At 63.6% G+C, this 56488-nt stretch carries 53 protein-coding genes (1 of these 53 cut by a window edge); 26 read left to right on the top strand and 27 right to left on the bottom strand.

Going from position 1 to position 56488, the window contains the following annotated elements:
- Positions 1–120 precede the first annotated feature (120 nt).
- The 3 genes from CKW22_RS11055 (at position 121) to CKW22_RS11065 (ending at position 1365) form a co-directional block, all read left to right on the top strand.
- Positions 121–561, top strand: coding sequence for a YkvA family protein (locus CKW22_RS11055; protein WP_033700753.1), 441 nt, complete (start codon positions 121–123; stop codon positions 559–561).
- A 100-nt stretch (positions 562–661) separates the two neighbouring features.
- The gene (locus CKW22_RS11060; protein WP_033700751.1) at positions 662–1000 is read left to right on the top strand and encodes a helix-turn-helix transcriptional regulator; all 339 of its coding nucleotides are present in this window, start codon (positions 662–664) and stop codon (positions 998–1000) included.
- Positions 997–1365, top strand: a complete 369-nt coding sequence (locus CKW22_RS11065; RefSeq protein WP_033700749.1) for a hypothetical protein — start codon at positions 997–999, stop codon at positions 1363–1365. Before CKW22_RS11060 ends, CKW22_RS11065 begins: the two co-directional genes overlap by 4 nt.
- Positions 1366–1435: 70 nt before the next feature.
- Here CKW22_RS11065 and CKW22_RS11070 read toward each other — a convergent pair whose 3' ends face one another.
- A complete protein-coding gene (locus tag CKW22_RS11070) occupies positions 1436–3517 on the bottom strand; it encodes a carboxy terminal-processing peptidase (RefSeq protein WP_177447939.1) in 2082 nt (693 codons plus the stop codon).
- 139 nt (positions 3518–3656) lie between these two features.
- Here CKW22_RS11070 and CKW22_RS11075 point away from each other — a divergent pair, with 139 nt between their 5' ends.
- Entirely contained in the window at positions 3657–4619 is a 963-nt protein-coding gene (locus CKW22_RS11075; RefSeq protein WP_095064104.1) for an NAD(P)H-quinone oxidoreductase, read from the top strand.
- A gap of 35 nt (positions 4620–4654) precedes the next feature.
- On the opposite strand, the gene CKW22_RS11080 is transcribed toward CKW22_RS11075, so the two are convergent.
- The 6 genes from CKW22_RS11080 to CKW22_RS11105 form a co-directional block, all read right to left on the bottom strand.
- Positions 4655–5308, bottom strand: a complete 654-nt coding sequence (locus CKW22_RS11080) for an HAD family phosphatase (RefSeq protein WP_033700745.1) — start codon at positions 5306–5308, stop codon at positions 4655–4657.
- A gap of 12 nt (positions 5309–5320) precedes the next feature.
- On the bottom strand, positions 5321–6310 hold the full coding sequence (locus CKW22_RS11085; RefSeq protein WP_033700744.1) for an ABC transporter ATP-binding protein: 990 nt from the start codon (positions 6308–6310) through the stop codon (positions 5321–5323).
- A 1-nt stretch (position 6311) separates the two neighbouring features.
- Positions 6312–7103 (bottom strand): ABC transporter permease, encoded by a 792-nt coding sequence (locus CKW22_RS11090; protein ID WP_033700743.1) that lies wholly within the window; start codon positions 7101–7103, stop codon positions 6312–6314.
- Positions 7093–7932, bottom strand: coding sequence for an ABC transporter permease subunit (locus tag CKW22_RS11095; RefSeq protein ID WP_033700742.1), 840 nt, complete (start codon positions 7930–7932; stop codon positions 7093–7095). The genes CKW22_RS11090 and CKW22_RS11095 overlap by 11 nt, the downstream gene beginning before the upstream one ends.
- Complete coding sequence (locus CKW22_RS11100) at positions 7929–8735, bottom strand: alkaline phosphatase family protein (RefSeq protein ID WP_095064105.1); 807 nt, start codon at positions 8733–8735, stop codon at positions 7929–7931. The genes CKW22_RS11095 and CKW22_RS11100 overlap by 4 nt, the downstream gene beginning before the upstream one ends.
- Positions 8736–8881: 146 nt before the next feature.
- Positions 8882–9946, bottom strand: coding sequence for an ABC transporter substrate-binding protein (locus tag CKW22_RS11105; protein WP_033700740.1), 1065 nt, complete (start codon positions 9944–9946; stop codon positions 8882–8884).
- A gap of 328 nt (positions 9947–10274) precedes the next feature.
- On the opposite strand from CKW22_RS11105, the gene CKW22_RS11110 reads away from it, so the two are divergent.
- The gene (locus tag CKW22_RS11110) at positions 10275–10988 is read left to right on the top strand and encodes a UTRA domain-containing protein (RefSeq protein WP_047581729.1); all 714 of its coding nucleotides are present in this window, start codon (positions 10275–10277) and stop codon (positions 10986–10988) included.
- 9 nt (positions 10989–10997) lie between these two features.
- Here the strand turns inward: CKW22_RS11110 and CKW22_RS11115 are convergent, their stop codons facing one another.
- From CKW22_RS11115 to minC, 7 genes are all read right to left on the bottom strand, one after another.
- The gene (locus tag CKW22_RS11115; RefSeq protein ID WP_033700737.1) at positions 10998–13151 is read right to left on the bottom strand and encodes a mechanosensitive ion channel family protein; all 2154 of its coding nucleotides are present in this window, start codon (positions 13149–13151) and stop codon (positions 10998–11000) included.
- 44 nt (positions 13152–13195) lie between these two features.
- Positions 13196–13363, bottom strand: coding sequence for a hypothetical protein (locus tag CKW22_RS27525; RefSeq protein WP_167334464.1), 168 nt, complete (start codon positions 13361–13363; stop codon positions 13196–13198).
- Positions 13364–13507: 144 nt separating this feature from the next.
- Positions 13508–14797 carry a M18 family aminopeptidase gene (locus tag CKW22_RS11120; RefSeq protein WP_033700736.1) on the bottom strand — a complete coding sequence of 430 codons (1290 nt, stop codon included), beginning with the start codon at positions 14795–14797 and terminating at the stop codon, positions 13508–13510.
- Positions 14798–14885: 88 nt separating this feature from the next.
- Positions 14886–15521: an RluA family pseudouridine synthase gene (locus tag CKW22_RS11125; RefSeq protein ID WP_033700735.1), complete on the bottom strand. Its 636-nt coding sequence runs from the start codon at positions 15519–15521 to the stop codon at positions 14886–14888.
- A gap of 151 nt (positions 15522–15672) precedes the next feature.
- Entirely contained in the window at positions 15673–15927 is a 255-nt protein-coding gene (gene minE / locus CKW22_RS11130) for a cell division topological specificity factor MinE (protein WP_003252572.1), read from the bottom strand.
- 3 nt (positions 15928–15930) lie between these two features.
- A complete protein-coding gene (minD, locus tag CKW22_RS11135; protein ID WP_033700734.1) occupies positions 15931–16743 on the bottom strand; it encodes a septum site-determining protein MinD in 813 nt (270 codons plus the stop codon).
- Between the two features lie 99 nt (positions 16744–16842).
- On the bottom strand, positions 16843–17601 hold the full coding sequence (gene minC / locus CKW22_RS11140) for a septum site-determining protein MinC (RefSeq protein ID WP_033700733.1): 759 nt from the start codon (positions 17599–17601) through the stop codon (positions 16843–16845).
- 111 nt (positions 17602–17712) lie between these two features.
- Between minC and CKW22_RS11145 the strand changes: the two genes are divergently transcribed.
- Together CKW22_RS11145 and CKW22_RS11150 are read left to right on the top strand one after the other, a co-directional pair.
- The gene (locus tag CKW22_RS11145; protein ID WP_033700732.1) at positions 17713–18648 is read left to right on the top strand and encodes a lipid A biosynthesis lauroyl acyltransferase; all 936 of its coding nucleotides are present in this window, start codon (positions 17713–17715) and stop codon (positions 18646–18648) included.
- A gap of 25 nt (positions 18649–18673) precedes the next feature.
- Entirely contained in the window at positions 18674–19816 is a 1143-nt protein-coding gene (locus CKW22_RS11150; RefSeq protein WP_033700731.1) for a patatin-like phospholipase family protein, read from the top strand.
- A 117-nt stretch (positions 19817–19933) separates the two neighbouring features.
- On the opposite strand, the gene CKW22_RS11155 is transcribed toward CKW22_RS11150, so the two are convergent.
- On the bottom strand, positions 19934–20677 hold the full coding sequence (locus CKW22_RS11155; RefSeq protein ID WP_050506139.1) for a VacJ family lipoprotein: 744 nt from the start codon (positions 20675–20677) through the stop codon (positions 19934–19936).
- A gap of 73 nt (positions 20678–20750) precedes the next feature.
- Positions 20751–22049 carry a serine/threonine protein kinase gene (locus CKW22_RS11160; RefSeq protein ID WP_033700729.1) on the bottom strand — a complete coding sequence of 433 codons (1299 nt, stop codon included), beginning with the start codon at positions 22047–22049 and terminating at the stop codon, positions 20751–20753.
- Between the two features lie 190 nt (positions 22050–22239).
- On the opposite strand from CKW22_RS11160, the gene CKW22_RS11165 reads away from it, so the two are divergent.
- Positions 22240–22602 (top strand): hypothetical protein, encoded by a 363-nt coding sequence (locus CKW22_RS11165; protein WP_033700728.1) that lies wholly within the window; start codon positions 22240–22242, stop codon positions 22600–22602.
- 13 nt (positions 22603–22615) lie between these two features.
- Here the strand turns inward: CKW22_RS11165 and CKW22_RS11170 are convergent, their stop codons facing one another.
- Entirely contained in the window at positions 22616–24184 is a 1569-nt protein-coding gene (locus CKW22_RS11170) for a beta (1-6) glucans synthase (protein ID WP_095064106.1), read from the bottom strand.
- A gap of 197 nt (positions 24185–24381) precedes the next feature.
- Between CKW22_RS11170 and CKW22_RS11175 the strand changes: the two genes are divergently transcribed.
- The 3 genes from CKW22_RS11175 (at position 24382) to CKW22_RS11185 (ending at position 27377) form a co-directional block, all read left to right on the top strand.
- Positions 24382–25242, top strand: a complete 861-nt coding sequence (locus CKW22_RS11175; RefSeq protein ID WP_033700726.1) for a glycine betaine ABC transporter substrate-binding protein — start codon at positions 24382–24384, stop codon at positions 25240–25242.
- 162 nt (positions 25243–25404) lie between these two features.
- The gene (locus CKW22_RS11180) at positions 25405–25716 is read left to right on the top strand and encodes a DUF485 domain-containing protein (RefSeq protein ID WP_033700725.1); all 312 of its coding nucleotides are present in this window, start codon (positions 25405–25407) and stop codon (positions 25714–25716) included.
- Positions 25713–27377 carry a cation acetate symporter gene (locus CKW22_RS11185; RefSeq protein ID WP_033700724.1) on the top strand — a complete coding sequence of 555 codons (1665 nt, stop codon included), beginning with the start codon at positions 25713–25715 and terminating at the stop codon, positions 27375–27377. Before CKW22_RS11180 ends, CKW22_RS11185 begins: the two co-directional genes overlap by 4 nt.
- A gap of 67 nt (positions 27378–27444) precedes the next feature.
- On the opposite strand, the gene CKW22_RS11190 is transcribed toward CKW22_RS11185, so the two are convergent.
- Complete coding sequence (locus tag CKW22_RS11190) at positions 27445–27597, bottom strand: DUF3309 family protein (protein WP_012271016.1); 153 nt, start codon at positions 27595–27597, stop codon at positions 27445–27447.
- Between the two features lie 206 nt (positions 27598–27803).
- On the opposite strand from CKW22_RS11190, the gene CKW22_RS11195 reads away from it, so the two are divergent.
- A complete protein-coding gene (locus CKW22_RS11195) occupies positions 27804–28613 on the top strand; it encodes an SDR family oxidoreductase (protein ID WP_033700723.1) in 810 nt (269 codons plus the stop codon).
- A gap of 120 nt (positions 28614–28733) precedes the next feature.
- The gene (gene csrA, locus CKW22_RS11200) at positions 28734–28922 is read left to right on the top strand and encodes a carbon storage regulator CsrA (RefSeq protein ID WP_033700722.1); all 189 of its coding nucleotides are present in this window, start codon (positions 28734–28736) and stop codon (positions 28920–28922) included.
- Positions 28923–28925: 3 nt separating this feature from the next.
- Here csrA and CKW22_RS11205 read toward each other — a convergent pair whose 3' ends face one another.
- The 5 genes from CKW22_RS11205 to mnmC all read right to left on the bottom strand — a co-directional run bounded on the left by CKW22_RS11205 (position 28926) and on the right by mnmC (position 36272).
- Positions 28926–29153, bottom strand: coding sequence for a YheU family protein (locus tag CKW22_RS11205; RefSeq protein WP_016501031.1), 228 nt, complete (start codon positions 29151–29153; stop codon positions 28926–28928).
- An 87-nt stretch (positions 29154–29240) separates the two neighbouring features.
- Entirely contained in the window at positions 29241–30428 is a 1188-nt protein-coding gene (locus CKW22_RS11210; protein WP_033700721.1) for an osmoprotectant NAGGN system M42 family peptidase, read from the bottom strand.
- Between the two features lie 86 nt (positions 30429–30514).
- Positions 30515–32260, bottom strand: a complete 1746-nt coding sequence (ngg, locus tag CKW22_RS11215) for an N-acetylglutaminylglutamine synthetase (protein ID WP_033700719.1) — start codon at positions 32258–32260, stop codon at positions 30515–30517.
- Between the two features lie 3 nt (positions 32261–32263).
- Positions 32264–34051: an N-acetylglutaminylglutamine amidotransferase gene (locus CKW22_RS11220; protein WP_095064107.1), complete on the bottom strand. Its 1788-nt coding sequence runs from the start codon at positions 34049–34051 to the stop codon at positions 32264–32266.
- A 253-nt stretch (positions 34052–34304) separates the two neighbouring features.
- On the bottom strand, positions 34305–36272 hold the full coding sequence (mnmC, locus tag CKW22_RS11225; RefSeq protein ID WP_095064108.1) for a bifunctional tRNA (5-methylaminomethyl-2-thiouridine)(34)-methyltransferase MnmD/FAD-dependent 5-carboxymethylaminomethyl-2-thiouridine(34) oxidoreductase MnmC: 1968 nt from the start codon (positions 36270–36272) through the stop codon (positions 34305–34307).
- Between the two features lie 121 nt (positions 36273–36393).
- On the opposite strand from mnmC, the gene pap reads away from it, so the two are divergent.
- Together pap and CKW22_RS11235 are read left to right on the top strand one after the other, a co-directional pair.
- On the top strand, positions 36394–37887 hold the full coding sequence (pap, locus tag CKW22_RS11230) for a polyphosphate:AMP phosphotransferase (protein WP_047581747.1): 1494 nt from the start codon (positions 36394–36396) through the stop codon (positions 37885–37887).
- Positions 37888–38017: 130 nt separating this feature from the next.
- Positions 38018–38983 carry a DMT family transporter gene (locus CKW22_RS11235; RefSeq protein ID WP_033700714.1) on the top strand — a complete coding sequence of 322 codons (966 nt, stop codon included), beginning with the start codon at positions 38018–38020 and terminating at the stop codon, positions 38981–38983.
- 37 nt (positions 38984–39020) lie between these two features.
- On the opposite strand, the gene CKW22_RS11240 is transcribed toward CKW22_RS11235, so the two are convergent.
- Positions 39021–40415 carry a class II fumarate hydratase gene (locus tag CKW22_RS11240; RefSeq protein ID WP_033700713.1) on the bottom strand — a complete coding sequence of 465 codons (1395 nt, stop codon included), beginning with the start codon at positions 40413–40415 and terminating at the stop codon, positions 39021–39023.
- 154 nt (positions 40416–40569) lie between these two features.
- Between CKW22_RS11240 and CKW22_RS11245 the strand changes: the two genes are divergently transcribed.
- From CKW22_RS11245 to CKW22_RS11275, 7 genes are all read left to right on the top strand, one after another.
- On the top strand, positions 40570–41094 hold the full coding sequence (locus CKW22_RS11245) for a DUF2059 domain-containing protein (protein WP_033700711.1): 525 nt from the start codon (positions 40570–40572) through the stop codon (positions 41092–41094).
- A gap of 10 nt (positions 41095–41104) precedes the next feature.
- Positions 41105–41401: a BolA family transcriptional regulator gene (locus tag CKW22_RS11250; protein WP_033700710.1), complete on the top strand. Its 297-nt coding sequence runs from the start codon at positions 41105–41107 to the stop codon at positions 41399–41401.
- A 116-nt stretch (positions 41402–41517) separates the two neighbouring features.
- On the top strand, positions 41518–42450 hold the full coding sequence (locus CKW22_RS11255; RefSeq protein ID WP_047581751.1) for a rhodanese-related sulfurtransferase: 933 nt from the start codon (positions 41518–41520) through the stop codon (positions 42448–42450).
- 3 nt (positions 42451–42453) lie between these two features.
- On the top strand, positions 42454–43086 hold the full coding sequence (locus tag CKW22_RS11260) for a DsbA family protein (protein ID WP_033700707.1): 633 nt from the start codon (positions 42454–42456) through the stop codon (positions 43084–43086).
- The gene (locus CKW22_RS11265) at positions 43079–44911 is read left to right on the top strand and encodes an ABC transporter ATP-binding protein (RefSeq protein ID WP_033700706.1); all 1833 of its coding nucleotides are present in this window, start codon (positions 43079–43081) and stop codon (positions 44909–44911) included. The genes CKW22_RS11260 and CKW22_RS11265 overlap by 8 nt, the downstream gene beginning before the upstream one ends.
- A gap of 124 nt (positions 44912–45035) precedes the next feature.
- Positions 45036–47492, top strand: a complete 2457-nt coding sequence (locus tag CKW22_RS11270) for an EAL domain-containing protein (RefSeq protein ID WP_033700705.1) — start codon at positions 45036–45038, stop codon at positions 47490–47492.
- 62 nt (positions 47493–47554) lie between these two features.
- Positions 47555–48340, top strand: coding sequence for a TenA family transcriptional regulator (locus CKW22_RS11275; protein WP_047581753.1), 786 nt, complete (start codon positions 47555–47557; stop codon positions 48338–48340).
- 66 nt (positions 48341–48406) lie between these two features.
- Here CKW22_RS11275 and CKW22_RS11280 read toward each other — a convergent pair whose 3' ends face one another.
- Genes CKW22_RS11280 through ubiG form a run of 3 tightly spaced genes read right to left on the bottom strand, consistent with a single transcriptional unit; the run spans position 48407 to position 50562 of the window.
- Positions 48407–49147, bottom strand: a complete 741-nt coding sequence (locus CKW22_RS11280; protein WP_033700703.1) for a YciK family oxidoreductase — start codon at positions 49145–49147, stop codon at positions 48407–48409.
- A gap of 42 nt (positions 49148–49189) precedes the next feature.
- Positions 49190–49861 carry an N-acetylmuramic acid 6-phosphate phosphatase MupP gene (gene mupP / locus CKW22_RS11285; protein ID WP_047581755.1) on the bottom strand — a complete coding sequence of 224 codons (672 nt, stop codon included), beginning with the start codon at positions 49859–49861 and terminating at the stop codon, positions 49190–49192.
- Between the two features lie 2 nt (positions 49862–49863).
- On the bottom strand, positions 49864–50562 hold the full coding sequence (gene ubiG / locus CKW22_RS11290; RefSeq protein WP_033700701.1) for a bifunctional 2-polyprenyl-6-hydroxyphenol methylase/3-demethylubiquinol 3-O-methyltransferase UbiG: 699 nt from the start codon (positions 50560–50562) through the stop codon (positions 49864–49866).
- A 110-nt stretch (positions 50563–50672) separates the two neighbouring features.
- On the opposite strand from ubiG, the gene mtnA reads away from it, so the two are divergent.
- From mtnA to pheA, 4 genes are all read left to right on the top strand, one after another.
- Entirely contained in the window at positions 50673–51749 is a 1077-nt protein-coding gene (mtnA, locus tag CKW22_RS11295; protein WP_033700699.1) for an S-methyl-5-thioribose-1-phosphate isomerase, read from the top strand.
- 245 nt (positions 51750–51994) lie between these two features.
- Positions 51995–54757, top strand: coding sequence for a DNA gyrase subunit A (gene gyrA / locus CKW22_RS11300; protein ID WP_033700698.1), 2763 nt, complete (start codon positions 51995–51997; stop codon positions 54755–54757).
- Positions 54758–54882: 125 nt separating this feature from the next.
- The gene (gene serC / locus CKW22_RS11305) at positions 54883–55968 is read left to right on the top strand and encodes a 3-phosphoserine/phosphohydroxythreonine transaminase (RefSeq protein ID WP_033701507.1); all 1086 of its coding nucleotides are present in this window, start codon (positions 54883–54885) and stop codon (positions 55966–55968) included.
- Positions 55968–56488, top strand: the 5' end (the start) of a protein-coding gene (gene pheA / locus CKW22_RS11310) for a prephenate dehydratase (protein ID WP_033700696.1). 574 nt of this gene lie beyond the right edge of the window; only the first 521 of its 1095 coding nucleotides appear in the window; it begins with the start codon at positions 55968–55970; the stop codon falls past the right edge of the window. Before serC ends, pheA begins: the two co-directional genes overlap by 1 nt.

Genomic DNA, 56488 nt, shown 5'->3' on the forward strand with positions numbered 1-56488 from the left:
GTGTAAAAAACGCCCGATCTGACCGGGACCCTTGCCTAGTGGGCACGTGACGTCAGAAACTTCGCCCTGTTCACAAGGTTATCCACAATAAATGTGGATAACCTCCCTCTCGGAGGCTCCATGAGCGCACCCTGGAATTTCGCCCGTTTCCTGCCGCTGGCCGAGCGCCTGCTCAGCCGCGGCCGGTTACCGGCCCTGCTGTTCGCCGTGGCCCGCAAAGGCCCACGGATCGGTCAGCTGCGCGAGGATGTAAAGCTGCTGCAGTCACTGTGCCTGGCCTGGTGGCGGGGTGAGTACCGCGCCATCAGCCCCAAGGCACTGGTGACCATCGTTGCCGGCCTGCTGTACTTCGTCAGCCCTATCGATGCCATCCCCGACTGGTTGCTGGGGGTCGGGTTCCTCGACGATATTGCCGTGCTGGGCTGGGTGCTGAAAACCGTCGCGGATGAGCTGGGGCGTTTCAAAGCCTGGCGCGACAGCCAGGCGCCAGAGCGGTTGCGGGTGGTCGAGCGCTTGCCGAACTCCCCCGAAGCCTTGCGCCTGGAACGTAATACGCAGTGAAATCAGCCTGAGCTGCACACACTCCCGTACTTGGTAATATAATTGGCATAAGGATTATGCCTATGGATTACATGCCGTAATCCCACGTAAGGGGGTTGTAATGGGTATTCAGGTTATTAGCCGGGACGGTCAGCCCGAGTACGCAGTCGTTCCCTGGGAGCAGTACCAGGCACTGTTGAAGGCAGCAGGGCAGGCGCCTGCCGAGGCAAGCGCCAGTGAAACGCCGGTCAGTGCCGCCAGTGCGCCCTTGCCGGCTTTCAGCGAGGTGGCGCAGATACGTGAGGCAAAGGGCATTGCCCCTGAGCTACTGGCGCGCAACGTCGGTGTCAGCCCGGCCTATCTGGCCATGATCGAATCAGGCGAGAGACAGCCGGACGCCGCTATCCGCCGCGCCCTGGCCTGGCACCTGGGTGTGGCGGGTTGGAGCGAGCCATCATGAGCCAGGTCAGGATCAGCCGCCAGCACTGGCAGAACCTGCTGGACGAGCTTGACCTGGCCCGTCGTCAACGTCATTTGCTGACGTATCGCGCGCTCATCGAGCGCTTGCAATTGCCCAGCCCGGCCATGCAGACCCTGACCGCCGCGTTGGAGTACCTGGCCGTGATCGATGCGCGCGCCGAGCAGCCGTTGCGCAGTTCGCTGGTCATCAGCCAGGGCGCCAGCCGCCTGCCGCGTACCGGGTTTTTCGAGTGCGTCGAGCGGCTGGGCCGCTTTGCCGGGCCGGTTGATGGCATGGAGGCGGCGTCGTGGCATGCCTCGGAAGTCGTCAGGGTGTTTGAGTACCCCTATCCGGAAACCGCCTGACAGCCACCGCTCCTACAAAAAGGGCCGGGTGTTTTCACACCCGGCCCTTTTTGTTAAACAGCGCAGCACATCAGTGCTTGGCCACCTGCGAGCTGGCGCTCAGGTAGTCGAGCAGGATGCGCCCCGTTTCGGACAGGTAGGCGTCGTCTTCCGGCTTGGTGGTTTCATCCTCGGCCGGCAGCGCGTCCTCGTCTTCCTTCTTCAGCTCCTTGAGCGGCTCTTCGCCCTTGGCCTTGCGGCGGATGTTCTCCAGGGCCAGTTGCTTGCCCTCGATCTCATCGTGGCGGGCACGGCGGTCCTGTTCGTTGAGGCTGACGGTTTTCTCGCTCATCAGCTTCTGAGCCAGGGCCAAGCGGTCGCGGATGTAGGTGAACTCGGCATCCTTGACGCTGCGCGCTTCATGCTGCGCCTTGAGCTGGGCCAGGTACGGCTTGAACGGGTCGGCCGCAGGCTTGACCACCGGGCGGATGGTGTCCCACGGCATGGCCTCGGGCAGGGCGCTCTCGCCGATTTCCTTGGTGTCGATGATCGACGGGTAGTCGATGTCCGGCAGTACGCCCTGGTGCTGGGTGCTCTGCCCGGAAACCCGGTAGAACTTGGCCAGGGTCAGTTTCAGTTCACCATGGTTGAGTGGCTGAATGGTCTGCACGGTGCCTTTGCCGAAGGTCTGGCCACCGATGATCAGTGCGCGGTGGTAGTCCTGCATGGCGCCGGCGAAGATCTCCGAGGCCGAAGCCGAGAGGCGGTTGACCAGCAGTGCCAGCGGGCCTTTGTAGAAGGCGCCCGGGTTTTCGTCCTCGAGCACGTCGACGCGGCCGTCGCTGTTGCGAACCAGCACCGTCGGGCCCTTGTCGATGAACAGGCTGGTCAGCTCGGTGGCTTCCTGCAGGGAGCCGCCGCCGTTGTTGCGCAGGTCGATGACCACGCCGTCGACTTTCTCTTTCTGCAGTTCGGTGAGCAGTTTCTTCACGTCGCGCGTGGTGCTCTTGTACTCCGGATCCCCGGCACGGTAGGCCTTGAAGTCAAGGTAGAAGGCCGGGATCTCGATAATGCCCAGCTTGTAGTCACGGCCATCCTGCTTGAGCTTGAGCACCGACTTTTTCGCCGCCTGCTCTTCAAGCTTGACCGCCTCGCGGGTGATCGAAACGATCTTGCTGGTCTGGTCGCTCGGGGCATTGCTTGCCGGGATAACCTCCAGGCGTACCACCGAGCCCTTCGGGCCGCGGATCAGCTTGACCACTTCGTCCAGGCGCCAGCCGACCACGTCGACCATTTCCTTGTTGCCCTGGGCCACGCCGATGATCTTGTCGGCCGGGGCTACCTGCTTGGTCTTGGCCGCAGGGCCTGCTGGCACCAGGCGCACGATCTTGACCTGGTCGTTGTCGCTTTGCAGCACCGCGCCGATGCCTTCGAGCGACAGGCTCATGTTGATGTCGAAGTTTTCCGCGTTGTCTGGCGACAGGTAATTGGTGTGCGGGTCGTAGGACTGGGCGAAGGTGTTGATGTAAGCCTGGAAGATGTCTTCGGCACGGGTCTGGTCCAGGCGCGCAAGCTGGTTCTTGTAGCGCTTGGTCAGGGTTTCCTGGATCTGCTTGGGCTCTTTGCCGGCGATCTTCTGGCGCAGTACTTCGTCTTTCACGCGTTTGCGCCACAGGTCGTCAAGCTCGGCCTGGTTCTTCATCCACGGGGCGTCCTTGCGGTCGATCAGCAAGGTTTCCTTGGCGGTGAAGTCAATCTTGTCGACGCCCTTGTTCAGCTCGGCCAGGGCAAAGTCCAGGCGCTGCTTGACGCGGTCGAGGTAGCGTTTGTAGATGGTGAAGCCAGGGTCGAGGTTGCCGCTTTTGAGGAAGTCGTCGAACTGCGTCTTCCACTTGTCGAATTCGGCGATGTCGGCTGCGGTGAAGTAGCTGCGCGCCGGGTCCAGCAGCTTGATGTAGCTGTCGTAGATGATCACCGAGCGGGCGTCATCGAGCGGTGGCTTGCTGTAGTGATGGCGCTTGAGCAGCTCAACCACGTTGAGGCTGGCGACGATTTCGTCGCGGCCCGGCTGCAGGCTGTCCCACTTGTTGGCGGCCGCCGCATTGCCGCCGAGCGTGAGGCTGCCCAGGCCGATCATCAGGGCCAGGGCGGTGCTGGGTAGGAAATGCTTCATGCTGATTCGACGTGGAGGCAATTGATCACGCATAGTAGGCCGTCTTTTCCGTTGCCGGTTCCATGGAGCCGGGCAAATACTGCAAAAAGCCTGGGGTAAGCGTCCCCAGGCCCAGTCATGATTCAACTATGGAGGCACTGTGAAGGCATTGCAAGGCGTTGACGGACATGTGGAGTGGGTCGAGGCCGAACGCCCGGCCCTTGACGCCGGCCAAGTACGCATTCGCGTGGCGGCTGCGGGGCTTAACCGCGCCGACCTGTTGCAGATGAAGGGCCTGTACCCGCCACCGCCTGGCGCCAGCCCGTACATGGGCCTGGAGTGCGCCGGGGTGATCGAGGAAGTGGGCCCGGGCGCCGACTGGCGCAAAGGCGACCGGGTGTGTGCGCTGCTGGCCAGCGGCGCGATGGCCGAGGAAGTGGTGGTGGATGCCCGCCATGTGCTGCCGGTGCCCGAAGGCCTGAGCCTGCAGGAAGCGGCGGCGCTGCCCGAGGTGTACGCCACGGCATGGTTGAACATCTTCCAGTTGGGCGCCGTCAAGGCGGGCGAGAAGGTGCTGGTGCACGCCGGTGCCAGTGGCGTTGGCTCGGCGGCTATCCAGCTGTGCAAGGCGTTTGGCAACCCGGTGTATGTCAGCGTTGGCTCGCAGGACCGCTTGGCCTATTGCCAGGCCCTGGGCGCTGCCGGCGGTGTGGTGCGTAACGAGAACCTCGAAGCGCTGGAAGGTCTGGGGCCATTCGACGTGATTCTCGACCCGGTCGGCGCCAGTTACGGGCCGCTCAACCTCAAGTTGCTGGCGCGTGACGGGCGCTGGGTGATCATCGGCCTGATGGGCGGGCGCACGTTCGACCTCGACCTGGCGCTGGTGCTAGGCAAGCGCCTGGAGATCACCGGGTCGACGCTGCGTAACCGTGATGATGGCTTCAAGGCCGAGTTGCTGCGCGAGTTGCTGCAGCAGGTGTGGCCGTTGTTCGCCGAAGGGCGTTTGTCGCCGCAGTTGGTGGACACCTACCCGGTGGAATTTGCCCAGGCGGCCTATGCCGAACTTGAGAGCAACCAGGTGTCGGGCAAGCTGGTGATGGTGATCGATCCCTGTTTGGTTTGAGATTGCTGGGGGCTGCCAAGCAGCCCCCATGATCCTCAAGCCCAGCTCAAGATGGGCCACCCATTGATCTGGGCATGTTCGCGCAACACCGCATCCGGGTTCACCACATGTGGGTGGTCCACCTTCAACAACAGCGGCAAATCGTTGCGCGAATCAGAATAGAAACTCGCCCCCTCCAGGTTCTCCTGTTCCTGATCCAGCCATTCCAGCAAGCGGGTGATCTTGCCCTCACGGTAGGTCAGCACGCCGTGGGTCTTGCCGGTGTACACCCCGTTCACCGCCTCCAGCTCGATCGCCAGGTACTCGTCCACCCCCAGCCGCGCCGCAATCGGCCCAACCAGGTGCGTGCCCGAGGCGGAGATGATCAGGACACGGTCGCCACGCCTGCGATGCTCGGCAATGCAGCGGCAGGCGTCGCCGAAAATGATCGGTTCGATGACGTCTTCCACCCACGGCTGCACCAGGTGTTCAACCTCTTCCAGGGTGCGCCCGGCAATGGGCTCCAGGCTGAAGGCCATGTAGTCCTCCATCTGCAGGTGGCCCTTGCCATAGGCCTCCATCAGCTCATGGTCGCGACGCAGGAATGCCTTGCCGTCGACCCAGCCCAAGCGGGCCATCTGCTCGCTCCACAGCGAGGCGCAGTCACCGTGGATCAAGGTTTCATCCAGATCGAAAATTGCCAGTGCCATTGTTGCTGTCTCCTAGGCCACTTCACGTAGCGCCGTGGGGTCGATCGACAAGGATACCCGCTGGCCGTCCGCATGCAGGTCGGCGGACGAGCGGTTGAGCACGTCGACCACCAGTTCCACGTCGCGCACCCGCACGCGGTAACGGATGACGTTGCCCAGCAGGCTATGGCTGCGCACTTCACCGTCCAGCTCGCCATTCAGGCCCAACGTGATGGATTCCGGGCGGATGGCCAGGCGGTTGGCCACCGGGCGTTGCAGCAGGCGGCTGGCGCTGTCTGGGTCGAGCAGGTTGTAGTTGCCGATAAAACCCGCAGCGAACAGGTCCACGGGCGCGGTATAGAGGGTTTCGGCATCGCCGCTCTGAACGATGCGGCCCTGGTTCATCAGGAAGATGCGGTCAGACATGGTCAGCGCTTCTTCCTGGTCATGGGTGACGAAAATGGTGGTCAGCCCCAGTTCACGCTGGATGGCGCGGATTTGTTCGCGTAGGTGCTTGCGGATGCGTGCATCCAGCGCTGACAGCGGCTCGTCGAGCAGCAGCAGGCGCGGGCGGGTCACCAGCGAACGGGCCAGCGCCACGCGCTGGCACTGGCCACCGGACAACTGGTGCGGGTAGCGCCCGGCGAAGCTGCCCAGCTCCACCAGATCCAGCACCTCACGCACCCGGGCAAGGCTTTCGTCAGCCTTGACCTTTTGCATGCGCAGGCCAAAGGCGACGTTCTGCTCCACGGTCATGTTGGGGAACAGCGCGTAGCTCTGGAAGACCATGCCGATGCCGCGCTTTTGCGGGCTCAGGGGCACGATGTCCTGGCCATCGAGCAGTATGCGCCCGCTGTCCACCGGGGTCAGCCCGGCGATGCAGCGCAGCAGGGTGGATTTGCCGCACCCGGAGGGGCCGAGCAGGGTGACGAATTCGCCGCGTTCGATCTGGCAGTCGATATTCTCGAACACCGGGGTGCCGGCATAGCGTTTGTGCAGTTGCTGTACGCTGACGAAGCTCATGTCAGGTCTTGTCCTTGTTCAGGCGGTTGGCGACCCAGGTGAGTACCAGCACGAAGGCGAAGTACGAGATCACCAGCGCGCTGTTGAAGTGGCCGCTGCTGTTGCGCATGTTGTTCAGGTACACCTGCAAGGTCTCATAGCGGGTGCCGACCAGCAGGTTGGCGAAGACGAACTCGCCGAACAGAAACGAGAACGACAGCAACAGGGCCACCATCAGGCCTTTGCGCAGGTTCGGCAGCACCACCAGGAACGCCGCCTGCCAGGTGCTGGCCCCGAGCAGTTGGGCGGCGTCCATCAGGTCGCGCAGGTTGATCGCCTGCAGGTTGTTGGTGATCGCCCTGTACATGAATGGCAGGGCGATGGTGAAGTAGCAACCGATCAGGATCCACGGCGTGCCGACCATGGCCATCGGCCCGCTGCCGTACAACTGCAGCAGGCCCACCGATGACACCACCGGCGGCACCGCGAAGGGCAGCAGGATGAGGACGTTCATCAGCGCGTCGAGTTTGGGGAAATGGTAGTGCACCACGAACAACAGCGGCAGGATCAAAACCACCGACAGCAGCAGCGCCCCCACGCACACCAGCAGCGACTGGCCAAAGGCGGCCAGGAAGCGCGGCTCGCTCCACAACGCCACGTACCACTTCAGGGTCAGCCCGCTGGGCAGCAGGCTGGCCGACCAACTGGTGGCCAGGGAGTAAAGCAGGGTGCCGGCCAGTGGCAGCAGCATGATCATGAACAGCAGGTACACCACCATGCGGTGGTAGAGGTTGGAATGGCCATCAGCGCGCATGGTAGCTCCTTTTCAGCAGCCATTGATGAACCACCGTGACCAGCGTCATCAGCGCCACAAGCACCATGGCCAGGGCGCTGGCCAGGTTGGGGTCGAGGCTGATGTCACCGGCCACCAGGCCGGCGATGCGGATCGTCAGCACGTTGAAGTTGCCGGTGGTCAGCGCATAGACGGTAGCGTAGGCACCCAAGGCATTGGCCAGCAGGATGACGAAGGTGCCGAGCAGCGCCGGGGTCAGCACGGGTAGGCCGATATGCCGCCAGTATTGCCAGTGGTTGGCGCCAAGCAGCGCGGCCGATTCACGCCAGTCTTCACGCAAAGCGTCGAAAGCGGGGTACAGCAACAGCACGCCCAAGGGGATCTGGAAGTAGGTGTAGACCAGGATAAGCCCGGTCTTGGAGTAGATGCTGAAGTCTTCCAGCAGGCCGATCTGCTTGAGCAGCAAGGTCAGGGCGCCGTTGAAACCGAGCAGAATGATGAATGCAAACGCCAGCGGCACGCCGCTGAAGTTGCTGGTCATGTTGGCGAAGGCACTGACGAAGTCGCGCAGGCGTGAATCCACCTGGCGTAGCGAGTAGGCGCCGAGAGTGGCGATGACGATGCCGAACAGGCTCGACCAGAAGCTGATCTCAAGGCTGCGTTGCAGGGCCTGCAGGTAGAACTTCGAGGCGAACACCTTGCTGAAGTTCTCTACACCCCAGCCCGCTTCCGACTGCACGCTGTTGATTGCCACCCAGGCCAGCGGGGCAATCTGGAAGATGACGAAGAACACGGCGAACGGCAGCAGGCAGAGCAGGGCAAGGTAACGGCCGCGATGGCTGGCATTCACTTGAGCAGCTCCCGGCACACCGATTTGTCGTGGGCCACGCCGAGCAGTTCGCAGAGGGTCCCACACAACTCGGTTTGCAGCGGTTTGGCTGCAGGGTCGAGGCTGAACCCGTTGCCAAAGACGAACAGCGGGACCTCGCGTTCCTCGGCCAGCAGGCCGTTGTGCGAGCGGTCGTTATTCATGCCGTGGTCGGCGGTGACCAGCACCTGGTAGCCCTCTTCGAGCCAGCGCGGCAGGTAGTCGGCCAAGAGGATATCGGCACTGCGCGCCGCGTTGCGGTACTGGCTGCTGTCCAGGCCATGGCGGTGGCCGACATCGTCGATGCTCATCGGGTGCACCAGTAGAAAATTCGGTGCGTGACGGCGGCGCAGGTATTCGGCGTCGGCCAGCAAGTGCGAATCGGGGTAACGGTCGTCCCAGTAGAACAGCCCATGTTGGATCGGCAGTTTGGGCGCATGGGTGTGGCGGTCGCGCTGGGCGTCGAAGGGCGAGCGGTTGTATAGCTCGCTCATCCAGTGATAGGCCGCCGCCGCCGTGCCCAGCCCCGCTTCGCGGGCGTAGTGGAACACGCTGCGCTGGTTGGACAAGCGGTTGACGTTGTTGTGCACGATACCGCTGTCGATCGGCGATACGCCGGTGAGAATGCACTCGTACAGCGGGCGCGACAGTGATGGCAGCTCGCATTCGACGCGGTACAGCGCGGCGCGATCGGCCTCGACGTAGGCATGCAGGTGGCCCATGGCATGGTGGGCGACCTGGTGGTTGAGGCCGTCGAGCAGGACCAGGATGACGTTGTGTTGCATGGTGGCTCCAGTCAATAACCGCGTTGCCTGCTTCGCGGGGCAAGCCCGCTCCCACAGGTGCACCACAGTGCTCAAGGTTGTGGTGACTCTGTGGGAGCGGGCTTGCCCCGCGAAAGGGTCGGTAGAGGCGCTAGACAGCTACCCCCTTACTCCATCTCGATGATCACTTGCTCGTTCCACATCTGCGGCAGCTTCTTCGAGGTCGCTTCCCAGACTGCGGCATCCTTGATCGGCTGCGCAGCCCCGTACTGGTCGTTGGGCAGCAGCTTGGCCTGCACATCAGCCGGCAACTTCAGGTGCTCGGCGCGGATCGGCCGGGCGTGGCCGATGGCCAGGTTGGTCTGCCCTGCATCACTGAAGATGTACTCACGCGCAAGCTTGGCCGCGTTCGGGTGCTTGGCGTACTTGTTGATGATGGTGGTATAGCCCGACGTGACCGAGCCGTCCGAGGGGATCAGCACCTCGAAGCGTTTGGGGTCGATCTGATCACGGTAGCTCAGGCCATTGAAGTCCCACACCACGCCGACCTCCACTTCGCCCTTCTCCAGGGTTTGGATGGTCGGGTTGGCCAGTGACAGGCGCTTCTGCTGGGCCAGTTTGGTGAACAGCTGCAGGCCCGGCGCTATATTGGCTTCGTCACCCTTGTAGGCGATGGCAGCGGCCAGTACGCCGTTGGCGGCCTGGGCAGCGGTGCCGACGTCGCCGATGGCGACCTTGTACTTGCCTTTTTCCAGGTCATGCCAGGTTTTCGGGCGCTCCTCTTCCTTCACCAGGTCTTTGTTGATGATGAACGCGATGGTGCCGGTATAGGCCAGCGCCCAGTGCCCGTCCTTGTCCTTGGCCCACTCCGGCACCTGGTCCCAGGTGCTCGGCTTGTACGGCTGGCTCACGCCCTGGGTCACCGCAATCGGCCCGAAGGCGGCGCCAACGTCGCCGATGTCGGCGCTGGCGTTGTCCTTCTCGGCAGCGAACTTGGCGAGCTCCTGGGCCGAGCTCATGTCGGTGTCGCTGTGCTTGAGGCCATACTTGCTGGCGAGGTCTTCCCAGGTGCCTTTCCAGTTGGCCCAGGCATCGGGCATGCCCACGCTGTTGACGGTGCCTTCCTTGCGGGCGGCGTCTTCCAGGGCCTTGAGGTCGGTGCCGGCGGCCATGGCCGTGGTACACAAGGCGATGGCCGAACCGAGCAGTGACGCCATGAAGAACTTTTTCATCCGAAGCTCCTTGGGTGGGTGCCGTTTGCGATTGTTGTCATGAATGAAGCTATTGCCGACGACCTTTGGTCTAGGTCAGCAAACCTTGAGCCAAGGTAGGTCGCTTGCGTGACAGTTTGATGTAGGGAGAGGCCTGAAGCGGTGGCTCCGGTTGCCTGAAAATACAGCGTAGACCAGATCCCAAGCCCTGATTTGCCTGGCTTGGCCCGAATCTGGCAAAGCCCTTGTGGCGCCTTTGTCACGGGATGTTCATCAGCCCTGCCTAGGCTTGCACTACGCTCCAGATGCCCTGTCATGGGGCTGGACTAGTCCAGATAGGTAACCTTTGATGCAGCCAACGCCACCGCGTGCGGTAACAGCCATCTGCCACGCCCTGCAAGAGCAGATCAAACACGGCCTGCTGGCGCCGGGGGGCAAGCTGCCGGCCGAACGCAAGCTCAGCGAGGTGTTCGACACCACCCGCATCACCCTGCGCGAGGCCTTGGCGCAGCTGGAAGCCCAGGGGCTGATCTATCGGGAAGAGCGCCGTGGCTGGTTCGTCGCGCCCCAGCGGCTGACCTATGACCTGATCGAGCGTAGCCACTTTCATGCCATGGTGCGTGATCAGGGGCGGGTACCGAGTACCGAGTTGCTGTCGGCGCGGCTGCAGCCTGCCTCGGCCATTGTCTGTGCACGGCTGCGCATGCCGGCGTTGTCCAGTGTGGTGCGTATCTGCCGGTTGCGGCGTATCGATGGGCGGGCGGTGCTGTATGCCGAGCATTACCTCAACCCCGCGTACTTCCCCGGGATTCTCGAGCAGGACCTGGCCCAGTCACTGACCGAGATCTACGGTCGCGTCTATGGCATTGGTTACGGGCAGGTGTGTTTCGAGATCTTGCCCACGGCGTTACCGGTGGACGCGGCAGCGGCGCTGAAGGTGTCGGTTGGCAGCCCTGGGTTGCATATCACCCGGGTCAACAGCGACCAGCATGGGCATCTGATCGACTGTGACCTCGAGTATTGGCGGCATGATGCGATCCGCATTCGTGCCCAGGCCGGTTGAGGGGGGACGCTAGCTGGACGAACCGGCTTCGCTCATGCCGCCACCGCCCGCCGTCACCACCTGCACCGACAACCGCGGCGTTGCCAGGTCCAGCCCGGCCTCATCCAGCTGGCGCTTCAACGCCAGGTTGAACGCCCGTGACACTTCCCACTGCTTGATCGGCGCGGTCTTGAAGCGTGCCCGCAAGATCGCCGAGCCCGACTCGAAGCTCTCTACCCCCTGCAGCTCCAGCGGCGACCAGATATTGCGGCGCATCAACGGGTCGTTACGCAGCTTCTGCCCGACCTCGCGGATCAGTGTGATCGCCTGGTCGATGTTCATGCTGTGCGGAATCGCCACGCGGAATATCGCGTAGCCGAACTCCCGCGAGTAGTTCTTGATGCTCTTGATCTCGCTGAACGGGATGGTGTGCACGATGCCGTCGATGTCGCGCAGGCGCACGGTGCGAATGGTCAGCCCCTCGACCGTGCCCAGGTGCCCGCCGACATCTACGTAGTCGTCGATGGCCAGCGAATCCTCGATGATGATGAACAACCCGGTGATCAGGTCGGCCACCAGTGACTGCGCGCCAAAACCGATGGCCAGGCCGATCACACCGGCACCGGCCAGCAGCGGGGTGACGTTCATGCCCATGTTGGCCAGGGCGACGATCACCGCGATGATGAAGATGGCCACGAACATCACGTTGCGGATCAGCGGCATCATGGTTTGCGCGCGGGCGTTGGCCAGGCCGCGGCGCGAGCGTACCAGCGCATGGTGCACGGCCGTGTCGGCCAAGATCCACACCAGCCAGGCGGCAATCAATGTGCCGGCCAGGCCCAGCAGGCGCAGGCTCACTTCATGGCCGTCGCCCTCGGCGAAGCTGATCATCGACAGGCCCCACACGCGCAGCCCCAGTTCGATGAACAGCAGCCAGATGAACAGGTGCACCAGGGCGTAGGCGAAGTTGCGCAGGCGCTCGGTGTACACCGCCTGGCGCTTGTTGGCGCGCTTGGGGTTGGCGGCGTGGCGGCGCACCAGGCCGTTGAGCACCATGCACACCACCACCAGTACCGTGCACATCAGCGACTGGCGCAGGGCGGTGCTGGTGTCGCCGGCCGAGATGAAGGTGGCGAACAGCGAAATGGCCACCAGGATCATCGCCGGTACGAACCAGAAGCTGCCCAGAATCTCAATGGTGTCGCTCAGGGTGCGCCGGGTCAGGCGCCGGTCCAACGGTTGGTTGCGGATCAGGTGGGCGATCGGGCGGCGGAACCGCAGAATGAACAGCCCGGTGCAGATCGCTGCGATGACATTGGCCAGGGTTGCCAGGGCGTGTGCCAGGTGGGTGCCGAGGGCGACGGTCATGCGTGGGTCGCTCATGGCTTCGCCGAAGGCGGCAAAGCTGCCGATCAGCCACAGCGGGCGGAAAGCCTGGTGCCGCAGGATGTGCAGGGCGCGGTGGCGATGGGGGCCGTCGAGCAGCGAGAAGGCGATCACGCAGATGGCCGAGAAGCAGGTGCCCACCACCAGCGCGTACGCCAGCACCATGGCCATGGACTTGCCCAGCGAGGAGGGCAGGGCAAAGCTCAAGTACACGGTGAACACCAGGGCCACCAGCCAAGGCCCGAGTTTGCGCAGGGCAAAGCGCACCAGGTCCCAGGTCCGGGGGTGCTGGGGCAGTTCTTCGGTGAGGCCGAAGCGTAGCCGTACCCGGTGGCCGACCCAGTTGAAGGCATACGCCAGCAGGCTCCAGACGGCGATGATCGCGGCAAAACCGAACAGGATCGCCGGCCATTGGTGCACCGGCACCATCAGTTCGGTCAGTTCAGTCTGGGCCTGGTCGATTTCCATCGACCAGCGGTGGAAGGGGCTGGCGTCGCCGCTGAACTGCCGTTCGAAATCATGCAGCGCACCGCCGATCAGGCCTAATACGCCTTGTTCGACGGTGGGTTGCGATTGCTGGGTAGCGTCGCGCAGTTTTTTCAGGTCGGCCAGCAGCTTGGCACGCTGCTGGTCGTTTTCCAGGTTCTTGATCACCTCGTCCAGCGACTTGCCCAGCGGCTCGGTGGCCGCAGGCTGGGCAGGGGTACCGGCGCCGAGCAGGCTCGGCAGGCCAGCGGCCTGAACCGGGGAGATGAGCAGAAACAGCAGCAGGGACAGGTAACGCAGGAGGGCAGGCACCGGGAAATCTACCTCAGGTCAAACGATTGACCGAGTGTAGAGGTTTATGTGGGCAGTTTCTCCAGGATCTTCCAGCAGGTGAGGCCGAAGATGCCCAGCGTGCCGATCCACATCATCAGCACACCGATGTTGCGCTCGCGCAGGCTGAAGCCGATGGTCAGCAGCAGCAGGAACAGGAACACCGGCACGAACAGGGACAGGAAGGGGGACATGGACAGCAATCCTTTTGCAGTGGGGCCATGTAACAAGCATAGCGGTTAGCAGGCGAAGCGGGTTGATCCGAGGCAGTAGCAAGACCTGTTTCGGCTTCTTCGCAGGCGTGTGCTGTGAAGAAGCCGTCAGTTACACCCTTACACTCAGGGCAGCTCGCGGCTGCGATAGAACGCGGTCAGCACCTTCACCAGGTGCGCCAGGTCGTGGCTGCCGCACAACTCGCGGATCGAGTGCATGGCAAAGGTCGGCAAGCCGATATCGACCGTGCGCACGCCCAGGTGGCTGGCGGTGATCGGACCGATGGTCGAGCCGCAGCCCATGTCGCTGCGCACCACGAAGCTCTGCACCGGCACTTCCTCGGCCATGCACAGGTGGCGGAAGAACCCGGCGGTTTCGCTGTTGGTGGCGTAGCGCTGGTTGTTGTTGACCTTGATCACCGGCCCTGCGTTGAGCTTGGGCCCGTGGTTGCCGTCGTGCCGGTCCGCGTAGTTGGGGTGCACGCCGTGGGCGTTGTCGGCCGAGACCATCAGCGAGCGCTGAATGGTGCGCACGTAGGTGTCGCCTTCGGGCAGCAGGCGTTGCAGGGTCTGCTCCAGCATCGGGCCGTCGGCGCCGCAGGCCGAGCACGAGCCGACTTCTTCGTGGTCGTTGCACACCAGCACGCAGGTCTCGTCGCTGTCGGCGGCCAGCAGTGCCTGCAGGCCGGCATAGCATGACAGCAGGTTGTCCAGGCGGGCACCGGCGATGAAGTCACGGTTGATGCCGATCAACGCGGCATCCTGGGTGTCGTAGAAACTCAGCTCGTAGTCCAGCACCACGTCGGCATTGAGCTCGTGCTCGCGGGCCAACTGCTCGGTGAGCAGGGCGCGGAAGTCGATGCGCTCATCGCCGGCGACCTGGGCCAGGATCGGTGGCAGTTCGTTCTGCGGGTTGATCTGCCAGCCTTCGTTGGCGGTGCGGTTGAGGTGGATCGCCAGGTTGGGGATGACCGCGATGGGCAGCTTGAAGTCGATGAGCTGGCTCTCGACCTTGCCGTCACGGCGGAACGTGACCCGCCCTGCCAGGGACAGGTCGCGGTCGAACCAGGGCGCCAACAGCGCACCGCCGTACACCTCTACGCCCAGTTGCAGGAAGCCTTGGCGCTGCAGTTCGGGTTGCGGCTTGACCCGCAGGCACGGGCTGTCGGTGTGGGCGCCGACCATGCGGATACCGCTCAGCAGGGGCGCTTGCTTGCCCAGTTTGATGGCGATGATCGAGGAGTCGTTGCGGGTGACGTAATACCGACCGCCAGGCACCGTGGCCCAGCTGTCGCGCTCGTCCAGGCGCTGGTAGCCGGCAGCCTCGAGGCGCAGGGCCAGGCTGGCGGTGGCGTGGAAGGGCGTGGGGGAGGCCTTGAGGAAATCGATCAGGCCAGTGTTCAGTGCTTCGCGCATAACTCACTCCAGACAGCAGTGGCGCGAGTTTAACGCAGATAGATCACAAATTGTGTCGGGCCAGTCGCGGGCAAGCCCGCGAAGGTCATCAGAAGGGTGCCGGGCACTCGAACTTCAACCGTTCCCCGGAAACCGGGTGGGTAAAGCTCAACATCGCGGCATGCAGGCACAAGCGCTCATGCGCTGCCAGGGCCTCAGGGTTGGCGTACAAGCGGTCGCCCAGCAGCGGGTGGCCGATCGACAGCATGTGCACGCGCAACTGGTGCGAACGCCCGGTAATCGGGGTCAGCTCGACCCGGCAGTAATCGCCGCAGCGTTCCAGGATGCGCCAGAAGGTCAGGGCATGCTTGCCCTGCTCGTGGTCCACCACATGCCGAGGCTTGGTCGGCGGGTCGTAGCGCAGGGGCAGGTCGATGCTGCCGCTGTCCAGCGCCGGCTGGCCCCAGCACAGGGCGGTATAGGCCTTCTCGGTCTCGCGGTCGTGAAACTGGCGCGACAGCTCGCGGTGGCTGTCGGCATCGCGGGCCAGCAGGATGATGCCCGAGGTTTCCCAGTCCAGACGGTGCACGATCAGCGCATCGGGGTAGCCGTTTTGCTGCAGGCGGGTGATCAGGCAGTCCTTGTTGTCATCGGCACGGCCGGGTACCGACAGCAGCAGGGTTGGCTTATTGACCACCAGGATGGCGGCGTCTTCGTGGAGGATCTGGACGTTTGACAGCGGCATTGCGTGGTCTCGGTTGAATCAGGGGAAAAAAGCGGGGCCGCTTTGCGGCCCATTCGCGGCACAAGGCCGCTCCTACAGGGGAACGGGAGCCCTTGTAGAAGCGGCCTTGTGCCGCGAATGGGTTGCAAAGCAGCCCCAGCTTTCAGCCAGATCAGCGATCCGGCAGGGTAATGTTCAGCTCCAGAATCGAGCAGCTGCCCTGGTTCTCCAGCTCGATGTGCACATCATCGTTGCCGATGTTCACATACTTGCGGATCACTTCGAGCAGTTCTTTCTGCAGGGCCGGCAGGTAGTCCGGTTCGCTGCGTTGGCCGCGCTCATGCGCCACGATGATCTGTAGACGCTCTTTCGCCACCGACGCGCTGGTCTGTTTCTGTCTGCCACGAAAGAAGTCAAAAAGGTTCATGGTTTACTTGCCTCCAAACAGGCGCGCGAAGAATCCTTGCTTCGGCACTTCGATGAACCGCAGGGGCTTTTCTTTGCCCAGCAAGCGGTCGACGGTGTCGCTATAGGCCTGGCCGGCATCGCTCTGGTCGTCGAGGATGACCGGAATGCCCTGGTTGGAAGCCTTGAGCACTGCCTGGGACTCGGGGATCACGCCCTTGAGTTTGATCGCCAGGATGTCGGTAACGTCGTCGATGCTCAGCATTTCGCCTTTTTCGACGCGCTCGGGGTGGTAGCGGGTGATCAGCAGGTGTTCCTTGATCGGCTCTTCGCCGTTTTCGGAGCGGCGCGACTTGCTCGACAGGATGCCCAGCATACGGTCCGAGTCACGTACCGAGGAAACCTCAGGGTTGGTCACGACAATGGCTTCGTCGGCGAAATACATCGCCAGGTGTGCGCCTTTTTCGATACCGGCCGGGGAGTCGCAGATGACGTACTCGAAGTCTTTCTTGAGCTCCATCAGCACTTTCTCGACGCCTTCCTGGGTCAGCGCGTCCTTGTCACGGGTCTGGCTGGCGGCCAGCACGTACAGATTCTCGAGGCGCTTGTCCTTGATCAGGGCCTGCTGCAGGTTGGCTTCGCCGTTGACCACGTTGACGAAGTCATACACCACGCGGCGCTCGCAGCCCATGATCAGGTCGAGGTTACGCAGGCCGACGTCGAAGTCGACGATGACCGTCTTGTGGCCGCGCAGTGCGAGGCCGGTGCCGATGGCGGCGCTGGTGGTGGTCTTGCCCACACCCCCCTTGCCGGAAGTAACGACGAGAATCTTGGCCAAGGTGTTTCACCCCTAAATAAGTTGGGACAGGTGTCCCAGCAATATGCAAAAAACGGCAACAGGTAAAAAAGTTGCTCTAAAAATGACGGCAAGTATCCGTTAAAGACGGGTGATGTTCAACACGTCACCGGACAGGCTGACTTGCACGCCGGAGCCCCACAGCGGGTCGCGGCGCAGGTCTTCGCAGACCTTGTACTGGCCAGCGATCGAGACCATTTCCGCAGTCATCTGCTGGCAGAAGATGCGCGCTTTGGTGTTGCCCTTGATGCCCGCCAGGGCGCGCCCGCGCATGGCGCCGTACACATGGATGTTGCCATCGGCCAGAAGTTCCGCACCCGGGCTGACCGAACCGGTCACCACCAGGTCGCCACCCTGAGCGTAGATCTGCTGGCCGCCACGCACGGGCGCAGTGATGATGCGCGTCGGGCGCACCTGTGGCTCGACCGCAGGCGCAGGCGCCGGGGCTGGCTCGGGCTGCTTCACCTCAGGCTCTGGCTCCAGCGGCCGCTCGCGGGCACCGGACGGCGGCAGTACCGGCAGGTCGATGGCGATCGCTGCGGCGATGTCTTCGATGCGGTTGGCGCGGATCGCCAGGGTACGCAGGCCATGATGGCGGCAGATACGCATCAGGCCGGGCAGGTCGATCGCGCCTTCGCTGGCCGGCAGTTTGTCCAGCGCCAGCACCAGCGGCGTGTTGCTGAAGAAGTTGGGCGCCTGGGCGACTTTGGCCGCCAGTTGGCGGTCAAGGGCTTCAAGGTCATTGCGCGCCAGTTCCAGCACTGTGATGGCGAGCATGCTGCCCTTGAGCTGGAACACGGAGGCGGTGTCGGGGGTCTGGTTTAGGCTCATGGTCTGCATAGACGGCTTGTTGCGAAAAAAGTGCCCTGACTTATAACGAGAACACCCGTTGCCCGCAACATGCGCTGATCCGTTGTAGAATGCGCGGCCTTTGTCTTTCCGGAAGCTTCAATGGAACGCCCGCGTTTTCGTCCCTATTTCCTCCACCCACGATTCTGGGGCCTGTGGCTGGGCCTGGGCCTGCTGTGGCTGGTGGTCCAGTTGCCGTACCGGGCCTTGCTGTGGCTCGGAAGCGCCCTGGGCGCGCTGATGTACCGGGTGGCCGGTGAGCGTCGACGCATTGCCGCGCGCAACCTGGAGCTGTGCTTCCCGGAGCTGTCTGTCGACGAACGGCAGCGTTTGTTGAAGGCCAATTTCGCCTCTACCGGTATCGCCTTCTTCGAAATGGCCATGAGTTGGTGGTGGCCCAAGGCCAGGCTTGCGCGCCTGGCCCATATCGAAGGCCTCGAGCACCTGCAGGCAGCCCAGCAGGCAGGGCAGGGCGCGATTCTGATGGCCGTGCATTTCACCACCCTGGAAATCGGCGCCGCGCTGTTGGGCCAGCAACACACCATCGATGGCATGTACCGTGAGCACGGTAACCCGCTGTTCGACTTCATCCAGCGCAGCGGCCGTGAGCGGCATAACCTCGACTCGCTGGCGGTGGAGCGTGAGGATGTGCGCGGCATGCTCAAGCTGCTGCGTTCCGGCCGGGCGATCTGGTACGCGCCAGACCAGGACTACGGTGCCAAGCAGAGCCTGTTCGTGCCGCTGTTCGGCATCCCGGCAGCGACCGTGACCGCCACTACCAAGTTCGCCCGTTTGGGCAAGGCGCAGGTCATCCCGTTTACCCAGAAGCGCCTCGAAGACGGCAGCGGCTATCGTTTGGTGATTCACCCGCCTCTGGCAGATTTCCCAGGGGAAAGCGAAGAGGCGGACTGCCTGCGCATCAACCAGTGGATCGAAGGTGTATTGCGCGAGTGCCCCGAGCAGTACCTGTGGGCGCACCGGCGCTTCAAGTCGCGGCCCGAAGGGGCGCCCCGGCTGTACGACAAGAAAAAGCGTTGATCGTTGAGCGGTCAGTGAGGCATCGATGTCCCCAACCACCGGCCTGATCCTCTCAGGCGGCGGCGCCCGCGCCGCCTATCAGGTCGGCGTACTGGCCGGCATCGCCGAACTGCTGCCACCCGGCGCGCCCAATCCCTTCCCGGTCATCGTCGGCACTTCGGCCGGCGCCATCAATGCGGTCACCCTGGCCAGCGGCGCCACCCGCTTTACCGACACCGTGCAAAACCTCACCGCGTTCTGGCAGAACTTGCGCAGCCATCGGGTGCTGCGCAGCGACTGGCCGGGGGTGGTCCGCCAGGCCAGCCGCTTCGTCGGCCACAGCCTGCTGGGCCTGGGCGGCCAGGCGCCGGTGGCGCTGCTCGACAGCAGCCCACTGCGTGCCCTGTTGCAGGCGCAGCTGAACCTGGACGGCATCGGCCATGCCCTGGCCAGCGAACAGCTACGCGCCGTCGCGGTGACTGCATTCGGCTACGAGTCCGGCCAGGCGGTGACCTTCTACCAAGGGCGGGGCACCATTGATGCCTGGTTGCGCCACCGGCGTATCGGCGTACCGACAGCGTTGAGCATCGATCACCTGCTAGCCAGTGCGGCGATCCCGCTGTTGTTCGCGCCGGTCAGGCTGGGGGATGAGTATTACGGTGATGGCGCGGTTCGTCAGTCGGCGCCAATCAGCCCGGCCTTGCACTTGGGGGCCAGCCGGGTGCTGGTGGTCGGGGTCAGCGGCAACCCGCAGCGGCCGTCGCCGCCGCTGCCTACCCAGCGCGTGTTCAGGGGGCAGCAACCGAGCCTGGCGCAGATTGGCGGGCACATGCTCAACAGCACCTTCATCGACAGCCTGGAAGACGACATCGAACTGCTCCAGCGCCTCAATCACCTGAGCCACCTGCTGCCTGCCCACCTCGATGCACGGCGCCTGGGGCTGGCACCGGTGGAGGTCCTGGTGGTAGCGCCCAGCCAGCCGCTGGACGAAATCGCGGCACGCCACCGGCGTGAACTGCCAGCGCCGTTGCGGCTGTTCCTGCGTGGGCCGGGGGCGACGCGTACCAGCGGTGCGGGGGTGTTGAGCTACCTGCTGTTCGAGGCCAGTTACTGCAGTGAGCTGATCGAGCTGGGGCGGCGCGATGCCTTGGTCAAGCGGCGGGAGCTGGAGCAGTTTCTGGGGATTTGATGGAGGCAGTGCTGGCCTCTTCGTGGGGCAAGCCCGCTTCCACAGGTTTGGATACAACCCCAAGGGAGTGAAGATCCTGTGGGAGCGGGCTTGCCCCGCGAAGGGGCCGACAACTACTTACTCGGCAATTTGCAACTTGCGCGCCTGGGTATACACATACCGAACCTTCTCATACTCGAACGGCGAGTTGAGCTGCCCATAGCGGAAGTTGGTGGTGTAACGCTTGTCTACCACGCGCAGGGCAAAGATTTCCGGGTGGTCGGTGCTGGCCTCGGCCACGTTCAGGTAATTCACCGCCTGCTCGCCGGCATAGTCCACCACCAGCCCGGTGGTATCGCGCAGGTTCGAAGGGCCCAGCACCGGCAGCATCAGGAACGGCCCGTCCGGCACGCCATAAAAGCCCAGCGTCTGGCCGAAGTCTTCACTCTGGCGGGGCAAGCCCATCTTGGTCGCCGGGTCCCACAGCCCACCCACCCCGATCAGGGTGTTGAACATCAGCCGTGCGGTAATTTCGGCCGAACGCTTGGCCTTGAGTTGCAGCACGCTGTTGAACAGGTTCGGCACATCGCCCAGGTTGTTGAAGAAGTTGCTCACCCCGGTGCGCACGAAGCGCGGGGTGACGTATTGATAGCCGCTCACTACCGGCAGCAGCACCCATTGGTCGAGGCGATAGTTGAAGTGATAGATGCGCCGGTTCATCGACTCCAGCGGGTCGTAGACGTTCAGCGCCTCCAGCGTGGAGCGCTCGAACTCGCGCTGGTCGAGCCCGGGGTTGAATTTGAGCTCGCGCAGCGGGTCGATAAAACCATCGGATTCAGGTGCCAGCGAGGCGCCGGTAATCTGCGGGTCGGCCTCGATCACGCTGGCCCGCGGTGCCGTCTCTGCGGCCAGGGCGTTGCCGGCGACAAGCAGGGCAGTGGCGAAGAGGAGTTTGTTAACCACGGAAGAACTCCAGCATGGCGTCGCTGTTGACGCGGTAGTTGAGGTTGCCGCAATGGCCGCCATGGGGGTAAAGGGTCAGGCGGTCGCCGAACACCTTGCGCAAGAAGCCGATATCGCCGGGGCCGAGGATGACGTCGTCGGCGTTGTGCATCACGGCAATCTTCGGGCTGTCGCGCAAGTAGTCTTCCAGCGCGTACAGGCTGACCTGGTTGACCAGCTGCAGGATGCTGTTGCCGTCGGTGCGGGCGCGCCACATGGGGATCACCTGCTCGGTCATGTAGCAGTCGAAATCGCACTGCAGGGCACGTTTGAAGAACGGCGTAAGGCTACTGCCCTCGGTGATCGGAAACTTCGGCGGAATGATCAGGCCGCGGCGGTTGATCAGGTCGGAGGTAAAGGCGATGTCCGCTGCCGAAAAACGGAACGAAGTGCCGATCAGCATCGCCATCTGCTCGTTGGACAGGTGCTGGCGTGACTGCTGGAAGTCGTATAGCAGGGCCTCGTTGAGGTCGATGTAGCCTTTGTCCTGGAAGTAACGGGTCAGCTTGGTCAGCATCAGTTCGTAGAAGGTGGTGCTGCGGTCGATGCCCTTGACCTGGGTCTGCACCAGTTTGTCGAGGTTGTTGATCGAGGTGTACAGGTTGACCGGCGGGTTGAGCAGCAGCACGCGCTTGAAGTTGAAGCTGCGCCGGGTTTCGTCCAGGTGGCTGACGAACGCCGCGTCCAGGGCACCGAGGCTGTAGCCGGTGAGGTAGAAGTCGCTGACCGGCAGGCGCGGATGCTGGGCCCGCACGGCCTGCATGACCCGGTACATGTCTTCGGCGTCTTCCTGGCTGATACCGGGGGTGGCGAAGCGCGAGGCCGCACTCATGAAGTCGTAGCTGGTGGGCGAGGACAGTTGCACCACGTGGAAGCCGGCCTGGTAGAACAGTTTTTTCAGGTATTCGTTGATGCTGCTCGAATAGGGCGCACCGGTGCCGGCGATGACGAAGATCAGCGGTGCTTCGCGGTCTTGACGGGCCAGGCGGTACTTGAGTTTTTTCACCGACCAGAAGTTGTCGGGCAAGGTGAATTCACGCTCGGGGCGCAGGTTGAGGCTGTAGTCGGCCTGGTCGATTTCATCGTCGCTGGGCAAGGTCGGGCGTTGCTCGGGCGGCGTGGTGGCGATGGTTGCCTCGAACGGGTTGGTCAAGGGGTAGCCATAGCTCGCGGCGTCGATGTCCCGCGCCGAAGCGGCCGCAGCCATGAGCAGGCCGCCGAGCAAGGCAGCGAGGCGCAAAGTTCGAAGCATGTAATCCCCCAAAAAGACGCAAGGTGGTGCAATGTGCAGGCTAGGACCACGGCGGCATGGGCAAAGTTGCCAAGTGCGGTGGCCTTTGGTGTGCTCGTTATCTGCAACATAGCTGCAGGATGGTGATTTTGCCTTACAACAGGGCTTGGGCGATCATGCACGATTTCGATTACTGCTATTGGAGAACTGGATGTCTCGTTCGTTGCCGATCGTTGCCCTGCTGCTGTTCCTGCCGTTGTGGCTGGCCGCCAGCTATGGCGTACGTTATGGGCTGATGGAAGATGCGCAGTGGGTGGGGCTGTGTGCCGCGCCCGGTGCGTTCTGGCAGTGCCAGGTGCGTTCGCTGCTAGGGCTGGGCATCCATTTTCAGGTAATCGCCTGGAGTGGGCTCGGCCTGGCGCTGATCGCGCAGGTGGTCGCCGGGCGGGCCGGCAGGTGGCTGGCAGGCGCTGCGCTGGTGTTCGCGATCCCGGCGCTGGTGCTGTATACCGCGAGCATTGCGGTGTTTGCCGTGGTGCTGGCGGGGTTGCGGCTGGTGCGGCAACCCCGCTGACGGGGCGTTGTGGTCACTCGGCCCTGCGCAGTCGCAAACTGCGCCACAAGGCCGCTGTCATCAGCACGCTCACTACCGCCCAGCCCCAGGCCTGCTGGTTCTGCAGGCCTTCGAGGTACAACTGCAGCGCCACCCCCGCCCCTACGATAAACGCCAGCAACGCGGCCTCGGCCCGCCGCGCCAGCACCGGCCGCAGCAGGTAAACCACCGCCGGCAATGCCAATGCAGCGCTGGGGAAACTGCGATAACGCGGGTCGAATACCAGCGCCAGCATGCTCACCGCCGCCGCAAAGCCTGCGGCGAGCAACAGCCAGCCCGCACGGGCCTCGAACCAGGCGAACAGGCGCGCACGCCACCCTTCAGCACGCACCAACGCCAATGCCGCATGGGCCAGCACCAGCAGGTTGAGCCCCACCAGCAGCGCGGCCCACAGCCATTCCCCGGCAAAGCGCGCATGGCTGCGCATCAGCTCGCCCCACAACCCCAGGCAACTCGCGCCAAACGCTGCCAACAACGGCAACAGCACGGCCCCAGCGGTTGTCGCGGGGCGCCCGGCCAGCAGCAGCACGGCCAGCATCAACGCCGTACTGGCCGCCAGCCACTGCGGCCAGTAGGGCAGGTTGCTGACCGGCCCTTCGAGCACGCCCTTGTCCTGCCGGTCGGCATCGTAAAGCCCCCAATAGCCGCCCACGGCGCCTTCGCTGGCACGCTTCCACGGTTGGTCGAAGGCCTCGATCAGGTTGTACTGCCAGCCATGCTGTTCGGCCAGGCTGACGAAGCCGCGGATGAAGCGCGCCTCGTTGACCCGGCTGGGCACTGCGGTTTCGCGCTGGCGGCCTTCACTGGGCCAGCCGGTCTCGCCGATTAGGATGCCCTTGGGCGCAAAGCGCGTGCCGAATACACGGCGCACCTCGGCGACATGGGCCAGGGCATCGTCGATGCCGCGCGGGTCGTCTTCCCAGTAGGGCAGCAGGTGAATGGTCAGAAAGTCCACGGCAGGGGCCACCTGCGGATGCTGCAGCCAGAATTCCCAGACATCGGCATAGGTCACCGGTACCGTGACCTGGCGCTTCACTTTGGCGATCAACTCGGCCAGGCGCGGGCCGGTGACCTCCTTGCGCAGCAGCGCCTCGTTGCCGACGATCACCGCGCTGACCACGTCAGGGTAGGCGTTGGCCGTGGCGATCAGCAGGTCCACTTCCTTTTCGGTGTCCACCGGGTTGGCGTTGACCCAGGCGCCGAGCATCACTTTCAGGCCATGTTTGCGCGCCAGCAGCGGGATTGCCTCAAGGCCGGTCATCGAGTACGTGCGGATGCACTGGAAACGCTCGGCCAGCAAGGCCAGGTCGGCGTCCATGCGCGCCGGACGAAGGCGAAACGGCTGGTCGAAGGGCGACTGATCCTTGTCGAACGGTGTGTACGAAGCACACTGCAGTTTATGCGTGGGGCTGGCCGCATCGGGCAGCTGTACCGGCTTGCCAAGCCCGTACCAGAGCGCCCCCAGCCCGATCAGGGCAAGCAGGCAGGCAAACAGGTAGAGCGGCAGGTGCAGGCGGGTAGGGCTGGGCATCGGGCGGTCCATCGTCAGGCGCAAAAGGGTAGATAGTAGCCCGGCGCCAAACCTTTGGCATGCAAGGATCGCGCAGGCTGGCGTGAGTCAATGGCGCTAATGGCATAGTGCTGTCGCATATGGGGCGGTTGGATGTCGTACACGGAGCAGGTTGCTCTTTGTTGCAGGAAGATGATGCAATCTCCGAGACCTGACGAGGGGATGCTTTGATGGCGACTTTGAAGACAGTGCGACGTTTCCTGGGGGCGGGCACCGCCCTGGTATTGGCCATGAGCGCTGCGCAGGCAATGGCTAAAGAAGTAAGCATCGGTTACGTGGATGGTTGGGCCGACAGCGTGGCGACCACCAACGTTGCCGCCGTAGTGATCAAGCAGCAACTTGGCTACGACGTGAAGTTGCAGGCCGTGGCCACTGGCATCATGTGGCAGGGCGTGGCGACCGGCAAGCTCGATGCGATGTTGTCGGCCTGGCTGCCGGTGACCCACGGCGAGTACTGGGCCAAGAACAAGGACAACGTGGTCGACTACGGTGCCAACTTCAAGGATGCCAAGATCGGCCTGATCGTCCCTGAGTACGTGAAGGCGAAGAGTATCGCCGACCTCAAGACCGACGAAAGCTTCAAGCAGAAGATTGTCGGCATCGACGCCGGCTCCGGCGTGATGATCAAGACCGACCAAGCCATCAAGGACTACGACCTGACGGGTTACAAGCTGCAGGCAAGCTCTGGCGCTGCGATGACGGCTGAACTGGGCCGTGCCTACTCCAAGCAGCAGTCGATTGCAGTGACCGGTTGGGTGCCGCACTGGATGTTCGCCAAGTGGAAGCTCAAGTTCCTGGAAGACCCGAAGGGTGTTTATGGCGCTGCTGAAACCGTCAATAGCATCGGTAGCAAAGAACTGGCGACCAAGGCGCCGGAAGTGGCCGAGTTCCTCAAGAAGTTCAGCTGGCAGTCCAAGGACGAGATCGGCGAGGTGATGCTGGCGATTCAGGAAGGTGCCAAGCCTGAAGCGGCAGCCAAGGATTGGGTGGCCAAGCACCCGGATCGGGTCAAGGAGTGGACCGGTAAGTAAGCGCTAGGATTGGTGATCTTGGGGCCGCTGCGCGGCCCCAAGCTTTGTTACACATATCGCAAAACACTGTTGCATCTAAGACTAAGGTCGTCTGGTTGGCGTCCAACGGCAGCATAAAGTGAAGGTGGGTTCTCCCTGATCTGTGCTGCTAGGACAAAAACAATGAACGACAGCATTTACCTCTCGATACAAAACAGCCCGCGCTTCAAGGAGCTGGTCACCAAACGCGAACGGTTCGCCTGGATTCTCTCGGCGATCATGCTCGGACTCTACTGCGCCTTCATCCTCCTGATCGCCTATGGTCCTCAGATTCTGGGCGCCAAGCTCAGCCCTGAGTCGTCGATTACCTGGGGCATTCCCCTGGGCGTCGGCCTGATCCTTTCGGCATTCGTGCTGACCGCCATCTACGTACGCCGCGCCAACGGCGAGTTCGATGAGCTGAACAAGGCTATCCTGAAGGAGGCGCAACAATGATTCGCCACGCCAAAGCCCTGGCCGTTCTGGCCTGCGGCGTTTTCGCACCCGCCGTGTGGGCCGCCGATGCCCTGACCGGCGAGGTGCAGAAACAGCCGCTGAACGTTTCCGCGATCGCCATGTTCGTGGCCTTCGTCGCCTTTACCCTTGGCATCACCTACTGGGCCTCCAAGCGCAACAAGTCGGCGGCGGACTACTATGCTGCCGGTGGCAAGATCACCGGTTTCCAGAACGGCCTGGCGATTGCCGGTGACTACATGTCGGCGGCCTCGTTCCTGGGTATTTCCGCCCTGGTGTTCACTTCTGGCTACGACGGCCTGATCTACTCGATCGGCTTCCTGGTCGGCTGGCCGATCATCCTCTTCCTGATCGCCGAACGCCTGCGCAACCTGGGCAAGTACACCTTCGCCGACGTGGCCTCGTACCGCCTCGGGCAGAAGGAAATCCGTACCTTGTCGGCCTCCGGCTCGCTGGTGGTGGTGGCGTTCTACCTGATCGCGCAGATGGTCGGCGCCGGCAAGCTGATCGAGCTGCTGTTCGGCCTCGACTACCACGTGGCGGTGATCCTGGTTGGCATCCTGATGTGCCTGTACGTACTGTTCGGCGGCATGCTGGCCACCACCTGGGTACAGATCATCAAGGCCGTGCTGCTGCTGTCCGGTGCCAGCTTCATGGCGCTGATGGTGATGAAGCACGTCAACTTCGACTTCAACACCCTGTTCTCCGAAGCGATCAAGGTGCACGCCAAAGGTGAGGCGATCATGAGCCCTGGCGGCCTGGTCAAGGACCCGATCTCGGCGTTCTCCCTGGGCCTTGCGCTGATGTTCGGTACCGCCGGCCTGCCGCATATCCTGATGCGCTTCTTCACCGTCAGCGACGCCAAGGAAGCGCGCAAGAGCGTGCTCTACGCCACAGGCTTCATCGGCTACTTCTACATCCTCACCTTCATCATCGGCTTCGGCGCGATCTTGCTGGTCAGCACCAACCCGGACTTCAAGGACGCCGCAGGCGCCCTGCTGGGTGGCAACAACATGGCAGCGGTGCACCTGGCCAATGCCGTGGGTGGCAGCGTGTTCCTCGGCTTCATCTCGGCGGTGGCCTTTGCCACCATCCTGGCGGTGGTAGCGGGCCTGACCCTGGCCGGTGCCTCGGCGGTGTCCCATGACCTGTACGCCAGCGTATGGCGCAAGGGCAAGGCCAACGACAAGGACGAGATCCGCGTGTCGAAGATCACCACCATCGCCCTGGGCGTGCTGGCGATCGGCCTGGGTATCCTGTTCGAGAAGCAGAACATCGCCTTCATGGTCGGCCTGGCGTTCTCGATTGCCGCCAGCTGCAACTTCCCGGTACTGCTGCTTTCGATGTACTGGAAGAAACTGACCACCCGCGGCGCCATGATCGGTGGCTGGCTGGGCCTGGTGAGTGCAGTGGGCCTGATGGTGCTTGGCCCGACCATCTGGGTGCAGATCCTCGGCCACGAGAAGGCGATCTACCCGTACGAGTACCCGGCGCTGTTCTCGATGCTGATTGCCTTCGTTGGTATCTGGTTCTTCTCGGTCACCGACAAGTCCAAGGCAGCTGAAAACGAACGTGCGCTGTTCTTCCCGCAGTTCGTGCGTTCGCAGACTGGCCTGGGCGCTTCCGGTGCTGTCTCGCACTGATCGTTGAGGTCATAAAAAACCGCGATACGGGTGATGCCCGTATCGCGGTTTTTTCATTCATGGCCGGCTAGATCATGCCTAACAACAACAGCACCAGCAGAATCACCAGCACTACGCCGACGATGCCGGATGGGCCGTAGCCCCAGCTGCGTGAGTGTGGGAAGACGGGTAAGCCACCGATCAGCAGCAGGATCAGGATGATGATGAGGATCGTGGTCATGGCGGAGTCCTTGCGTGGTTAGGGGTCAAGGGCCTCGGACTGCTGGCCTCTTGTTAATTCGGACCGGTGCCGCTTGTGAAAGATTCCATTTGCTCGGTACTGACCGCTTGGTCATGCCCGCCCATTCACTACCCTGATGGATCCTGCCTGATGCCAATGCCTTGATTAGACTCGCCTGACAACCCATCAGAACAAGGCCTGCCACCATGCAAAACCGCATCATGATTACCGGCGCCGGGTCCGGCCTGGGTCGCGAGATCGCCCTGCGCTGGGCACACGAGGGCTGGCGCCTGGCGTTGGCCGACGTCAATGAGGCAGGCCTGCGCGAAACACTGGAGCTGGCCCGTGAGGCCGGTGGCGAGGGCTTCGTGCAGCGCTGTGATGTGCGCGACTACAGCCAGCTCACCGCCCTGGCCCAGGCGTGCGAAGAGCGCTTTGGCGGCATCGATGTGATCGTCAACAATGCCGGCGTCGCCTCGGGCGGCTTTTTCGCGGAGCTGTCGCTGGAGGACTGGGACTGGCAGATCGCGGTCAACCTGATGGGCGTGGTCAAGGGCTGCAAGGCATTCCTGCCGTTGCTGGAGCGCAGCAAGGGCCGAATCATCAACATCGCCTCGATGGCCGCGCTGATGCAGGGCCCGGGCATGAGCAACTACAACGTGGCCAAGGCTGGCGTGCTGGCGTTGTCGGAGAGCCTACTGGTCGAGTTGCGCCAGTTGCAGGTGGCGGTGCACGTGGTGTGCCCGTCGTTCTTCCAGACCAACCTGCTCGATTCGTTCCGTGGCCCGAACCCGGCCATGAAAGCCCAGGTCGGCAAATTGCTGGAAGGCTCACCGATCAGCGCGGTCGATATTGCCGCGTATATCCACCGGCAAGTCGCCGCCGGCGAGTTCCTGATCCTGCCGCACGAGGCTGGACGTCAAGCCTGGCAGCTCAAGTGCGAGGCGCCCGCGCGACTGTATGACGAGATGGCCGAAGTGGCGGTGAAAATGCGCGCCAAAGCCCCGGCGCGATGATCTGTCTGTAGGGGGTTTTACCTATGAATGTAGGTTTGTTCTGAATTGCCCTGGAGCCATTGTGTAGCCATCTGTACCCGAGGCAGGCTCCGGTTTTCCCTGTCGCAGGAGGATCGGATCATGCTGGTAATAGGGCGCGAAGTGGGCGAGGTCATCACTATCGGCGATGACATCCGCATCATGGTGGTGGAGACGCGAGACGGGATGGTGCGTTTCGGGATCAGTGCGCCGCGCGAGGTGCCAGTGCACCGCGCTGAAGTGTACAAGCGCATCAAGGAGGGTGAGGCGCGCAAGGCTCGTATTGCCTGAAGGTCAGTCCAGCAGTTCGCGTGGCACATCGTGTTTGGCCAGTAACTGGCATTGCTGGCTTTCCGGGTCGAACAGGATGAACGCCTGGCCCTTGGCCAACGCCTGGCGCACGCGCAGCACGCGGGTTTCCAGGGGGGTATCGTCGCCATTGTCGGTGCCATCGCGGGTGACGAAGTCCTCGATCAGCAGGGTCAGGGTTTCGGCTTGCAGTTGGTCGTAGGGGATCAGCATGGGCAGGGGCGATTCTGGGGAATTAAGTGTGTGGGCATGCTACGCGAAAAGTTCGAGGGTTTGGGGCCGCTGTGCGGCCCCAGGGGCTCAGCCTTTATTACCAACCAGGCTGTCCACCGCCGGCACCCGGGTATCGCTCTCCATCTGCGCATCGTGCTCCAGCTGGTGGCTGAAGCGTTCGAGCGAGGCATTGGCCGGCTGCGAGTCGCTGGCGAATACCGGTGGGCTCAACAGGTACGCTGACAACAACCGGCTGAGCGCCGCCAGGCTGTCGATGTGGGTGCGCTCATAACCGTGGGTGGCATCGCAACCGAACGCCACCAGCGCGGTACGGATGTCATGCCCTGCCGTTACCGCCGAGTGGGCATCGCTGAAGTAGTAGCGGAACAGGTCACGCCTGACCGGCAGCTCATGGTCGCCCGCCAGTTTCAGCAGGTGGCGGGACAGGTGGTAGTCGTAAGGCCCTGAAGAATCCTGCATGGCCACGCTCACCGCATGCTCGCTGGAGGCCTGCCCTGGCGCTACCGGGGCAATGTCGATACCGACGAATTCGCTGACGTCCCAGGGCAGGGCGCCTGCCGCGCCAGAGCCGGTTTCTTCGGTGATGGTGAACAGCGGGTGGCAGTCGATCAGCGGCTGCTGGCCACTTTCCACCACCGCCTTGAGCGCCGCCAGCAAGGCGGCTACCCCGGCCTTGTCGTCCAGGTGACGGGCACTGATGTGGCCGCTGTCGGTGAACTCGGGCAAGGGGTCGAACGCCACGAAGTCGCCAATCGATACCCCCAGGGCTTCACAGTCGGCGCGGGTGGCGCAATAGGCGTCCAGGCGCACTTCGACGTGGTCCCAGCTCACGGGCATCTGGTCGATGGCGGTGTTGAAGGCATGCCCGCTGGCCATCAGCGGCAACACGCTGCCGCGGAACACGCCAGTGTCGGTGAACACACTGACCCGGCTGCCCTCGGCAAAACGGCTCGACCAGCAGCCAACCGGGGCCAGGGCCAGGCGGCCGTTATCCTGCACCTGCCGCACGCTGGCACCGATGGTGTCCAGGTGGGCGGACACGGCCCGGTCGGGCGAGCTTTGCCGGCCTTTGAGGGTGGCGCGGATGGTGCCACGGCGGGTCAGCTCGAAGGGGATGCCCAGTTCGTCCAGGCGTTCGGCTACGTAGCGCACGATGGTGTCGGTGAAGCCGGTGGGGCTGGGGATGGCGAGCATCTCCAGCAGGACGCGTTTGAGGTAGTCCAGATCGGGTTCGGGGTGGTGATGTTCAGACATATGCACTCCTTACCGGCCTTTTCGCAGGCTCACCGCAGCGATAACCTGTGGGCGCGGGCTTGCCCCGAGAAGAGGCCGTCATTGATTCACGCCAACGCCCGGCTATGCGGGAACAGCAGGTCGACAAAGCGCTCGGCTGTTGGCTGCGGTTCATGGTTGGCCAACCCGGCCCGCTCGTTGGCTTCGATGATCACGTAATCCGGGTGTTCGGCATCACGCACCATCAGGTCCATGCCCACCACTGGAATATCCAGCGCCCGTGCAGCCCGCACGGCGGCATCCGCCAGCACCGGGTGCAAGCGCTCGGTCACGTCCTCCAGCGTGCCGCCGGTGTGCAGGTTGGCGGTACGGCGCACGGCCAGGCGCTGGCCGGCAGGCAGCACGCTGCCATAGTCGAGGCCGGCGGCACGTACGGTGCGTTCGGTCTCATCGTCCAGCGGTATGCGGCTTTCGCCACTGGTCGCGGCTTGCCGGCGGCGGCTCTGGACTTCGATCAGCGCCTTGATGCTGTGCTTGCCGTCACCTATCACCTGGGCCGGGTGGCGAATGGCGGCCGCTACCACTTCGTGACCGATTACCAGGATGCGCAGGTCCTGGCCGGGGTGGAAGCTTTCCAGCAGCACGCGACTGTCGAAACGCCGGGCATGTTCGATGGCCTGGCTGACGTCGTCATAGGTGGTCAGGTTGACCGCCACGCCCTGGCCTTGTTCGCCATCCACCGGCTTGACCACCACAGCGCCGTGCTCGTCGAGAAACGCCAGGTTGTCGTCGGCATTGCCGGCCAGTTGCTGCACCGGCACGTGCAGGCCGGCGTTGTGCAGGGTCTGCTGGGTCAGCCGTTTGTCCTGGCAGAGGGTCATGCTGACCGCGCTGGTCAGGTCGCTCAGCGATTCGCGGCAACGCACCCGGCGCCCGCCGAGGCTGAGGGTGAACAGCCCGCCTGCGGCATCGTCCACCTGCACCTCGATGCCACGCCGATAGGCCTCGTCGACGATGATCCGCGCATAGGGGTTGAGCCCGGTTTCAGGGCCTGGGCCGAGGAACAATTGCTGGTTGATGCCGTTCTTGCGCTTGACCGCGAAGGTCGGCAGGTTGCGAAAGCCGAGCTTGTCGTACAGGCGCTTGGCCTGGCGGTTGTCATGCAGCACCGACAGGTCCAGGTAGGCCAGGCCTCGGCTCATGAAGTGCTCGATCAGGTGGCGCACCAGCACCTCACCCACGCCAGGGCGGGTGCAGTGCGGGTCGACGGCCAGGCACCACAGGCTGCTGCCGTGCTCGGGGTCGTCAAAGGCCTTGCTGTGGTTCAGGCCCATGACGCTGCCGATAACCGCGTGGGTGTCTTCGTCTTCGGCCAGCCAATACACCGGCCCGCCGAGGTGGCGTGGGGTCAGCAGTTCGGGCTGCACCGGCAGCATGCCACGGGCCTGGTACAGGCCGTTGATCGCCTGCCAGTCGGCGTCACTCTGTGCCCGGCGGATGCGAAAGCCGCGGAACACCCGTTGCGCCTGGCGGTAATCGGTGAACCACAGGCGCAGGGTGTCGGACGGGTCGAGAAACAGCTGTTGTGGCGCCTGGGCCAGCAGCTGCTGCGGCGCCGCCACGTACAGGGCGATGTCGCGCTCGCCGGGGCGCTCTGCCTGCAGCGCCTCGGCCAAGCTGGCCGGGTCCGGGTAGGTGTGGCCGATCAGTAGCCGGCCCCAGCCGCAGTGCAAGGCACGTGGCTGGTCGTGGGGCTCGCTGCCATCGCCGGCCAGGCGCGCCTGCAAGCGCTCGTAGGACGGTGCCTGGCCGCGCAGCAGGCGCTGGCCGTAGGCGATTTCGTGGGCTTTCATCGATCAGATTCCTTGTTCGCTCAGCCACAGGTTGAGCGCTGCCAGCTGCCACAGCTTGGAGCCACGCAAAGGGGTCAACTGGCCGTGCGGGTTGCTCAGCAAGCGGTCGATCATGGCCGGGTTGAACAGCCCACGGTCCTGGCTGGGGTCGGTCAGCAGCTCGCGCACCCAACCCAGCGTTGCGCCTTCCAGGTGCTTGAGGCCAGGGACCGGGAAGTAACCCTTCTTGCGGTCGATCACTTCATGCGGGATCACCCGTCGGGCGGCCTGTTTGAGCACCTGCTTGCCGCCATCGGGCAGCTTGAAGCGCGCCGGGATGCGTGCCGACAGCTCCACCAGGCGGTAGTCGAGGAACGGCGTACGGGCTTCCAGGCCCCAGGCCATGGTCATGTTGTCGACCCGTTTGACCGGGTCATCGACCAGCATCACCGTGCTGTCCAGGCGCAGGGCCTTGTCTACCGGGTCGCGGGCGCCGGGGCGGGCGAAGTGTTCGCGGACAAAATCGCCTGCGGCGTCGCTTTCCAGCAGCCAGGGCGCTTGCACGGTGTCACGGTACTCGGCGTGGCTGCGGTCAAAGAATGCGTCGCGGTAGGCGCCGAAGGCATCCTCTGCGCCGTCGACTTGTGGGTACCAATGGTAACCGGCGAACAGCTCGTCCGCGCCCTGGCCGCTTTGCACGCCCTTGCAGTGCTTGGCCACTTCGCGCGACAGCAGGTAGAAGGCGATGCAGTCATGGCTGACCATCGGCTCGCTCATGGCGCGGAACGCGGCCGGCAACTGGTCGATGATCTCGTGTTCGGCGATGCGCAACTGGTGGTGGCGGGTGCCGTAGTGGCGGGCGATCAGGTCGGAATACTGGAACTCGTCGCCGCGTTCGCCGCCGGCATCTTCGAAGCCGATGGAGAAGGTCGACAGGTCGTCTACGCCGGCCTCGCGCAGCAGGCCGACCAGCAAGCTGGAGTCGACACCGCCGGACAGCAGCACCCCAACATCCACCGCAGCGCGCTGGCGGATCGCCACGGCATCACGCGTGGCGTCGAGCACGCGGGTGGTCCAGCCTTCCAGGTCGAGCTCACGCTCGTCGGGGTGGGCGCCGTATTGCAGTTGCCACCAGGTCTGGCGTTCGACTTCGCCGTGACGGTCGACGCGCATCCAGGTGCCCGGCTCGAGCTTTTGCACATTGGCCAGCAAGGTGCGCGGCGCCGGTACCACGGCGTGGAAGTTGAGGTAGTGGTTGAGCGCCACCGGGTCGATGACCGGGTCGATGTCGCCGCCCTTCAGCAGTGCAGGCAGCGTCGAGGCGAAACGCAGGCGCTCGGCGTTGCGCGACAGGTAGAGGGGTTTGACGCCGAGGCGGTCGCGGGCCAGGAACAGGCGTTGGTTGTCACGCTCCCAGATGGCCAGGGCAAACATGCCGTTGAGCTTGGGCAGCAGGGCTGCGCCCCAGGCGTGGTAGCCCTTGAGCAGCACTTCGGTGTCGCCGTCGGACCAGAAGGTGTAGCCCAGGTCCTGCAGCTCCTGGCGCAGCTCGGGGAAGTTGTAGATGGCACCGTTGAAGGCCAGCGACAGGCCCAGGGTATTGTCGACCATCGGCTGCGCCGAGCCGTCGGACAAATCCATGATTTTCAGCCGGCGGTGGCCGAGGGCGATCGGGCCTTGGCTATGAAAGCCCCAGGCGTCCGGGCCGCGAGGCGCCAAGTGGTGAGTGATGCGCTCCACAGCGGCCAAGTCGGCCGGGCGTGGGGCTTGGTCGATGGGGGTAAAACGTAACTCTCCTGCTAATCCGCACATAAGTCCTTACCGGTTTTTCCGTTGGGGAGGCGGCGCCCGGAAGCAGGCGCCTTAAGGAACTGACCGGGGAGGTTTGCAGGAGTTTTAGATCAATCTGTTATATGGGTGGGGTGCTGGGGGTTTGGCTTGGGGGGTGTTGCGCCTGTGAGATCGAGCGCCGCCCGCGCGGCGATCCGACTTGCCCCGCGAAGCGCCGCGCGGGCGGCGCTCGATCTCACAGGCGCAACTGATCTCCAGCCATGCCCCAACCCTTTCACTTACCGCGAATCAACCTGCGCAACGCAAACCGGTTCGGATGGCACGCTTCAGCCACTGCACGAGGCACCGGCAAAGGCTCGCCACACACCCATGCAGCAATCAATTCGCCCGACAGCGGCGCCGTGATCAACCCCCGTGACCCGTGCCCACTGTTCACATACAGCCCGTCGAGCCAGGGGCAGTCCACTTCCGGCACCTGCCGCGCATCCCTGGCCAGCACGGCAAAGGTTTCGGCGAACACCTGCGGGTCGGCCATCGGCCCGACGATCGGCAGGTAATCGGGGCTGGTGCACCTGAACGCTGCACGGCCCTGCAACTGCTCGGCGTCGAGCGAGGCAATACCCAGTCGCTGTGCCAGGTCGGTGGAGATCTCATCCAGCAATGCCAGGTTGCCTGTATGTTCGGCAACGGTCGGCGCCAAGTCTTCACTGTGGAAGTCGAAGCTGGCGCCCAGCGTATGTTCGCCCTCCCGAGGGGGCGCTACATAGCCGTCTGCGCACACCACCGTGCGCAGGGCACGGCTGCCGTCGGTCGCCGGCAGGCGGGTGATCTGCCCGCGGATGCGCTTGAGCGGCAACTGTGCGCAGGGCTCGAAACGCCGTACATCGGCGGCACCTGCCAGCACCACCAGGGGGGCGCTGGCCAGCAGGCGCTCGCCATCCCAGGCCTGCCACAGGTCATCGACCTTGCGCAGCGCGACCGCCTCATGGTGCACCAGCAGCCGAACCCCGGGGTGCTGCAACTGCGCCAGGCACAGGGCCGGCGGGTGTACCCAGCCGCCTTCCGGGTAGAACAGGCCGCCTGCCGGCAGGGCCACCCCGGCAAGCGCCTCGGCTTCTTCACGGCCCAGCGCGCGCAACAGGTCAGGGTCGAAGGCTGCGGCCAGCTTGCCCTGGCGTTCGGCTTCCTTGTTGTCGAACGCCAGTTGCAGCACCCCACAGGCATCCCAATCGCGGCCACGCTGCAGGCTTTCGAGCTGGCGCCTGGTATAGCCGAAACCGGCCAGGATCATCTGCGAAAGGGCGGTGCCATGGGCGGACAGCTTGAGGTACAGCACCCCTTGCGGGTTGCCGGACGCTTCCCGGGCGGGGGCGTCGTGACGTTCCAGTACCGTAACCTGCCAGCCACGCCTGGCCAGGCTGGCGGCAGTGGCACTGCCCGCCAGCCCGGCCCCGATCACCAAGGCTTCGCGCGGTCCTTCGACACTGTGCGGGCGGCCATACCAGGGCACGTACTGACGGGTGGCTGTCGGCCCAGTGTAGGCGCCGCTCATCACCTCCCACTTCTTGCCGATCCCCGGCACTTTCTTCATGGCGAAGCCGGCTTCGACCAGGCTGCGCCGCACCCAGCCAGTGGTGGTGAAAGTGCCCAGTACGGTGCCCGCGTGTGACAGCCGCGCGAGTTGCGCGAACAGTTCAGGGGTCCACATGTCGGGGTTCTTGGCGGGGGCGAAGCCATCGAGGAACCACACATCGATGTGTGCATCGAGCTGCGGCAGTTGTTCGAGCACATCACCGATCAACAGCGTCAGGGTGACCCGACCGTTGTCGAAGGTGAACTGCTGGAACCCCGGGTGCACCGCCACGTACTGCTCAAGCAATGGCTCGGTAAAAGCAGCCAGCTCTGGCCACAGGCGTACTGCCCTGGCCATGTCGGCGTGGCCGAGCGGGTACTTTTCGACACTGACGAAATGCAGGCGGGCGTCGGCATGGGCGTGTTCGTCAAACAACTGCCAGGCGCAGAAAAAATTCATGCCGGTGCCAAACCCGGTTTCGCCGATCACCAGGCAGGCGTGCGGCGCCAGGTCGGCGAAGCGTTCGCCCAGGCGCGTCTGGCCGAGGAAGACATGTTTGGTTTCTTCGATGCCTTCGTTGACCGCGAAGTACACGTCGTCGTACTGCCGCGAATGGGGGCGGCCCTGGTCGTCCCAGTCGATCTGGGCATGCTGGAGGAGGGTGGACATGGTGGGCTCGGTTGCAGCGGATGCCGGGATTTTATGCCATCTACGCTCTTTGCGCAGGTTGCAGCGGCACAGCCACAGCACAAATCCGCTAGTCTTGTTTATCCATTGAAGGAGCCACTGCATGTTCGAATCCGCCGAAATCGGTCACAGCATCGACAAGGAAACCTACGACGCCGAAGTGCCTGCCCTGCGCGAAGCGCTGCTCGAAGCCCAGTACGAGCTCAAGCAGCAGGCGCGGTTCCCGGTGATTGTGCTGATCAACGGCATCGAAGGGGCTGGCAAGGGCGAGACGGTCAAGCTGCTCAACGAGTGGATGGACCCGCGCATGATCGATGTGCTCACCTTCGACCAGCAGACCGACGAGGAACTGGCCCGGCCACCGGCTTGGCGCTACTGGCGGGCGCTGCCACCGAAGGGGCGGATGGGGGTGTTCTTTGGCAACTGGTACAGCCAGATGCTTCAGGGGCGTGTGCACGGGGTATTCAAGGACGCGGTACTCGACCAGGCCATCACTGGCGCCGAACGGCTGGAACAGATGCTGTGCGACGAAGGCGCGCTGATCATCAAGTTCTGGTTCCACCTCTCCAAGAAACAGATGAAAGCCCGCCTCAAGGCGCTCAAGGACGATCCACTGCACAGCTGGCGGATCAGCCCGCTGGACTGGCAGCAGTCCGAGACCTACGACCGCTTCGTGCGGTTTGGCGAGCGCGTACTGCGCCGTACCAGCCGTGACTACGCGCCCTGGCACGTGGTCGAGGGGGTCGACCCTTACTATCGCAGCCTGGCGGTGGGGCGCATTTTACTGGAGAGCCTGCAAGCCGCACTGGCCAACAACCCCAAGGGCAAGCACCACGGCAACGTCGCGCCGTTGGGCCGCAGCATCGACCAGCGCAGCCTGATCGGCGCCCTGGACATGACCCTGCGCCTGGACAAGCAGGATTACCAGGAGCAACTGGTGACCGAGCAGGCGCGCCTGGCCGGCCTGCTGCGCCACAAACACATGCGCCGGCATGCCTTGGTGGCGGTGTTCGAAGGTAACGATGCGGCCGGCAAGGGCGGCGCGATCCGCCGGGTGGCAGCCGCGCTGGACCCACGCCAGTACCGTATCGTGCCGATTGCCGCGCCCAGCGAAGACGAGCGGGCGCAGCCGTACCTGTGGCGGTTCTGGCGGCAGATACCGGCGCGGGGCAAGTTCACCATCTTCGACCGGTCCTGGTATGGCCGGGTGCTGGTGGAGCGGGTCGAGGGTTTCTGCACCCCGGCCGACTGGATGCGCGCCTACAGCGAGATCAATGATTTCGAAGAGCAGTTGGTGAATGCGGGCGTGGTGGTGGTCAAGTTCTGGCTGGCGATCGACCAGCAGACCCAGCTGGAGCGCTTCGAGGAACGCGAGCAGATCCCGTTCAAGCGCTACAAGATCACCGAGGACGACTGGCGCAACCGCGAGAAGTGGGACCTGTATACCGAGGCGGTGGGCGACATGGTAGACCGCACCAGCAGTGAGATCGCACCGTGGACGCTAGTCGAAGCCAACGACAAACGCTGGGCACGGGTGAAGGTATTGCGCACTATCAATGAGGCGCTGGAAGCGGCATTTGCCAAAGACAAAAAATAGCCCCAGTGGGGGTTCAGCCATGCCGCGGCGGAATGACCTGATGAATTCTTTTCACGGCTGTTTGCCCCGCTGCCGCCCGTCAAGCCCGTAGAATCCAACCACCCCCACCACGGGCTTGAACGAGGGCTTTATGCACACCACTTCCGGACGCAGGGTCTATGGCCTGTTCCTGGCACTTCTGACCGCGCTGCTGTGGGGCATCCTGCCGATTAAGCTCAAGCAGGTGCTGCTGGTGATGGACCCGGTCACCGTCACCTGGTACCGCCTGCTGGTTTCCGGTGGGCTGTTGTTCGCCTGGCTGGGGGCCAATCGCCGGCTGCCAGCGTTCGGCAAGCTCGGGCGCAAGGGCAAAGGGCTGGTGGCTGTGGCCGTGCTCGGCCTGATGGGCAACTACGTGCTGTACCTGATCGGCCTCAAGCTGCTCAGCCCTGGCACCGCACAACTGGTTGTACAGGTCGGCCCGGTACTGTTGCTGGTGGCCAGCGTGTTCGTGTTCAAGGAGCGGTTCAGCCTGGGGCAGGGGGTGGGCCTGCTGATTCTGATCGGGGGGTTCGGCCTGTTCTTCAACCAGCGCCTGGAAGAACTGCTGACCTCGCTTGGCGCATACACCACAGGCGTGTTGACCATTTTGCTGGCGACCAGCATCTGGGTGTTCTACGCCCTGAGCCAGAAGCAGCTGCTGACGGTATGGCACTCACAGCAGGTGATGATGGTGATCTACCTGTGTTGCGCCGCGCTGCTCACGCCTTGGGTGCATCCGCTGGAAGCGTTGCAACTGTCGCCGCTGCAGGGCTGGCTGCTGCTGGCCTGCTGCCTGAATACCCTGGTGGCTTATGGTGCCTTCGCCGAAGCCCTGGCGCATTGGGAGGCTTCGCGGGTGAGTGCGACGTTGGCGTTGACGCCGCTGGTGACTTTTGTGGCAGTGGCTATTGCGGCCTGGATGTGGCCGGCGTATGTGCATGCCGAGGACATCAATGCCCTGGGGTATCTGGGTGCGGTGACGGTGGTGCTGGGGTCGGCGTTGGTGGCGCTGGGGCCTTCGTTGGTCGCTGGCTGGCGGGCGAGAAAGGCCCGCCTGGCGCAGGTGCATCTATAACCTGCGCCGCTAAGGGCCAGTAGCGGCAGCCGCTGAATCAGCCCTTGCCGCCCGGTGCCAGCATGTTCTCCGGCCGCACCCACTGATCGAACTGCTCATTGGTCAGGTACTTCAACTCCAGTGCCGCCTCGCGCAAGGTCTTGCCCTCGCCATACGCCTTCTTGGCAATCTCCGCTGCCTTGTCATAGCCGATATGCGGGTTCAGCGCCGTCACCAGCATCAAACCGCGCTCCAGGTGCGCCGCCATCTGCTCGGCGTCGGGCTCGATGCCGGCCACGCAGTGTTGCTGGAAGTTGCGGCAACCGTCGGCCAGCAGTTCCACCGACTGCAGCAGGTTGTGGATGATCACCGGTTTGAACACGTTCAGCTGCAAGTGGCCCTGGCTGGCGGCAAAACCGATCGCCGCGTCGTTGCCCAGCACCTGGCAGGCCAGCATCGACAGCGCCTCGCACTGGGTCGGATTGACCTTGCCAGGCATGATCGAGCTGCCCGGCTCGTTGGCTGGCAGGCGCACTTCGGCAAGCCCCGCACGCGGGCCGGAGCCAAGCAGGCGCAGGTCGTTGGCGATTTTCATCAATGCCACGGCCAGGGTCTTCAAGGCCCCGGCCAGGCTGGTCAGCGGTTCATGGCCGGCCAGCGCCGCAAACTTGTTGGGCGCGGTGACGAACGGCAAGCCGGACAGCGCGGCCAGCTCTGCGGCGATGGCTTCGGCGAAGCCGTGTGGCGCGTTCAGGCCTGTTCCCACGGCCGTGCCGCCCTGGGCCAGCTCACAGACCGGGGGCAGGGTGGCGCGGATGGCGCGCTGGGCATAGTCGAGCTGGGCGACGAAGGCGGAAACCTCCTGGCCGAAGGTGATCGGCGTGGCGTCCATCATGTGCGTGCGGCCGGTCTTGACCAGCTTCTGGTGGCGCGCCGACAGCTCGGCCAGCCCTGCCGACAGCTCGGCGATCGCCGGCAGCAGCTGTTCATGCACCGCCTGGGCTGCGGCAATGTGCATGGCCGTGGGGAAGCAGTCGTTGGAACTCTGCGAGCGGTTGACGTGGTCGTTGGGGTGCACCGGCGTCTTGCCGCCGCGGCCCTTGCCGGCCAGTTCGTTGGCACGGCCGGCGATGACTTCGTTGACGTTCATGTTGCTCTGGGTGCCGCTGCCGGTCTGCCAGACCACCAGCGGGAACTGATCGTCATGCTGGCCGTCGAGCACTTCGTCGGCGGCTTGCTCGATCAGCCGGGCGATTTCGGCCGGCAGGTCACCGTTGCGATCGTTGACCCGTGCTGCAGCCTTCTTGATCAGCGCCAGGGCGTGCAGCACCGCGAGGGGCATGCGTTCCTTGCCAATGGCGAAGTTGATCAGCGAACGCTGGGTCTGCGCACCCCAGTAGGCGTCCTCAGGAACTTCGACCGGGCCCAGGCTGTCTGTCTCGATACGGCTCATTCTGCGCTCACTCCTTTGTGGTTCGAAATCGCAGTTTAGGCCCTGATTCGACAGAGCGGTTCCATCGCTCGTCGTCCCCACTTGAGCACATCGCCACCACAGCGCAGAATGCTCATCTCTGAGGTACCCGCCTCCCTCTCTTGAAGGAAATGCAATGACCCGTCTCCGTGTCCTCTGTGCCGCCGTCGCCCTGGCCTGTGCCAGCGGCCAGGTACTCGCTGCCACCGCCAGTCACAACGCTGCCGCCGAGAAATTCCTGACCCTGGCCAACGCCGACAAGCTGGGCACTCCGGTCTATATGCAGGTCCAACAGATGTTCGCCCAGCGCTTTGCCCAGACCAAAGCGCCTTCGTCGAAGCAGCCGGTACTGGAAAGCTACCAGGCCAAGGCCAATGCCGCCCTGGACAACGCCATCGGCTGGAACAAGCTGAAGCCGAAAATGGTCGACCTGTACACCGCGACCTTCACCGAGACCGAGCTCAAGGACCTGGTCAAGTTCTACGAGTCGCCGCTGGGCAAGAAAGTGTTGCGCGAAATGCCAAAGGTTACCCAGCAGTCGGCGCAGCTGACCCAGCAGAGCCTGGAACCTGCAGTGCCGGTGGTCAACAAGCTGCTCGAAGACATGACCAAAGAGCTTGATCCGAACGCTGGCAAGGCTGCCGTCCCCGCCAAGAAGTGAGTAACGCGTGATGAGCATGCAGCACCGCATCGAGCAACAACTGGCAACGCTGGCGCCGCAACACCTGGAAGTGCTCAATGAAAGTCACATGCACAGTCGTGGTCAGGAGACCCACTACAAGGCAGTGATCGTCAGCGAGCAGTTTGCCGGGCTGAACAGCGTCAAGCGCCACCAGAAGGTCTACGCCACCATGGGTGAGCTGATGGGCGAGATTCATGCCCTGGCCATCCACACGTACACTGCCGAGGAGTGGGCCAAGGTGGGTGTTGCACCGGCCTCGCCGGTGTGTGCAGGCGGTGGGCACTGAATCCTTTTTGTTGATCTGGTAGAATCTGCACCATCCGGGGGCCGCTTTGCGGCCCCCTGCTTTTTGTCCAACCCGGTCCGCCCCTTACGAGGGCAACCACCAGGAGATTCAGTTTCATGTCACAACCGATCGTCGTCGCGGCGCTGTACAAGTTCGTCACCCTGCAAGACTACGTCGAACTGCGCGAGCCACTGCTCAAGGCCATGCTCGACAATGACGTCAAAGGCACCCTGCTGCTGGCCAACGAAGGCATCAACGGCACCGTGTCGGCCACCCGCGAAGGCATCGACGGCCTGCTCGCCTGGCTGCGCAGTGACCCGCGCCTGGTGGATGTCGACCACAAGGAATCGTACTGCGACGAGCAGCCGTTCTACCGCACCAAGGTCAAGCTCAAGAAAGAGATCGTCACCCTCGGCGTACCGGGCGTTGACCCCAACCAGCAGGTGGGGACCTACGTCGAGCCCAAGGACTGGAACGCCCTGATCAGCGATCCTGAAGTGCTGCTGATCGATACCCGCAACGACTACGAAGTGGCCATTGGCACGTTCAAGGGCGCCGTCGACCCCAAGACCGAAACCTTCCGCGAGTTCCCCGACTACATCAAGGCCAACTTCGACCCGAGCAAGCACAAGAAGGTGGCGATGTTCTGCACCGGTGGCATCCGTTGCGAAAAAGCCTCCAGCTACATGCTCGGTGAAGGCTTCGAGGCGGTCTATCATCTTAAAGGTGGCGTCCTGAAGTACTTCGAAGAAGTGCCTCAGGAAGAAAGCCTGTGGGACGGCGATTGCTTCGTCTTCGACAACCGCGTCACGGTGCGTCATGACCTGAGCGAGGGCGAATATGACCAGTGCCATGCCTGCCGCCATCCGATCAATGCAGAGGAACGCGCGTCCGAGCACTACTCGCCAGGTGTGAGCTGCCCGCACTGCTGGGACAGCCTGAGCGAGAAGACTCGCCGCAGCGCCATCGACCGGCAGAAGCAGATCGAGCTGGCCAAGGCGCGCAACCTACCGCACCCGATCGGTTACAACTACAAAGCCGAGGCCTGATGCATGTCTGCACGCCTGCTTTATGTGATGGACCCGATGTGCTCCTGGTGCTGGGGCTTCGCGCCGGTGGCTGCGGCCCTGATCGCCCAGGCACGTGATGCCGGCGTGCCGACCCGCGTGGTGCCAGGCGGCCTGCGCACGGGCGGCAGCGCCCTGGATGCCTCGACCCGCAAGTACATCCTCGAACATTGGCAGGCGGTGGCCGAAGCCACCGGTCAGCCGTTTCGTTTCGAGGGCGCCATGCCCGATGGGTTCGTCTACGACACCGAGCCTGCCTGCCGCGCCCTGGTCACTGCCCGCGAGCTGGACGCCGAGCGCGTCTGGCCACTGCTGGCGCTGATCCAGGGCTCGTTCTACGCGGCCGGCGTCGACGTCACCACCGCGCCGCAACTGGTCGAGCTGGCCGAACAGGCAGGCTTTGACCGTGCGGCGTTCGCCGAGGCCTTCGCCCGCGCCGACACCCGTGTGGCCACAGCCGCTGATTTCACCTGGGCGCAGGACCTGGGTATTGCCGGTTTCCCCACCCTGCTGGCCGAGCGCAACGGCCAGCTGGCGTTGCTGACCAACGGCTACCAGCCTCTGGAGCGCCTGCAACCCTTGCTCGGCCGCTGGCTGCAGCAGGCTGCCTGTGCTTGATGTGCCTGGGTCACCCGACCCTGTGCCTGGGAAGCCTCACAGTGCGGCCGATCGCCTGAGCTGGGCGGAAATCCGCCGCTTGGCCCTGCATCACAAGAAAAACCTCTGGTCCGCCAATCTGATTGCCGTACTGGCGGCCTGTTGCAGCGTGCCGATCCCTTTGCTGCTACCGCTGCTGGTGGACGAAGTGCTGCTTGGCAACGGCGATGCTGCGCTGAAGTGGATGAACCAGGTGCTGCCGGCCAACTGGCAGGTGGCCGCTGGCTATATCGGCCTGATGCTGGCGCTGACGCTTTGCCTGCGCCTGGCGGCCCTGGCCTTCAACGTGGTGCAGGCCAAGCTGTTCGCCGGGTTGGCCAAGGACATCGTCTACCGCCTGCGCATCCGCCTGATCGAGCGGCTCAAGCGGATTTCCCTCAAGGAATACGAAAGCCTGGGCAGTGGCACCGTGACCACTCACCTGGTCACCGACCTGGACACCCTCGACAAGTTCGTCGGCGAGACCCTCAGCCGCTTCCTGGTGGCCATGCTGACCCTGACCGGTACGGCGGCGATACTGATCTGGATGCACTGGCAGCTGGCGCTGCTGATCCTGTTGTTCAACCCCCTGGTGATCTACTTCACCGTGCAGCTGGGCAAACGGGTCAAGCACCTGAAGAAGCTTGAAAACGACAGCACCGCGCGCTTTACCCAGGCGCTGTCGGAAACCCTCGACGCCATCCAGGAGATCCGTGCCGGCAACCGCCAGGGCTACTTCCTCGGTCGGCTTGGCCTGCGTGCGCGGGAAGTGCGCGACTACGCCGTGGACTCGCAATGGAAAAGCGACGCCAGTGGCCGCGCCAGTGGTTTGTTGTTCCAGTTCGGCATCGACATCTTCCGCGCTGCGGCGATGCTTACGGTGCTGTTTTCCGACCTGTCGATCGGCCAGATGCTGGCCGTGTTCAGCTACCTGTGGTTCATGATCGGCCCGGTGGAGCAACTGCTCAACCTGCAATACGCCTACTATGCCGCTGGCGGTGCCCTGAGCCGGCTCAACGAGTTGCTGGCGCGTGCCGACGAGCCGCAGTACCCGGCCGCCACTGACCCGTTTGCGGGGCGCGAAACGGTGGGCATCGAGGTTCGCGACCTGCGCTTTGCCTATGCCGAGGAGCCAGTGCTCGACCACCTCGACCTGTCCATTGCCCCGGGCGAGAAGGTGGCCATCGTGGGGGCCAGTGGCGGCGGCAAGAGCACCTTGGTGCAACTGCTGCTTGGCCTGTACAGCGCCCAGGCGGGGACCATCCGCTTTGGCGGTGCCAGCCTGCAGGAGATCGGCCTGGAGACCCTGCGCGAAAACGTCGCGGTGGTGCTGCAGCACCCTTCGTTGTTCAACGACAGCGTACGCGCCAACCTGACCATGGGTCGCGACTGCAGCGACGACGCCTGCTGGCAGGCGCTGCGCATTGCCCAGCTCGACGCCACCATCGCGGCTTTGCCGCAAGGCCTGGACAGTGTGGTCGGGCGCTCTGGCGTGCGCCTGTCCGGGGGGCAGCGGCAACGGCTGGCCATCGCCCGGATGGTGCTGGCCGAACCCAAGGTGGTGATCCTCGACGAAGCCACCTCGGCGCTGGATGCCGCCACCGAGTACAACCTGCACCAGGCCCTGGCACGTTTCCTCGATGGCCGTACCACGCTGATCATCGCCCACCGCCTGTCGGCAGTGAAGCAGGCTGATCGGGTGCTGGTGTTCGATGGCGGGCATGTGGCCGAAGATGGCGACCATCAGCAACTGATTGCCGACGGTGGGTTGTACGCCAAGCTATACGGGCACCTTCAGCAAACCTGAGCCCCCAACAGGCTGAATAGGCTGCCAGGCTGTCATAAAAATCCCCTCCACGCAGATGGCAAATGGCCTACGCTGTGCTTGTCTGGGTTGATTCGAGCCTTATCTGCTCTGTGACAGGGACTCCATGAAGGGACATCGCACTCTAGAAGCGCCGAAGTTGCTCGGTATCATCTGGCCCTTCATCGCCGTCGTGGTTTTCCAGGCGGCGCTGGGCAGTATCAGCCTTTATACGCTCTCGGCGGTGCGGGCCTATGTAGCGGGCGAGAGCTTGTGGTCCAAGGCTCAGAAAGACGCCATCTATTACCTCAACCTGTACGCCGACAACCGTGATGAAGGCACGTACCAGCGTTACCGCCAGGCCATCACGGTGCCCCAAGGCGACCACCAGTTGCGTGAGGTACTCGATCAGCCCAACCCAGACCTGAACGCTGCGCGCCAAGCTGTGCTGCAGGGCGGCAACCACGCCAACGACGTCGAACGCATCATCTGGTTCTATCGCAACTTCCGCAACATCAGCTACATGCAGACGGCCATCGACTACTGGGACATCGGCGACCGCTACCTGGGCCAGCTGGATGTGCTTGCCAGCGAAATGCGCAAAGGGTTTGCCGAGGGCCCGGTCGATGCCCGCACCATCAGCGACTGGAAGGCCCGTATCGTCGCCATCAACGAAGGGGTCACCCCGGCCGCCAGAGCCTTCAGCGACGCGCTGGGGGAGGGGTCGCGCGTGCTGCTGCAAGTGTTGCTGATCACCAACCTGCTCACCGCGCTGGTCCTCATCACCATCGCCTGGCGCCGTTCCAGCAAGTTGCTGGCCCAGCGCCAGGCATTCGCCAGTGCCTTGCAAGCAGAAAAGGAGCGGGCGCAGATTACCCTGCAGGCCATTGGCGATGCAGTCATTACCACCGACGTCGAAGGCAGCATCGGCTACATGAACCCCGCCGCCGAACAGCTTACCCACTGGCAGGCCGGGCAGGCTCAGGGCTTGCCGCTTTCGGCGTTGTTCAGCCTGGTGGACGAACAGGCCGAGGAAGATGGCCGCAGCCTGGTCGAGCAGGTACTCAGCGGCAGCCTCAGGGGTGGCGCCGAGCATGCCAGGCTGATCCAGCGCCTGGATGGCAGCACCGTGTCGATAAACCTGGTGGGTTCGCCCATTGTCAGCGACGGGCAGGTCAGTGGCATAGTGCTGGTACTGCACGACATGACCCAGGAGCGCCAGTACATCGCCAACCTGTCCTGGCAGGCGACCCATGACGCCTTGACCGGCCTGGCCAACCGCCGCGAGTTCGAATACCGCCTGGAGCTGGCGCTCAACGGCCTGGCGCGCCAGGCGGGGCGGCATTCGCTGATGTTCCTCGACCTGGACCAGTTCAAGCTGGTCAACGATACCTGTGGCCATGCTGCGGGTGACGAGCTGTTACGGCATATCTGCGCCGTGTTGCAGTCCGGCCTGCGTGAAGGCGACACCCTGGCCCGGCTGGGCGGTGACGAGTTCGGCGTGCTGCTGGAAAACTGCCCGCCGGACCAGGCCGAGCGCATTGCCGAGCAGTTGCGTCAGATGGTCCAGAGCCTGCATTTTGTGTGGAAGGGGCGGCCGTTCGTCACCACGGTGAGCATTGGCCTGGTGAACATGGCGCAGGCACCCGGCACCCTGGAAACCTTGCTGCGCGCCGCCGACATGGCCTGCTACATGGCTAAGGAAAAGGGTCGCAACCGGGTCCAGGTGTACCACGCCGACGACAGCGAGCTGTCCATGCGCTTTGGCGAGATGGCCTGGATACAGCGCTTGCACGTGGCCCTTGAAGAAAACCGCTTCTGCCTGTATGCCCAGGAAATCGCCGCGTTGAAGGCCATCGATGGCCCTGGGCATATCGAGATCCTGCTGCGCCTGCATGATGAGAGTGGCCGTACCATCCTGCCCAGCAGCTTCATCCCGGCGGCCGAACGTTACGGCCTGATGACCGCCCTTGACCGCTGGGTGGTGCGTAATGTGTTTCAGGTCATCCGCCAGTGCCTGGATGAAGGCCGCGAAGGGCCATTGTCCATCTGCGCGATCAACTTGTCGGGGTCGAGCATTGGTGACGACAAGTTTCTCGAGTACCTGCAGCGGTTGTTCGTCGAGTACGCCATCCCGCCGCGCATGATCTGCTTCGAGATCACCGAAACCAGTGCGATTGCCAACCTTGGCAGTGCTATTCGCTTCATCAACGAACTGAAAGGGCTAGGCTGCAGGTTCTCGCTCGACGACTTCTGTGCCGGGATGTCGTCGTTCGCCTATTTGAAGCATTTGCCCGTGGATTTTCTGAAGATAGACGGTAGTTTCGTCAAAGACATGCTCGACGACCCGGTCAATCGAGCCATGGTGGAGGTCATCAACCACATCGGTCATGTGATGGGCAAGCGGACCATTGCCGAGTTCGTCGAAACCCCCTTGATCGAGCAGGCCCTGCAGGAAATCGGCGTGGATTACGCCCAGGGCTACCTGATCGAACGCCCCCAGGTGTTCACGTGTGACAGTCTGCAACGCCAACGGATCGCCGCCAGGCCTCTGTTGCAGCGGGCACCTGGCACATTTCGCTAGCTAGACAGCGGCTTTCGCTGACACAAGACGTCCGAAAAATCACATGGATCAAGGAGCTGAAAGTGATTGATGCATTCGTTCGTATCGGGCCATTGATGGACCCCGCCAGTTACCCCCAATGGGCTCAGCAACTCATTGAAGAGTGCCGCGAAAGCAAGCGCCGGGTGGTCGAGCATGAACTGTACGAGCGCCTGCGCGATGGTCGGCTGAAGCCATCGACCATCCGTCAGTACCTGATCGGCGGCTGGCCGGTGGTCGAGCAGTTTTCGCTGTACATGGCCCATAACCTGACCAAGACCCGCTATGGCCGCCACCCTGGCGAAGACATGGCGAGGCGCTGGTTGATGCGCAACATCCGGGTCGAACTCAACCATGCCGACTATTGGGTGCACTGGTGCCATGCCCATGGCATTCACCTGCATGAGCTGCAGGCCCAGGAAGTACCGCCTGAATTGAACGGGCTAAACGACTGGTGCTGGCGGGTGTGTGCCACCGAAAACCTGGCGATTTCCATGGCGGCGACCAACTATGCCATCGAAGGCGCGACCGGGGAGTGGTCAGCGGTGGTGTGCGCCAATGACACCTATGCCCTGGGCTTCCCCGAGGACCAGCGCAAGCGCGCCATGAAGTGGCTGAAGATGCATGCGCAGTACGACGATGCGCACCCGTGGGAAGCGCTGGAAATCATCTGCACCTTGGCGGGGGAGAACCCGACGTTGGGGTTGCGTACCGAATTGCGTCGGGCGATCTGCAAGAGCTACGACTGCATGTACCTGTTCCTGGAGCACTGCATGCAGCTGGAAGGGCGTCAGCAGGGGCGGGTGCGGCCGGCCTTGGCGGCAGGCTGATCGTCTGCCTGTGCTGGCCTCTTCGCGGGCTTACCGACAAAGAGGCCAGCACAGACAGCCCGCAAATCACTGGGCATTGAACGCCTGCCCATTCACCCCGGTGCTGTCCGGCCCCATCAGGTACAGGTACACCGGCATGATCTCTTCCGGCAGCGGGTTGTTCTGCGGGTTCTCGCTCGGGTAGGCCTGGGCCCGCATCGCCGTGCGCGTGGCGCCTGGGTTGATGCTGTTGGAACGCACGGGTGCAACCCCTTCCAGTTCGTCGGCCAAGGTCTGCATCAGGCCTTCGGTGGCGAACTTCGACACCCCGTAAGCGCCCCAGTAAGCCCGGCCTTTGCGCCCGACGCTGCTGGAGGTGAACACCACCGAGGCGTCCTCCGACAGCTTGAGCAGCGGCAACAGGGTGCTGGTGAGCATGAAGGTGGCATTGACGTTGATGTGCATCACGCGCATGAAGTTGTCACCCGACAACTGCTCCAGTGGCGTGCGCGGGCCGATGATCGAGGCGTTGTTGAGCAGGCCGTCGAGGCGCCCGAACTGGTCTTCGATCATGACCGCCAGCTCGTCGTACTGGTGGGGCAGGGCGGTTTCCAGGTTGAACGGGATCACCACCGGTTGCGGGTGCCCGGCGGCCTCGATCTGGTCGTAGACCTCGTTGAGGTTGGCCTCGGTCTTGCCCAGCAGCAGCGTGGTGGCGCCCAGTGCGGCATAGGCCTTGGCGGCCGCGGCACCGATGCCGCGGCCGGCACCGGTCACCAGGATGACCCGGCCTTTGAGCAGGTCGGGGCGGGCGGTGTAGTCGAACATTGTCTATTCCCTATTTCTATGGGCGGTGCTGGCGCTTGACGCTCAGCAGCCGCACAGCGCGCTGTCGATCACCTTGCGCAGTTCCAGCGGGTGGTCCACCACCACGTCGGCACCCCAGTTGTTGGGGTTGTCTTCTGGATGAATATAGCCGTAGCGCACCGCCGCCGTGCGGGTGCCGGCATCGCGGCCAGACTCGATATCGCGCAGGTCATCGCCGACGAACAGAACGCTGGCCGGGTCCAGGTTCAGGGTCTTGCAGGCCAGGATCAGCGGCTCGGGGTCGGGCTTGCTGTTTTTCACGTGGTCCGGGCAGATCAGCAGCGCCGAGCGCTCGGCCAGGCCCAGGCGTTGCATGATCGGTTCGGCGAAGCGCATCGGTTTGTTGGTGACCACGCCCCACAGCAGGTTGCCTTTTTCGATGTCGGCCAGCAGCTCGCTCATGCCGTCGAACAGCTTGCTGTGCACCGCGCAGTCGCGCTGGTAGCGCTCGAGGAATTCCAGGCGCAGGGCCTCGAAACCTTCGGCCTCCGGGTCCATGGCGAAGGTGGTGGCGACCATGGCGCGGGCGCCACCGGAAATCACCCCGCGGATCAGGTTGTCGTCCACCGCCGGCAAACCGCGTTCGGCGAGCATGGCCTGGCAGATGGCGATGAAGTCCGGCGCCGTGTCGAGCAGGGTGCCGTCCATGTCGAAGAGTACCGCTCGCAAACGCATGCTCATTCCTCGCGCAGGGTCTGGATCATGTAGTTGACGTCCACATCGCCGCACAGCTTGTAGTGCTTGGTCAGCGGGTTGTAGGTCAGCCCGATGATGTCCTTGACCTCAAGGCCGGCAGCGCGGCTCCAGGCGCCAAGCTCCGAGGGGCGGATGAACTTCTTGAAGTCGTGGGTACCGCGCGGCAGCATCTTCAGCACGTACTCGGCGCCGACGATGGCCAGTAGGTAGGCCTTGGGGTTGCGGTTGATGGTGGAGAAGAACACCTGGCCGCCGGGCTTGACCATGCGGTAGCAGGCGCGGATCACCGACGAAGGGTCGGGGACGTGCTCGAGCATCTCCAGGCAGGTGACCACGTCGAACTGCTCGGGCATCTCTTCGGCCAGCGCCTCGGCGGTGATCTGCCGATACTCCACCTCGACACCGGATTCCAGCTGGTGCAGTTGGGCCACCGCCAACGGTGCCTCGCCCATGTCGATGCCGGTTACCTTGGCGCCACGCAGGGCCATGGATTCGCTGAGAATGCCGCCACCGCAGCCCACGTCCAGCACCTTCTTGCCAGCCAGGCCGACCCGCTCGTCGATCCAGTTGACGCGCAACGGGTTGATTTCATGCAGCGGCTTGAACTCGCTTTCACGGTCCCACCAGCGGTGGGCCAAGGCTTCGAACTTGGCAATTTCGGCGTGGTCGACGTTGCTCATTTAAGAGTCCTCTGAAACTTCGCTAAATTGGGCCGGAGTATACCCGAGCGCTCAAGGCCGAGGGTCGCTATAATCGCCGGCTTTTGATATCCGAACGACGGGGAGAGGCGATGCGCGAGCGACTTTTGGCGGCGGAGAAGGTGACCGCGATCCGCTGGCAAGGCGGCGTTCTGCATCTGCTCGACCAGCGCTTGCTGCCGTCGCAGGAATGCTGGCTGGCCTGCGACAATGTCGCGCAGGTGGTGGCAGCGATCCGTGACATGGCCGTGCGCGGCGCATCGGCCATCGGTATTGCTGCGGCCTACGGCCTGGTCCTGGCCCTGGAAGAACGGCTGGCCGAGGGCGGCGACTGGGAGCTCGACCTGGAAGAGGACTTCCTCAGCCTGGCCGAGGCGCGCCCCACTGCTGCCAACCTGTTCTGGGCGCTGAACCGCATGCGCGAGCGCCTGCAGCGCCTGCGCCCGGAAGACGACGTGCTGGCGGTGCTGGAGGCCGAAGCGGTGGCGATCCATGAAAGCGATCGCGAAGCCAACCTGACCATGGCCCAACACGGCATCGAGCTGATTCGCCGTCATCAGGGCAATGCCCAGACCCTGCTCACCTACGGCAATGCCGGCGCCCTGGCCAGCGGTGGTTTCGGCACCGCGCTGGGGGTGATCCGCGCGGGGTACCTGGAAGGCATGGTCGAGCGGGTCTACGCCGGCGAGACCCGCCCCTGGCTGCAAGGCTCGCGCCTGACTGCCTGGGAGCTGGCCAACGAAGGCATCCCGGTCACGTTGTGCGCCGATTCGGCCCTGGCCCACCTGATGAAGACCAAGGGCATTACCTGGGTGGTGGTCGGTGCCGACTGCATTGCCGCCAATGGCGATGTGGCGAGCAAGATCGGCACCTATCAACTGGCGGTCAGTGCCATGCACCACGGTGTGCGCTTCATGGTGGTGGCGCCGAGCACCAGCATCGACCTCAACCTGGCCACGGGCGAGGATATCCCGCTCGAAGAGCGCGATGCCGACGAGTTGCTGGATTACGCTGGCACCCGCGTAGCACCGGATGTCGAGGTGTTCAACCCGGTATTCGATGTGACCCCGGCGGACCTGATCGACGTGATCGTGACCGAGCGTGGCATGGTCGAGCGCCCGGATACCGCCAAGCTGGCTCAATTGATGTGCCGCAAGCGCCTGCACTGAAGGGGTGTCCGGCGCGGCATCATTGGCGGCTGTGAGAAACCATGGCGTACACTTGCCGGCCGCCTTTGTGATAACATCCGGCAGTTTCCAAGACCGCCCATCACGGCGGCCAAATTTGCGCAGATCCATGGCACAACTCATTGATTTGTCGTAAGTCGTCGCACCACTGCGCGTCGCGGCGGCGAGCTTCGTTCGGCCCTTGATGGAGCTGCGAAGTTTCACCAGAAAAAGGAATCAGGCTTCTCATGGGCGAACTGGCCAAAGAAATCCTCCCGGTCAATATCGAAGACGAACTGAGACAGTCTTACCTCGACTACGCGATGAGCGTGATTGTCGGGCGAGCGCTGCCCGATGCACGTGACGGCTTGAAGCCCGTGCATCGTCGCGTTCTCTATGCGATGAGCGAACTGGGCAACGACTGGAACAAACCGTACAAGAAGTCCGCCCGTGTGGTCGGTGACGTGATCGGTAAGTACCACCCGCACGGCGACACTGCGGTCTACGACACCATCGTGCGTATGGCCCAGCCGTTCTCGCTGCGCTACCTGCTGGTCGACGGCCAGGGCAACTTCGGTTCGGTGGACGGCGACAACGCTGCAGCCATGCGATACACCGAAGTGCGCATGGCCAAGCTGGCCCACGAGCTGCTGGCCGACCTGCACAAAGAGACTGTCGACTGGGTGCCCAACTATGACGGCACCGAGCAGATCCCTGCGGTCATGCCGACCCGGATCCCCAACCTGCTGGTCAACGGTTCCAGCGGTATCGCCGTGGGCATGGCGACCAACATCCCGCCGCACAACCTCGGCGAGGTCATCGACGGCTGCCTGGCGCTGATTGACAACGCGGAAATCACCATCGATGAGCTGATGCAGTTCATCCCGGGGCCGGACTTCCCGACTGCCGGCATCATCAACGGCCGTCAGGGCATCATCGAGGCCTACCGCACCGGCCGTGGCCGCATCTACATGCGTGCCCGCTCCGAGGTCGAGGACATCGACAAGGTCGGTGGCCGCCAGCAGATCGTCGTCACCGAGTTGCCGTACCAGCTGAACAAGGCGCGCCTGATCGAGAAGATCGCCGAGCTGGTCAAAGAGAAGAAGATCGAAGGCATCACCGAGCTGCGCGACGAGTCCGACAAGGACGGCATGCGCATTGTCATCGAGCTGCGTCGCGGCGAGGTGCCGGAGGTAGTGCTCAACAACCTCTATCAGCAGACCCAGCTGCAGAGCGTGTTCGGCATCAACGTCGTGGCATTGATCGACGGTCGCCCGCGCCTGCTCAACCTCAAGGACCTGCTCGAAGCGTTCGTCCGTCACCGCCGTGAAGTGGTCACGCGCCGTACCGTGTTCGAGCTGCGCAAGGCCCGCGAGCGTGGCCACATCCTTGAAGGCCAGGCAGTTGCGCTGTCCAACATCGACCCGGTCATCGCCCTGATCAAGGCTTCGCCGACGCCGTCGGAAGCTAAGGAAGCGCTGATTGCCACTGCCTGGGAGTCCAGCGCTGTGCAGGTGATGGTCGAGCGCGCCGGCGCCGACTCCTGCCGCCCTGAAGACCTGCCAGAGCAATTCGGCCTGCGCGAAGGCAAGTATTACCTGTCGCCGGAACAGGCCCAGGCGATCCTCGACCTGCGCCTGCACCGCCTGACTGGCCTCGAGCACGAGAAGCTGCTGGCCGAGTACCAGGAAATCCTCGAGCAGATCGGCGAACTGATCCGCATCCTCAGCAGCGCCGAGCGCCTGATGGAAGTGATCCGCGAAGAGCTGGAAGCGATCCGTGCCGAATACGGCGATGCTCGCCGCACCGAAATTCTCAACGCCAGCCACGACCTCAACTACGGTGACATGATCCCGGAAGAAGAGCGCGTGGTGACCATCTCCCACGGTGGCTATGCCAAGACCCAGCCGCTGTCCGCCTACCAGGCCCAGCGCCGTGGCGGCAAAGGCAAGTCGGCGACCGGTGTGAAGGACGAGGACTACATCGAGCACCTGTTGGTCGCCAACAGCCATGCCACCCTGTTGCTGTTCTCCAGCAAGGGCAAGGTGTACTGGAAGAAGACCTACGAGATCCCGGAGGCCTCCCGCGCTGCCCGTGGCCGCCCGTTGGTCAACCTGCTGCCGTTGGAAGAAGGTGAGCGCATCACCGCCATGCTGCAGATCGACCTTGAAGCCCTGCAGCAAAGCGCCGATCCGGATGAAGAGCTGGAAGACGGCGACGAGAGCGTGATCGAAGGCGAAGTGGTAGAAGCCGAAGAAATCGACGAAGAAGATGGCGACACCCTTGAGTGGGTGGCTGAGCCGACTGGCGCGTACATCTTCATGGCAACCGCTTCGGGTACCGTCAAGAAAACCCCGCTGGTGCAGTTCGCCCGTCCGCGCTCCAACGGCCTGATCGCCCTGAAGCTTAAAGAAGGCGACACCCTGATTGCCGCGGCCATCACCGACGGTGCCAAGGAAGTCATGATGTTCTCCGACGCCGGCAAGGTGATCCGCTTCGCCGAGAGCGTGGTGCGCGAAATGGGCCGTACCGCCCGTGGTGTGCGCGGCATGAAGCTGGGCAAGGGGCAGCAGATCATTTCGATGCTGATCCCTGAGTCCGGCGCGCAGATCCTTACCGCCTCCGAGCGTGGCTTCGGCAAGCGTACGCCGTTGTCCAAGTTCCCGCGTCGCGGCCGTGGTGGCCAGGGCGTGATCGCCATGGGCACCAAGGGGCGCAACGGTCTGTTGATCGGTGCCATCCAGGTCCAGGAAGGCGAAGAGATCATGCTCATCTCCGACCAGGGCACCTTGGTGCGGACACGGGTTGGCGAGGTGTCCAGCCTGAGCCGTAACACCCAGGGCGTGACGCTGATCAAGCTGGCGGCGGACGAAACGCTGGTCGGCCTGGAGCGTATCCAGGAGCCATCCGAGGAAGAGCTCGACGAGTTGGTCGAGGCGGGCCCGGAGGGTGACGCGCCGGAGGCTGTCGATGATGACGGCGCGGGTGCCGAAGAGGCACCGCAAGAGTAAGCACACGCAACAACCCGAACGGGGCGACCAAGGTCGCCCCGTTTGACTGATTGAGCAGGCCGCTCCTACAGGGGGCGGGGCCAGCAAGTGACGATTTGTTCTATTTTGGCAGAGCGAGAGTGGATGTGAGCAAACGAGCCTTTAACTTCTGCGCAGGCCCTGCTGCGCTTCCTGACGCTGTCCTGCAGCGCGCCCAGGCCGAAATGCTGGACTGGCATGGCAAGGGCTTGTCGGTGATGGAAATGAGCCATCGCAGCGACGATTACGTGGCCATCGCCGAGAAGGCCGAGCAGGACCTGCGTGACCTGCTGTCCGTCCCCTCCAACTACAAGGTCCTGTTCCTGCAGGGCGGTGCCAGCCAGCAGTTCGCCGAAATCCCACTGAACCTGCTGCCGGAAAACGGTACCGCCGACTACGTCGAAACCGGCATCTGGTCGAAGAAGGCCATCGAGGAAGGGCGCCGTTTCGGCAACATCAATGTCGCCGCCAGCGCCAAGCCCTACGATTACCTGGCTATCCCGGGCCAGAACGACTGGAACCTGACCAAGAACGCAGCTTACGTCCACTATGCGTCCAACGAGACCATCGGTGGTCTGCAGTTTGACTGGGTTCCCGAGACCGGCGACGTTCCGCTGGTGGTCGACATGTCGTCCGATATCCTCTCCCGCCCGATCGATGTGTCGCAGTTCGGCCTGATCTACGCCGGCGCGCAGAAAAACATCGGCCCAAGCGGCCTGGTGGTGGTGATCGTTCGCGAGGACCTGCTGGGCCGGGCCCGCAGCAGCTGCCCGACCATGCTCGACTACAAGGTCTCGGCCGACAACGGCTCGATGTACAACACCCCGGCCACGTATTCCTGGTACCTCTCGGGCCTGGTCTTCGAGTGGCTCAAGGAGCAGGGTGGTGTCGAAGCGATGGAGCAGCGCAACCGCGCCAAGAAAGACCGCCTGTACGGCTTCATCGACGCCAGCGACTTCTACACCAACCCGATCAGCATCAATGCCCGTTCGTGGATGAACGTGCCGTTCCGCCTGGCCGACGAGCGCCTGGATAAAGCGTTCCTGGCCGGTGCCGACGCCCGTGGCCTGCTCAACCTCAAGGGCCATCGTTCGGTCGGCGGCATGCGCGCCTCGATCTACAACGCCCTGGGCCTGGAAGCGGTTGAAGCGCTGGTTGGCTACATGGCCGAATTCGAGAAGGAGCACGGCTGATGTCCGAACACGAGTTGAAGGCGCTGCGTGTTCGCATCGACAGCCTCGACGAGAAGATCCTCGAGCTGATCAGTGAGCGCGCCCGTTGTGCCCAGGAAGTTGCCAGGGTCAAGACCGCCACGCTCGCCGAGGGCGAAAAGCCGGTGTTCTACCGCCCTGAGCGCGAAGCAGCTGTGCTCAAGCGGGTCATGGAACGCAACAAGGGGCCGCTGGGCAATGAAGAGATGGCGCGGCTGTTCCGCGAGATCATGTCGTCCTGCCTGGCCCTGGAAGAGCCGCTGAAAATCGCCTACCTGGGCCCTGAGGGCACCTTCACTCAGGCCGCGGCGATGAAGCACTTCGGCCATGCCGTGATCAGCCGCCCGATGGCGGCCATCGACGAAGTGTTCCGCGAAGTGGCGGCTGGCGCCGTCAACTTCGGCGTGGTGCCGGTGGAAAACTCCACCGAGGGTGCGGTCAGCCATACCCTGGACAGCTTCCTCGAGCACGACATGGTGATCTGTGGTGAGGTCGAGCTACG

The sequence above is a fragment of the Pseudomonas sp. Irchel s3f19 genome (genome assembly GCF_900187555.1).
Classification (GTDB): Bacteria; Pseudomonadota; Gammaproteobacteria; order Pseudomonadales; family Pseudomonadaceae; genus Aquipseudomonas; species Aquipseudomonas capeferrum.

Excerpts from the sequence above, each read along its gene's own strand:
- ubiG (WP_033700701.1), bottom strand. The coding sequence starts at position 50,562 with ATGAGCAACGTCGACCACGCCGAAATTGCCAAGTTCGAAGCCTTGGCC.
- CKW22_RS11120 (WP_033700736.1), bottom strand. The coding sequence starts at position 14,797 with ATGCGCGAAGCACTGAACACTGGCCTGATCGATTTCCTCAAGGCCTCC.
- CKW22_RS27525 (WP_167334464.1), bottom strand. The coding sequence starts at position 13,363 with ATGTCCCCCTTCCTGTCCCTGTTCGTGCCGGTGTTCCTGTTCCTGCTG.
- CKW22_RS11070 (WP_177447939.1), bottom strand. The coding sequence starts at position 3,517 with ATGAAGCATTTCCTACCCAGCACCGCCCTGGCCCTGATGATCGGCCTG.
- CKW22_RS11250 (WP_033700710.1), top strand. The coding sequence starts at position 41,105 with ATGAGCATGCAGCACCGCATCGAGCAACAACTGGCAACGCTGGCGCCG.
- CKW22_RS11235 (WP_033700714.1), top strand. The coding sequence starts at position 38,018 with ATGCACACCACTTCCGGACGCAGGGTCTATGGCCTGTTCCTGGCACTT.
- CKW22_RS11270 (WP_033700705.1), top strand. The coding sequence starts at position 45,036 with ATGAAGGGACATCGCACTCTAGAAGCGCCGAAGTTGCTCGGTATCATC.
- minC (WP_033700733.1), bottom strand. The coding sequence starts at position 17,601 with ATGCAGACCATGAGCCTAAACCAGACCCCCGACACCGCCTCCGTGTTC.
- CKW22_RS11055 (WP_033700753.1), top strand. The coding sequence starts at position 121 with ATGAGCGCACCCTGGAATTTCGCCCGTTTCCTGCCGCTGGCCGAGCGC.
- CKW22_RS11175 (WP_033700726.1), top strand. The coding sequence starts at position 24,382 with ATGGCGACTTTGAAGACAGTGCGACGTTTCCTGGGGGCGGGCACCGCC.
- pap (WP_047581747.1), top strand. The coding sequence starts at position 36,394 with ATGTTCGAATCCGCCGAAATCGGTCACAGCATCGACAAGGAAACCTAC.
- CKW22_RS11090 (WP_033700743.1), bottom strand. The coding sequence starts at position 7,103 with ATGCGCGCTGATGGCCATTCCAACCTCTACCACCGCATGGTGGTGTAC.
- CKW22_RS11065 (WP_033700749.1), top strand. The coding sequence starts at position 997 with ATGAGCCAGGTCAGGATCAGCCGCCAGCACTGGCAGAACCTGCTGGAC.
- CKW22_RS11170 (WP_095064106.1), bottom strand. The coding sequence starts at position 24,184 with ATGGACCGCCCGATGCCCAGCCCTACCCGCCTGCACCTGCCGCTCTAC.
- CKW22_RS11220 (WP_095064107.1), bottom strand. The coding sequence starts at position 34,051 with ATGTGCGGATTAGCAGGAGAGTTACGTTTTACCCCCATCGACCAAGCC.
- CKW22_RS11180 (WP_033700725.1), top strand. The coding sequence starts at position 25,405 with ATGAACGACAGCATTTACCTCTCGATACAAAACAGCCCGCGCTTCAAG.
- ngg (WP_033700719.1), bottom strand. The coding sequence starts at position 32,260 with ATGAAAGCCCACGAAATCGCCTACGGCCAGCGCCTGCTGCGCGGCCAG.
- CKW22_RS11205 (WP_016501031.1), bottom strand. The coding sequence starts at position 29,153 with ATGCTGATCCCCTACGACCAACTGCAAGCCGAAACCCTGACCCTGCTG.
- CKW22_RS11245 (WP_033700711.1), top strand. The coding sequence starts at position 40,570 with ATGACCCGTCTCCGTGTCCTCTGTGCCGCCGTCGCCCTGGCCTGTGCC.
- CKW22_RS11110 (WP_047581729.1), top strand. The coding sequence starts at position 10,275 with ATGCAGCCAACGCCACCGCGTGCGGTAACAGCCATCTGCCACGCCCTG.
- CKW22_RS11150 (WP_033700731.1), top strand. The coding sequence starts at position 18,674 with ATGTCCCCAACCACCGGCCTGATCCTCTCAGGCGGCGGCGCCCGCGCC.
- minE (WP_003252572.1), bottom strand. The coding sequence starts at position 15,927 with ATGAACCTTTTTGACTTCTTTCGTGGCAGACAGAAACAGACCAGCGCG.
- CKW22_RS11165 (WP_033700728.1), top strand. The coding sequence starts at position 22,240 with ATGTCTCGTTCGTTGCCGATCGTTGCCCTGCTGCTGTTCCTGCCGTTG.
- CKW22_RS11060 (WP_033700751.1), top strand. The coding sequence starts at position 662 with ATGGGTATTCAGGTTATTAGCCGGGACGGTCAGCCCGAGTACGCAGTC.
- gyrA (WP_033700698.1), top strand. The coding sequence starts at position 51,995 with ATGGGCGAACTGGCCAAAGAAATCCTCCCGGTCAATATCGAAGACGAA.
- csrA (WP_033700722.1), top strand. The coding sequence starts at position 28,734 with ATGCTGGTAATAGGGCGCGAAGTGGGCGAGGTCATCACTATCGGCGAT.
- CKW22_RS11240 (WP_033700713.1), bottom strand. The coding sequence starts at position 40,415 with ATGAGCCGTATCGAGACAGACAGCCTGGGCCCGGTCGAAGTTCCTGAG.
- CKW22_RS11185 (WP_033700724.1), top strand. The coding sequence starts at position 25,713 with ATGATTCGCCACGCCAAAGCCCTGGCCGTTCTGGCCTGCGGCGTTTTC.
- CKW22_RS11125 (WP_033700735.1), bottom strand. The coding sequence starts at position 15,521 with ATGCCGCTGTCAAACGTCCAGATCCTCCACGAAGACGCCGCCATCCTG.
- CKW22_RS11255 (WP_047581751.1), top strand. The coding sequence starts at position 41,518 with ATGTCACAACCGATCGTCGTCGCGGCGCTGTACAAGTTCGTCACCCTG.
- CKW22_RS11210 (WP_033700721.1), bottom strand. The coding sequence starts at position 30,428 with ATGTCTGAACATCACCACCCCGAACCCGATCTGGACTACCTCAAACGC.
- CKW22_RS11160 (WP_033700729.1), bottom strand. The coding sequence starts at position 22,049 with ATGCTTCGAACTTTGCGCCTCGCTGCCTTGCTCGGCGGCCTGCTCATG.
- CKW22_RS11195 (WP_033700723.1), top strand. The coding sequence starts at position 27,804 with ATGCAAAACCGCATCATGATTACCGGCGCCGGGTCCGGCCTGGGTCGC.
- CKW22_RS11085 (WP_033700744.1), bottom strand. The coding sequence starts at position 6,310 with ATGAGCTTCGTCAGCGTACAGCAACTGCACAAACGCTATGCCGGCACC.
- CKW22_RS11105 (WP_033700740.1), bottom strand. The coding sequence starts at position 9,946 with ATGAAAAAGTTCTTCATGGCGTCACTGCTCGGTTCGGCCATCGCCTTG.
- mupP (WP_047581755.1), bottom strand. The coding sequence starts at position 49,861 with ATGCGTTTGCGAGCGGTACTCTTCGACATGGACGGCACCCTGCTCGAC.
- CKW22_RS11100 (WP_095064105.1), bottom strand. The coding sequence starts at position 8,735 with ATGCAACACAACGTCATCCTGGTCCTGCTCGACGGCCTCAACCACCAG.
- CKW22_RS11190 (WP_012271016.1), bottom strand. The coding sequence starts at position 27,597 with ATGACCACGATCCTCATCATCATCCTGATCCTGCTGCTGATCGGTGGC.
- CKW22_RS11145 (WP_033700732.1), top strand. The coding sequence starts at position 17,713 with ATGGAACGCCCGCGTTTTCGTCCCTATTTCCTCCACCCACGATTCTGG.
- mnmC (WP_095064108.1), bottom strand. The coding sequence starts at position 36,272 with ATGTCCACCCTCCTCCAGCATGCCCAGATCGACTGGGACGACCAGGGC.
- mtnA (WP_033700699.1), top strand. The coding sequence starts at position 50,673 with ATGCGCGAGCGACTTTTGGCGGCGGAGAAGGTGACCGCGATCCGCTGG.
- CKW22_RS11080 (WP_033700745.1), bottom strand. The coding sequence starts at position 5,308 with ATGGCACTGGCAATTTTCGATCTGGATGAAACCTTGATCCACGGTGAC.
- CKW22_RS11280 (WP_033700703.1), bottom strand. The coding sequence starts at position 49,147 with ATGTTCGACTACACCGCCCGCCCCGACCTGCTCAAAGGCCGGGTCATC.
- CKW22_RS11260 (WP_033700707.1), top strand. The coding sequence starts at position 42,454 with ATGTCTGCACGCCTGCTTTATGTGATGGACCCGATGTGCTCCTGGTGC.